The sequence below is a fragment of the Ferrovibrio sp. genome (genome assembly GCF_029255545.1).
Taxonomy (GTDB): domain Bacteria; phylum Pseudomonadota; class Alphaproteobacteria; order Ferrovibrionales; family Ferrovibrionaceae; genus Ferrovibrio.
Window position 1 is genome coordinate 37,374 of sequence record NZ_JANLJJ010000011.1, and the last position, 51,384, is coordinate 88,757.

Annotated in this window: 51 protein-coding genes and 1 pseudogene; 13 read left to right on the forward strand and 39 right to left on the reverse strand. The window is 66.8% G+C overall.

Going from position 1 to position 51,384, the window contains the following annotated elements:
* On the reverse strand, positions 1 to 250 hold a 250-nt coding region (locus tag Q1J79_RS00965; RefSeq protein WP_300295371.1), incomplete at its 3' end, for a hypothetical protein.
* Between the two features lie 199 nt (positions 251 to 449).
* Between Q1J79_RS00965 and Q1J79_RS00970 the strand changes: the two genes are divergently transcribed.
* Positions 450 to 1,190, forward strand: coding sequence for an ABC transporter substrate-binding protein (locus Q1J79_RS00970; protein ID WP_300295373.1), 741 nt, complete (start codon positions 450 to 452; stop codon positions 1,188 to 1,190).
* Positions 1,191 to 1,263: 73 nt separating this feature from the next.
* Here the strand turns inward: Q1J79_RS00970 and pnp are convergent, their stop codons facing one another.
* The 21 genes and pseudogenes from pnp to tsaB form a co-directional block, all read right to left on the reverse strand.
* Positions 1,264 to 3,408: a polyribonucleotide nucleotidyltransferase gene (pnp, locus tag Q1J79_RS00975; RefSeq protein ID WP_300295375.1), complete on the reverse strand. Its 2,145-nt coding sequence runs from the start codon at positions 3,406 to 3,408 to the stop codon at positions 1,264 to 1,266.
* Positions 3,409 to 3,674: 266 nt separating this feature from the next.
* Positions 3,675 to 3,944 carry a 30S ribosomal protein S15 gene (rpsO, locus tag Q1J79_RS00980; protein WP_300295376.1) on the reverse strand — a complete coding sequence of 90 codons (270 nt, stop codon included), beginning with the start codon at positions 3,942 to 3,944 and terminating at the stop codon, positions 3,675 to 3,677.
* A gap of 18 nt (positions 3,945 to 3,962) precedes the next feature.
* Positions 3,963 to 4,868, reverse strand: a complete 906-nt coding sequence (gene truB, locus Q1J79_RS00985; RefSeq protein WP_300295378.1) for a tRNA pseudouridine(55) synthase TruB — start codon at positions 4,866 to 4,868, stop codon at positions 3,963 to 3,965.
* Complete coding sequence (rbfA, locus tag Q1J79_RS00990; protein WP_300295380.1) at positions 4,865 to 5,356, reverse strand: 30S ribosome-binding factor RbfA; 492 nt, start codon at positions 5,354 to 5,356, stop codon at positions 4,865 to 4,867. Before rbfA ends, truB begins: the two co-directional genes overlap by 4 nt.
* Positions 5,357 to 5,386: 30 nt before the next feature.
* On the reverse strand, positions 5,387 to 8,254 hold the full coding sequence (gene infB / locus Q1J79_RS00995; protein ID WP_300295382.1) for a translation initiation factor IF-2: 2,868 nt from the start codon (positions 8,252 to 8,254) through the stop codon (positions 5,387 to 5,389).
* 127 nt (positions 8,255 to 8,381) lie between these two features.
* Entirely contained in the window at positions 8,382 to 8,852 is a 471-nt protein-coding gene (locus Q1J79_RS01000) for a DUF448 domain-containing protein (protein WP_300295384.1), read from the reverse strand.
* On the reverse strand, positions 8,845 to 10,377 hold the full coding sequence (nusA, locus tag Q1J79_RS01005) for a transcription termination factor NusA (RefSeq protein WP_300295386.1): 1,533 nt from the start codon (positions 10,375 to 10,377) through the stop codon (positions 8,845 to 8,847). The genes Q1J79_RS01000 and nusA overlap by 8 nt, the downstream gene beginning before the upstream one ends.
* Before the next feature lie 59 nt (positions 10,378 to 10,436).
* Entirely contained in the window at positions 10,437 to 10,958 is a 522-nt protein-coding gene (rimP, locus tag Q1J79_RS01010) for a ribosome maturation factor RimP (RefSeq protein WP_300295388.1), read from the reverse strand.
* Positions 10,959 to 11,205: 247 nt separating this feature from the next.
* Positions 11,206 to 11,901, reverse strand: coding sequence for a CbtA family protein (locus Q1J79_RS01015; protein ID WP_300295389.1), 696 nt, complete (start codon positions 11,899 to 11,901; stop codon positions 11,206 to 11,208).
* Positions 11,902 to 11,928: 27 nt separating this feature from the next.
* Positions 11,929 to 12,666, reverse strand: coding sequence for a tRNA (guanosine(46)-N7)-methyltransferase TrmB (trmB, locus tag Q1J79_RS01020; RefSeq protein WP_300295390.1), 738 nt, complete (start codon positions 12,664 to 12,666; stop codon positions 11,929 to 11,931).
* An 18-nt stretch (positions 12,667 to 12,684) separates the two neighbouring features.
* Positions 12,685 to 13,899 carry a methionine adenosyltransferase gene (metK, locus tag Q1J79_RS01025; RefSeq protein WP_300295391.1) on the reverse strand — a complete coding sequence of 405 codons (1,215 nt, stop codon included), beginning with the start codon at positions 13,897 to 13,899 and terminating at the stop codon, positions 12,685 to 12,687.
* Between the two features lie 146 nt (positions 13,900 to 14,045).
* Positions 14,046 to 14,492: a helix-turn-helix domain-containing protein gene (locus Q1J79_RS01030; protein ID WP_300295393.1), complete on the reverse strand. Its 447-nt coding sequence runs from the start codon at positions 14,490 to 14,492 to the stop codon at positions 14,046 to 14,048.
* 95 nt (positions 14,493 to 14,587) lie between these two features.
* Entirely contained in the window at positions 14,588 to 16,174 is a 1,587-nt protein-coding gene (gene lnt / locus Q1J79_RS01035) for an apolipoprotein N-acyltransferase (protein WP_300295395.1), read from the reverse strand.
* A 145-nt stretch (positions 16,175 to 16,319) separates the two neighbouring features.
* A complete protein-coding gene (locus tag Q1J79_RS01040) occupies positions 16,320 to 17,198 on the reverse strand; it encodes a hemolysin family protein (protein WP_300295397.1) in 879 nt (292 codons plus the stop codon).
* 140 nt (positions 17,199 to 17,338) lie between these two features.
* Positions 17,339 to 17,818, reverse strand: a pseudogene (gene ybeY, locus Q1J79_RS01045) (rRNA maturation RNase YbeY); the annotation flags it as partial.
* Between the two features lie 10 nt (positions 17,819 to 17,828).
* Positions 17,829 to 18,896: a PhoH family protein gene (locus Q1J79_RS01050; RefSeq protein WP_300295399.1), complete on the reverse strand. Its 1,068-nt coding sequence runs from the start codon at positions 18,894 to 18,896 to the stop codon at positions 17,829 to 17,831.
* A 47-nt stretch (positions 18,897 to 18,943) separates the two neighbouring features.
* Positions 18,944 to 20,395 carry a MiaB/RimO family radical SAM methylthiotransferase gene (locus Q1J79_RS01055; RefSeq protein ID WP_300295400.1) on the reverse strand — a complete coding sequence of 484 codons (1,452 nt, stop codon included), beginning with the start codon at positions 20,393 to 20,395 and terminating at the stop codon, positions 18,944 to 18,946.
* 409 nt (positions 20,396 to 20,804) lie between these two features.
* Entirely contained in the window at positions 20,805 to 21,683 is an 879-nt protein-coding gene (locus Q1J79_RS01060; RefSeq protein ID WP_300295402.1) for a 1-acyl-sn-glycerol-3-phosphate acyltransferase, read from the reverse strand.
* 23 nt (positions 21,684 to 21,706) lie between these two features.
* Positions 21,707 to 22,150, reverse strand: coding sequence for a Fur family transcriptional regulator (locus Q1J79_RS01065; RefSeq protein WP_300295404.1), 444 nt, complete (start codon positions 22,148 to 22,150; stop codon positions 21,707 to 21,709).
* Positions 22,151 to 22,309: 159 nt separating this feature from the next.
* A complete protein-coding gene (locus Q1J79_RS01070; protein ID WP_300295406.1) occupies positions 22,310 to 22,744 on the reverse strand; it encodes a MucR family transcriptional regulator in 435 nt (144 codons plus the stop codon).
* 94 nt (positions 22,745 to 22,838) lie between these two features.
* Positions 22,839 to 23,984, reverse strand: coding sequence for a tRNA (adenosine(37)-N6)-threonylcarbamoyltransferase complex dimerization subunit type 1 TsaB (gene tsaB / locus Q1J79_RS01075; protein ID WP_300295408.1), 1,146 nt, complete (start codon positions 23,982 to 23,984; stop codon positions 22,839 to 22,841).
* Between the two features lie 29 nt (positions 23,985 to 24,013).
* On the opposite strand from tsaB, the gene ddpX reads away from it, so the two are divergent.
* Positions 24,014 to 24,577, forward strand: coding sequence for a D-alanyl-D-alanine dipeptidase (gene ddpX / locus Q1J79_RS01080; protein ID WP_300295410.1), 564 nt, complete (start codon positions 24,014 to 24,016; stop codon positions 24,575 to 24,577).
* Here the strand turns inward: ddpX and Q1J79_RS01085 are convergent.
* Genes Q1J79_RS01085 through sppA form a run of 5 tightly spaced genes read right to left on the reverse strand, consistent with a single transcriptional unit; the run spans position 24,532 to position 28,280 of the window.
* The gene (locus Q1J79_RS01085; RefSeq protein WP_300295412.1) at positions 24,532 to 25,701 is read right to left on the reverse strand and encodes an FAD-dependent oxidoreductase; all 1,170 of its coding nucleotides are present in this window, start codon (positions 25,699 to 25,701) and stop codon (positions 24,532 to 24,534) included. The genes ddpX and Q1J79_RS01085 overlap by 46 nt on opposite strands.
* A gap of 16 nt (positions 25,702 to 25,717) precedes the next feature.
* Positions 25,718 to 26,674, reverse strand: a complete 957-nt coding sequence (locus Q1J79_RS01090; protein WP_367182940.1) for an ornithine cyclodeaminase family protein — start codon at positions 26,672 to 26,674, stop codon at positions 25,718 to 25,720.
* Between the two features lie 7 nt (positions 26,675 to 26,681).
* Complete coding sequence (locus tag Q1J79_RS01095; protein ID WP_300295414.1) at positions 26,682 to 26,984, reverse strand: LapA family protein; 303 nt, start codon at positions 26,982 to 26,984, stop codon at positions 26,682 to 26,684.
* Positions 26,985 to 27,000: 16 nt separating this feature from the next.
* Positions 27,001 to 27,309, reverse strand: a complete 309-nt coding sequence (gene ihfB, locus Q1J79_RS01100; RefSeq protein ID WP_300295416.1) for an integration host factor subunit beta — start codon at positions 27,307 to 27,309, stop codon at positions 27,001 to 27,003.
* A gap of 41 nt (positions 27,310 to 27,350) precedes the next feature.
* Positions 27,351 to 28,280: a signal peptide peptidase SppA gene (sppA, locus tag Q1J79_RS01105; protein ID WP_300295418.1), complete on the reverse strand. Its 930-nt coding sequence runs from the start codon at positions 28,278 to 28,280 to the stop codon at positions 27,351 to 27,353.
* A gap of 82 nt (positions 28,281 to 28,362) precedes the next feature.
* Here sppA and Q1J79_RS01110 point away from each other — a divergent pair, with 82 nt between their 5' ends.
* The 3 genes from Q1J79_RS01110 to Q1J79_RS01120 are packed head-to-tail and all read left to right on the forward strand — an operon-like array spanning position 28,363 to position 30,625.
* Entirely contained in the window at positions 28,363 to 29,262 is a 900-nt protein-coding gene (locus Q1J79_RS01110) for a hypothetical protein (RefSeq protein ID WP_300295420.1), read from the forward strand.
* Positions 29,263 to 29,297: 35 nt separating this feature from the next.
* Positions 29,298 to 29,720 (forward strand): hypothetical protein, encoded by a 423-nt coding sequence (locus Q1J79_RS01115; RefSeq protein WP_300295422.1) that lies wholly within the window; start codon positions 29,298 to 29,300, stop codon positions 29,718 to 29,720.
* Positions 29,717 to 30,625 (forward strand): sterol desaturase family protein, encoded by a 909-nt coding sequence (locus Q1J79_RS01120; protein WP_300295424.1) that lies wholly within the window; start codon positions 29,717 to 29,719, stop codon positions 30,623 to 30,625. The genes Q1J79_RS01115 and Q1J79_RS01120 overlap by 4 nt, the downstream gene beginning before the upstream one ends.
* Before the next feature lie 10 nt (positions 30,626 to 30,635).
* Here the strand turns inward: Q1J79_RS01120 and Q1J79_RS01125 are convergent, their stop codons facing one another.
* Together Q1J79_RS01125 and Q1J79_RS01130 are read right to left on the reverse strand one after the other, a co-directional pair.
* Positions 30,636 to 31,199 (reverse strand): PAS domain-containing protein, encoded by a 564-nt coding sequence (locus tag Q1J79_RS01125; protein WP_300295426.1) that lies wholly within the window; start codon positions 31,197 to 31,199, stop codon positions 30,636 to 30,638.
* Between the two features lie 136 nt (positions 31,200 to 31,335).
* Positions 31,336 to 31,893, reverse strand: coding sequence for a sigma-70 family RNA polymerase sigma factor (locus Q1J79_RS01130; protein ID WP_300295428.1), 558 nt, complete (start codon positions 31,891 to 31,893; stop codon positions 31,336 to 31,338).
* A 158-nt stretch (positions 31,894 to 32,051) separates the two neighbouring features.
* On the opposite strand from Q1J79_RS01130, the gene Q1J79_RS01135 reads away from it, so the two are divergent.
* From Q1J79_RS01135 to Q1J79_RS01145, 3 genes are read left to right on the forward strand one after another with little or no spacing between them, the layout of a single operon-like run.
* Positions 32,052 to 32,633 carry an invasion associated locus B family protein gene (locus Q1J79_RS01135; RefSeq protein ID WP_300295429.1) on the forward strand — a complete coding sequence of 194 codons (582 nt, stop codon included), beginning with the start codon at positions 32,052 to 32,054 and terminating at the stop codon, positions 32,631 to 32,633.
* Positions 32,634 to 32,638: 5 nt separating this feature from the next.
* A complete protein-coding gene (gene rlmN, locus Q1J79_RS01140) occupies positions 32,639 to 33,850 on the forward strand; it encodes a 23S rRNA (adenine(2503)-C(2))-methyltransferase RlmN (RefSeq protein ID WP_300295431.1) in 1,212 nt (403 codons plus the stop codon).
* Positions 33,851 to 33,854: 4 nt separating this feature from the next.
* Positions 33,855 to 34,352 carry a hypothetical protein gene (locus tag Q1J79_RS01145; RefSeq protein ID WP_300295432.1) on the forward strand — a complete coding sequence of 166 codons (498 nt, stop codon included), beginning with the start codon at positions 33,855 to 33,857 and terminating at the stop codon, positions 34,350 to 34,352.
* Here Q1J79_RS01145 and Q1J79_RS01150 read toward each other — a convergent pair whose 3' ends face one another.
* The 5 genes from Q1J79_RS01150 to Q1J79_RS01170 all read right to left on the reverse strand — a co-directional run bounded on the left by Q1J79_RS01150 (position 34,353) and on the right by Q1J79_RS01170 (position 40,460).
* On the reverse strand, positions 34,353 to 36,587 hold the full coding sequence (locus tag Q1J79_RS01150; protein ID WP_300295434.1) for a methyl-accepting chemotaxis protein: 2,235 nt from the start codon (positions 36,585 to 36,587) through the stop codon (positions 34,353 to 34,355).
* A 223-nt stretch (positions 36,588 to 36,810) separates the two neighbouring features.
* A complete protein-coding gene (cynS, locus tag Q1J79_RS01155; protein WP_300295435.1) occupies positions 36,811 to 37,260 on the reverse strand; it encodes a cyanase in 450 nt (149 codons plus the stop codon).
* A 37-nt stretch (positions 37,261 to 37,297) separates the two neighbouring features.
* Positions 37,298 to 38,176, reverse strand: coding sequence for an ABC transporter ATP-binding protein (locus Q1J79_RS01160; protein WP_300295437.1), 879 nt, complete (start codon positions 38,174 to 38,176; stop codon positions 37,298 to 37,300).
* Positions 38,177 to 38,186: 10 nt separating this feature from the next.
* A complete protein-coding gene (ntrB, locus tag Q1J79_RS01165) occupies positions 38,187 to 39,026 on the reverse strand; it encodes a nitrate ABC transporter permease (protein ID WP_300295439.1) in 840 nt (279 codons plus the stop codon).
* A 42-nt stretch (positions 39,027 to 39,068) separates the two neighbouring features.
* Positions 39,069 to 40,460 carry a CmpA/NrtA family ABC transporter substrate-binding protein gene (locus tag Q1J79_RS01170; protein WP_300295441.1) on the reverse strand — a complete coding sequence of 464 codons (1,392 nt, stop codon included), beginning with the start codon at positions 40,458 to 40,460 and terminating at the stop codon, positions 39,069 to 39,071.
* A gap of 175 nt (positions 40,461 to 40,635) precedes the next feature.
* On the opposite strand from Q1J79_RS01170, the gene Q1J79_RS01175 reads away from it, so the two are divergent.
* From Q1J79_RS01175 to Q1J79_RS01190, 4 genes are all read left to right on the forward strand, one after another.
* Positions 40,636 to 42,558: a sigma 54-interacting transcriptional regulator gene (locus Q1J79_RS01175; RefSeq protein WP_300295442.1), complete on the forward strand. Its 1,923-nt coding sequence runs from the start codon at positions 40,636 to 40,638 to the stop codon at positions 42,556 to 42,558.
* Positions 42,559 to 42,698: 140 nt separating this feature from the next.
* Positions 42,699 to 42,944 (forward strand): AbrB/MazE/SpoVT family DNA-binding domain-containing protein, encoded by a 246-nt coding sequence (locus Q1J79_RS01180; protein WP_300295443.1) that lies wholly within the window; start codon positions 42,699 to 42,701, stop codon positions 42,942 to 42,944.
* 135 nt (positions 42,945 to 43,079) lie between these two features.
* A complete protein-coding gene (locus tag Q1J79_RS01185; protein ID WP_300295445.1) occupies positions 43,080 to 43,901 on the forward strand; it encodes a MipA/OmpV family protein in 822 nt (273 codons plus the stop codon).
* 124 nt (positions 43,902 to 44,025) lie between these two features.
* The gene (locus tag Q1J79_RS01190) at positions 44,026 to 45,288 is read left to right on the forward strand and encodes an HD domain-containing phosphohydrolase (RefSeq protein WP_300295447.1); all 1,263 of its coding nucleotides are present in this window, start codon (positions 44,026 to 44,028) and stop codon (positions 45,286 to 45,288) included.
* 20 nt (positions 45,289 to 45,308) lie between these two features.
* Here Q1J79_RS01190 and Q1J79_RS01195 read toward each other — a convergent pair whose 3' ends face one another.
* Together Q1J79_RS01195 and Q1J79_RS01200 are read right to left on the reverse strand one after the other, a co-directional pair.
* Entirely contained in the window at positions 45,309 to 46,505 is a 1,197-nt protein-coding gene (locus tag Q1J79_RS01195) for a M20 aminoacylase family protein (protein ID WP_300295449.1), read from the reverse strand.
* Between the two features lie 45 nt (positions 46,506 to 46,550).
* Positions 46,551 to 47,456: a LysR family transcriptional regulator gene (locus tag Q1J79_RS01200; protein ID WP_300295451.1), complete on the reverse strand. Its 906-nt coding sequence runs from the start codon at positions 47,454 to 47,456 to the stop codon at positions 46,551 to 46,553.
* A 234-nt stretch (positions 47,457 to 47,690) separates the two neighbouring features.
* On the opposite strand from Q1J79_RS01200, the gene Q1J79_RS01205 reads away from it, so the two are divergent.
* Positions 47,691 to 48,965, forward strand: coding sequence for an MFS transporter (locus Q1J79_RS01205; RefSeq protein WP_300295453.1), 1,275 nt, complete (start codon positions 47,691 to 47,693; stop codon positions 48,963 to 48,965).
* Positions 48,966 to 48,968: 3 nt separating this feature from the next.
* On the opposite strand, the gene Q1J79_RS01210 is transcribed toward Q1J79_RS01205, so the two are convergent.
* The 3 genes from Q1J79_RS01210 to Q1J79_RS01220 form a co-directional block, all read right to left on the reverse strand.
* Positions 48,969 to 50,363: an MATE family efflux transporter gene (locus Q1J79_RS01210; RefSeq protein ID WP_300295455.1), complete on the reverse strand. Its 1,395-nt coding sequence runs from the start codon at positions 50,361 to 50,363 to the stop codon at positions 48,969 to 48,971.
* 85 nt (positions 50,364 to 50,448) lie between these two features.
* On the reverse strand, positions 50,449 to 50,682 hold the full coding sequence (locus tag Q1J79_RS01215; protein WP_300295456.1) for a DUF1127 domain-containing protein: 234 nt from the start codon (positions 50,680 to 50,682) through the stop codon (positions 50,449 to 50,451).
* Positions 50,683 to 50,684: 2 nt separating this feature from the next.
* A partial coding sequence (locus tag Q1J79_RS01220) for a class I SAM-dependent methyltransferase (protein ID WP_300295458.1) occupies positions 50,685 to 51,384 on the reverse strand: 700 nt, incomplete at its 5' end.

Below are 51,384 nucleotides of genomic sequence, written 5' to 3' on the forward strand. Positions count from 1 at the left end.
CGATCCGTTCCGGCTTGCCGTCCTTGATCGCGGCTTCCCATTCGGCGCTGGTATCACCAAGGGTGTAACGCCCGCGCACGATGGTGGCCCCGGCGGCAACATCCTCGGTTTCGCCCGGCATTTCCGCCGCCTCGTCCGCCTGGCCCTGAGTCTGGGCCTGGGCCTGAGGCAGGCTCAGGCTGATCAGCAGGAGGGCAAGGCCGGCCAGCCGGCGGAAAAATCCGGATCTATCGGCAGGCATCTGCGTCATGGCGAATAGTCTGCCCCTGGAAAACGGCAGGAATCGGGCAACAGGATCATGAACAACCCTTCAAAGCCCCCGATATTTCTGGCGAATCGGGGCAAGGCAATATTACTGCACCGCAATACTTTCCGCCCGGGGTAATCATTTCGTAAGTCGATATGACACGAAAATACCGCTAAATTGCCGTTCAATCGAAGGGGGAATCTTGCGCGGCATTGCGATCATTCTGGCCTCGGTTCTCAGCCTCCCGGCTGGCCAGGCCGCTGCCCAGGCCGGCCTGCAAATCGTGGCGCCGGCGCGCCCGCCCTACATCGTCGACCAGGATGGCATCGCCACCGGTCCGGCCGTGGAACTGACGCAGCAGCTCGCCCGCAGCATCCGCATCGACTCCACCGTGCGCATCCTGCCCTTTCAGCGCGCCGTCATGGCCTTGGACAAGGGCGACACGCTCTATCCGGCATTGCTGCGCACGCCGCAGCGGGAAAAGCGCTATGTGTGGATCGGCGAGGTCTATGTCGACCGCGCGGTTTTCTTCACCCGCAATGACCGCAACACCATCAACAGCATCGATACCGCCCGCGCACTGCCGGTCATCAGCGTCATGCGCGGTTCCGAACTGCAATCCATCCTGCAGTCGCTCGGTCTGGAGCAGCTGGAGGCCAACGCCACCGAAATCGACAATGCCCGCCTGCTGCAGGCCGGCCGCATCGATGGCTGGTTCGCCCTGGAAGCCGTGGGCCGCGCCACTTGGCGCGGCCTGGATTTCAACCCGGTTGAGCTGCGCTCCGGCGAGCCCTTCGCCCTGCTGTCCTTCTGGATTGCCGGATCGGCCAATTTGCCGGCCGACACAGTGGTGAAGCTGCGCGCCGCCTACCGGGCCATGCGGGCCGACGGCCGCTATCAGCGCATCATCGCGCCGCTGGCGGCGCTGAGCGCGCCATCCTGACCATCGCCGCCAGCCCATGAAAAAGGCCGGGATCGCTCCCGGCCTTTCCGTTTACAGCGGTGCTGCGTGAGGTTTAGTCCGCCTGGGCGGCCTCGCCGTCATCGGCCTTCGGCTTGTTCGAGATGTCCTCGCCGGTGGCCTGATCAACCACCTTCATGGACAGGCGAACCTTGCCGCGCTCGTCGATGCCCAGCACCTTGACGCGCACTTCCTGGCCTTCCGACACCACGTCGCTCGGCTTGTTGACGCGCCGCGACGCCATTTCCGAAACATGGACGAGGCCGTCACGGCTGCCGAAGAAGTTGATGAAGGCGCCGAAATCGACGATCTTCACGACCTTGCCCTTGTAGATCATGCCGACCTCGGGTTCCGAGACGATCGACTTGATCCACTGGATCGCGGCATCCGACGCCGCCGGATCCGACGAGGCGATCTTGATCGTGCCATCATCCTCAATGTCGATCTTGGTGCCGGTCTTCTCGACGATCTCGCGGATCACCTTGCCGCCCGAGCCGATCACTTCGCGGATCTTGTCCTTCGGCACGGTGATGGTGGTGATGCGCGGCGCGTTTTCCTTCACGCCGGTGCGGTTCTGCGAAATCGCCTTGGCCATCTCGCCGAGGATATGGATACGGCCGGCCTTGGCCTGATCCAGGGCGACGCGCATGATCTCCTCGGTGATGCCGGCGATCTTGATGTCCATCTGCAGCGAGGTGACACCCTGCTCGGTGCCGGCCACCTTGAAGTCCATGTCGCCGAGATGATCCTCGTCGCCGAGGATGTCGCTCAGCACGGCGTAGCGCTCACCCTCGAGGATGAGGCCCATGGCGATGCCGGCCACCGGCGCCTTCAGCGGCACGCCGGCATCCATCAGCGCCAGCGAGCTGCCGCAGACGGTGGCCATCGAGGAGGAGCCGTTCGACTCGGTGATTTCCGAGACGACGCGGATCGTATAGGGGAACTCTTCCTTCGCCGGCAGCAGCGGGCGCACGGCGCGCCAGGCCAGCTTGCCGTGGCCGATCTCGCGGCGACCGGGCGAGCCCATGCGGCCGGCTTCGCCGACCGAGTAGGGCGGGAAGTTGTAATGCAGCATGAAGGATTCGCGATACTCGCCATCGAGCGCGTCGATGATCTGCTCGTCCGTGCCGGTGCCCAGCGTGGTGACGACCAGCGCCTGGGTCTCGCCGCGGGTGAACAGGGCCGCGCCATGGGCGCGCGGCAGCACGCCGACTTCCGAGACGATCGGACGCACGGTCTTGGTGTCGCGGCCATCGATGCGCAGGCCGGTATCGAGGATGTTGAAGCGCACGACCTTGGCTTCGAGATCCTTGAAGGCATCCGAGACGTCGACCGGATTGGCCTCGCCCTCGGCGAACAGCGTCTTGGCCTTGGCCTTCACTTCGCCAACCTTGGCGTAGCGGGCCTGCTTGACCTTCTCCTGGTAGGCGACGCGCAGCTCGGCTTCGATGCCGGCGGCTTCCAGCTTCTTCAGCGCGGCTTCGTAGCCCGAGCGCTCGGACAGCGGCATCGCGTCCTTGGCGGCGCGCTCGGCCAGGCCGATGATGGCCTCGATGACCGGCTGGAAGCCCTTGTGGCCATGCATCACGGCGCCAAGCATGACGTCTTCCGGCAGCTGCTGGGCTTCCGACTCGACCATCAGCACGGCGTCGGCGGTGCCGGCGACGACGAGGTCGAGCTTGGAATCAGCCATCTGCGACTTGGTCGGGTTCAGCACGTATTCGCCGTTGATATAGGCGACGCGGGCGGCGCCGATCGGGCCCATGAAGGGAATGCCCGAGATGGTGAGCGCGGCCGAGGCACCGACCATGGCGACGATGTCGGGATCGTTCTCCATGTCGTGCGACAGCACGGTGGCGACCACCTGGGTCTCGTTGCGGAAGCCCTCGGCGAACAGCGGGCGGATCGGACGGTCGATCAGGCGGGAGACCAGCGTCTCCTTCTCGCTCGGACGGCCTTCACGCTTGAAGAAGCCGCCGGGAATCTTGCCCGCGGCAAAGGTCTTCTCCTGGTAATTCACGGTGAGCGGGAAAAAATCCACGCCCGGCTTCGGCGACTTCGCGGCCACCGCAGTGCACAGCACGATGGTGTCGCCATAGGTCACCATCACGGCGCCGTCGGCCTGACGGGCGACCTTGCCGGTTTCGATCACGAGCTTGCGCCCGCCCCACATCAATTCGGTTTTGTGGATGTTGAACATATTGACCTTCTTCCTTCTGAAGCGCCGCGGTCCCTGACCGGCGGCGCCCGGCGGGACGGCGCCCATCGCCTCCCACCCGGCCGATACGGCTGATCGTCAGCCGTTCTCGGCGAACCGGCATTGCGGGCCCATCCCGAATGCCGGCCTGCCCGGACTATCCCCGAAACACCAACGCCCGCCCCCGGCTGAAATGCCGAAGGCGGGCGTGGCATGTCGTGTCCGGAATACGGCCGCTCGCGGTTCGTATCGCGCCAGCGGCCATATCGTTACTTGCGCAGACCCAGGCGCTGGATCAGTGCGTCGTAACGCGGCGTATCCGTGCGCTTGAGATAGTCGAGCAGGCTGCGGCGCTTGCTGACCATCATCAGCAGGCCGCGACGCGAATGCACGTCTTTCTTGTGGGTCTTGAAGTGTTCGGTGAGGTTGTTGATCCGCTCGGTGAGCAGAGCCACCTGGACGTCCGGCGAACCGGTGTCGCCCTTCTTGGTGGCGAATTCGGAAACCAGCGCGGTCTTGCGCTCGGCAGTGATGGTCATGCGACTAACTCCGCGACATCATAGGTTGAACAAACGCAGCGGCCTGACCTCGTCGGCGAGACGCTCGGCAATTCCAACGGCCTTGCCGTCGGCTGTCACCAGCATTTCTCCTTCCGGCGGGAGTCCGGGAGCCGCAATCGCGATCCGTATCGACTGGCCGTGCCTGAGGCGGTCGGCCTGGGGGCCGGTTACAACCAGGGCCGGGATGTCGTCCAGCGCGGTTTCAACCGGCAGCAGATACGCGTGCGCGGCGTCCTTTTGGCACAGTTCCTCCAGCGAATCCAGCGAAAAAGCCCGGTCTTCGCCGTAGCGGCCGACCCGGGTGCGGCGCAGGGCGACGACATGGCCGAAACACCCCAGAACCTGACCAAAATCCCGCGCCAGGGCCCGCACATAGGCGCCCTTGCCGCAATCCACCTCGAACACGGCATGATCCGGATCCGGAGTATCGACCAGCCGCAGGGCATCGATCCGGATCGGCCGGGGCGCCAGGTCGGGGGGCTGGCCGGCCCTGGCTAGGTCATAGGCGCGGGCGCCAGCGATCTTGAGCGCCGAATAGGCCGGCGGGCGCTGCATGATTTCGCCGATGAACTGCGGCAGCATGGCCGCGATGGCGGTCCGGTCCGGCCGCACGTCCGAGCGGGCGATCACCTCGCCCTCGGCATCGTCGGTGGCGGTCGCTTCGCCCCAGCGCACGGTGAAACGGTAGGTTTTGCCCGACCCCATGACATAGGCGACCGTCTTGGTCGCCTCGCCCAGCGCGATCGGCAGGATGCCGGTGGCCAGCGGATCGAGAGTGCCGCCATGGCCGGCCTTGGCCGCCTGGGTCAGGCGGCGCACCTTCGCCAGGCACTGGGTCGAGGTCAGGCCAAGCGGCTTGTCGACGATCACCCAGCCATGGACCGGGCGGCCCTTCCGTTTCATTCCTCGGTCCCGTCGTCGGCCGGCTTCTTCAGGTCGGCCTGCACGGCGGGATGCAGCAGCGCGCGTTCGACGCGGGCGGCCTCGTCGAAGCTCTCGTCCAGTTTGAAGGAGAAACTCGGCGCCAGTCGCAGGTTGATGCGGTGGGCCGCTTCGGTGCGGATATAGGCCTGGGCGCGGTTCAGCGCCGCGATGGTCTTCGTCGCGTCCTCGCCACCCCCCTTACCTCCACCGAGCGGCATGACGAAGGCGGTGGCATTGCGCAGGTCTGGGCTGACCCGCACCTCGGTGACGGTGACCGATACGCCATCGACCAGATCGGGGTCGCGGAAATGGCCGCGCAGCAGGATGTCGCTCAGGATATGGCGCAGCTCCTCGCCGACCCTGAGCTGCCGCTGGCTGCGGCCGCCCGGCAGGTCGGCCAGAGAGTTGCCGGCCTGGGAACGACTGCCGCGTGCACCGCTACGGGCGCCCTTGCCGCGCTGCGCCATGATCCATCACTCCGTCGGACTGTGGCGCGCTTAAAGCTCGCGCGCCACGCTCTCGAGTTCGAAACACTCGATGACGTCGCCCTGCTTGATGTCGTCGTAATTCTCGAACGACATACCGCAATCCATGCCCTGCTTGACCTCGCGGACATCGTCCTTGAAGCGCTTGAGGGTCGAAAGCTGGCCTTCGTGGATCACCACGTTGTCGCGCAGCAGGCGGACCTTGGCGCCGCGCTTGACCAGCCCCTCGGTGACCATGCAGCCGGCGACCTTGCCGACCTTGGTGATGTTGAACACCTCGCGGATCTCGGCATAGCCGAGGAAACGCTCGCGGATCGACGGCGCCAGCATGCCCGACAGCAGGGCCTTCAGGTCATCCAGCACGTTGTAGATGATCGAGTAATAGCGGATGTCGACGCCATCGCGCTCGGCCATCTCGCGCGCCTGTTTGGAGGCGCGCACATTGAAGGCGATGATGGCGCCCTTCGAGGCCGCCGCCAGGGCGATATCCGATTCATTGATGCCGCCGACGGCGCCATGCAGGATGCGCACCGCAACTTCATCGGTGGCCAGCTTGTTGATCGAGCCCATGATCGCTTCGAGCGAGCCCTGCACGTCGGTCTTGATGACGATCGGCAGTTCCTTGGCTTCGCCAGCCTGGATCTTGGAGAACATCTGCTCCAGCGTGCCGCGCGCGGAGATGGCGGATTTGGCCTCGCGCTGCTTGCGCTCGCGGAATTCCGCGACCTCGCGGGCCCGCGCCTCGTTGTCGACGACGACAAACTCGTCGCCGGCTTCCGGATTGCCCTGCAGGCCGAGCACCTCGACTGGAACGGCCGGGCCGGCTGAAACCACGTTCTTGCCGTGATCGTCGATCAGGGCGCGCACGCGGCCCCATGACGGGCCGGCCACGAACACGTCGCCGACATGCAGGGTGCCGCGCTGGACCAGCACGGTGGCCACCGAGCCACGGCCGCGCTCCAGCTTGGCTTCGATCACCACGCCTTCGGCGCGGCGATCCGGATTGGCCTTGAGGTCGAGGATTTCCGACTGCAGCAGGACGGCTTCCTCGAGCTGGTCGAGACCCTTTTTGGTCTTGGCCGAAACCTCGATCGACTGCACGTCGCCGCCCATCTGCTCAACGACAATCTCGTGCTGCAGCAGTTCCTGCCGCACTTTCTGCGGATTGGCCTGCGGCTTGTCGCATTTGTTGATCGCCACCACGATCGGCACGCCGGCCGCCTTGGCGTGATGGATCGCCTCGATGGTCTGCGGCATCACGCTGTCGTCGGCCGCCACCACCAGCACGACGATGTCGGTGGCCTTAGCGCCGCGGGCGCGCATCTGGGTGAAGGCTTCATGGCCCGGCGTGTCGAGGAAGGTGATCGCCTTGCCCGACTTCAGGTGCACCTGGTAGGCGCCGATATGCTGGGTGATGCCGCCGGCTTCGCCACTGACCACGTCGGTCTGGCGCAGGGCATCGAGCAGCGAGGTCTTGCCGTGATCGACATGGCCCATGACGGTGACAACCGGCGGACGCGGCATCAGGGCCGCCTCCTCGTCCTTCTCGCCGCCCAGGCCCAGCTCGATGTCGGATTCCGCGACACGCTGCACGCGATGGCCGAATTCGCCAACGATCAGCTCGGCGGTATCGGCATCGATGGTTTGGTTGATCGTCGCCATCACGCCCATCTTCATCAGGGCCTTGATGACGTCGACGCCGCGCTCGGCCATGCGGTTGGCCAGCTCCTGCACGGTGATGGTCTCGGGAATGACAACGTCGCGCAAGATTTTCTGCTGCTCCGCGGCGCCCTGATGATGGGCCCGCTTTTCGCGCTCGATGCGGCGGCGGAAGGATGCCACCGAACGGACGCGCTCGTTTTCGTCCAGCGCCTTGGTCACGCTGAGCTTGCCGGCGCGGCGCTGGGCGCCGTCGCGGCCGCGGCCCGGCGTCGGCTTGGCCGGCGCGACCTTGGCGCCGGCGCCACGGCGCTTGGCGCCAGCCTCGTCATCCTCATCCGCCACGACACGGGCGCCAACCGGCGCAGCGCCGGGGGCGGCCTCGGTGCCGGTGGTTTCCGGCGCATTCAGGCGGCGGGCCGCCTCGGCCTCGGCCTTCTTGCGGGCATCGTCTTCCGCCTTCTTGCGGGCATCCTCGTCGGCCTGGCGACGCAGGGCGGCCTCGCGCTCGGCGTGGACGCGGGAAAGCTCCTCCTGGCGGCGACGCATGTCCTCTTCGGCCACGCGGCGCATCTCGCTGAAGCGGCTGCGCAGATCGGCATCGCGGGTCCGCGCCTGCTTCTCTTCCTCCGACATCGGCTTGAGCACGACGCCGGTCGGGCGCTGGGCGCGCTGGGCGCCGCCGCGCTCGGTCCGTTCGGTCCGTTCGCGGCCCGGACGCACGTCACCGGTTGGCTGCGCCGTCATGCGCGGGCCGCTGCGGGGGGTTTCCACCACGCGGGCGGTCGGCGCGGCGGCGGCCGGACGCGGGGCCGGTTCGGCAGCGGGCTGGGGCTCGACCGGCTTGGCAGCCGGAGCCTTGGCGGCCTCGGCCGCACGGGCGGCAGCGGCCTCCTCGGCGGCCTTCGCGGCCTTCGCGGCATCGTATTCGGCAATCTTTTCGGCGTGCGACGGCACCGTCACGCTGGGCGTGGCAGCCGGCTTCGGCGCAGCGGCGGCAGGCGTCGGCGCGGCGGCCGGCGTCGGGGCGGCTTCGGCTTTGCCGGCAGCAGCACCCGGCGGCACGATGGTGCGTTTCTTGCGCACCTCGACCGTCACCGCCTTGGTCCTGCCATGGCTGAAGCTCTGGCGTACCTGGCCGGTCTCGACGGTTTTCTTCAGCTCCAGCCGCTTGGGCCGCGCCGCCGCCTTGTCCTTGTCCTGCTCGTTCACGTCGCTCATACAGTCCGCTTCCGCCTACCGCTCAAAACTCATCCGCATCGGTCCGATGCACACATTCCGTACCAGACCCGGCACCATCTATGGCGCGCCCCGGGTCATGGCACCCCCCACCCGGCCCGTCAACCGCCTAAATCCCGGCGCCGACAAGCCTGGCAAGCAATGCCAGATCGGCCGCCAGGCGGCCGGTGAACGGCGTGGGCCTGAGCCCCAGCCGCCCGAAACCGAGCGCCGCCGCGTCGACGACCAGCATGGCGCCGGTCTCCGCTGCGGCCGCATCGGCCATCACCAACCCGGCACGCCGGGCCTTTGCGACCTGGGCCGCGACATGCGCCGTCCAGGCCGCGACGCTGCGGGCCGCCAGATCCTCTGGCACCTGCAGCTTGCGTTTCGCGCCACGGGCGAACGCGCCCCTGGCTTTTGCCGCCGCCACCGCGCCCGGCGCCGGCGCCAGCCACAAACCGCGGCCAGGCAACCGATGCGCCGGATCCGGCACCACTGCGCCCGTCGCATCGACGGCAAAGCGCAGCAGGCAATCCGGTGTCGCGCGCAGGCCGCTGAGCAGACAGCGGCGTTGCGGCGCGGCGTTGCCGTCAGGCATCCGCCTGGCCGGCACCTTCCTCTTCGCCCTCGAACCAGTGCTGACGCGCCGCCATGATGATGGCGTTCGCATCCTCGTTCGACAGGCCCTCGCCAACGATTTCCTGCAACTCGTCGCCGGCCAGGTCACCGAGATCATCCAGCGTCTTGACGCCCTTCTCGCCGAGCGCGACCAGCATCGCGGGCGTCAGCCCCTCGATCGCGGCCACCTCGTCGGTGACGCCCTGCGCCTTGCGCTTTTCCTCGAATTCGGAATTGCGCTTGTCGATATATTCCAGCGCGCGCTCATGCAGCTCGTTGGCGATGTCGCCATCAAAGCCTTCGATCTCGGCCAGTTCCTCGACCGGCAGATAGGCCAGTTCCTCGACCTTGGTGAAGCCTTCGGTGACCAGCAGCTGGGCCAGGGTCTCGTCGACATCCAGCGCGTCGATGAAAAGCTGGCTGCGCTCGCGGAATTCCTTCTGGCGGCGCTCGCTCTCTTCTTCCTCGGTCAGGATGTCGATGTCGTAGCCGGTCAGCTGCGAGGCCAGGCGAACATTCTGGCCGCGGCGGCCGATGGCCAGCGACAGCTGGTCGGTCGGCACCACGACCTCAACCGAATTGGCTTCCTCGTCCAGCACCACCTTGGCCACTTCGGCCGGCGCCAGCGCATTGACGATGAAGGTGGCCGGATCGGGCGACCATTTGATGATGTCGATCTTCTCGCCCTGCAATTCGTTCACCACGGCCTGCACGCGGCTGCCGCGCATGCCGACGCAGGCGCCGACCGGATCGATCGAATTGTCGTTGGACAGCACGGCGATCTTGGCGCGGCTGCCCGGGTCGCGCGCCACGGCGCGGATCTCGATGATGCCGTCATAGACTTCCGGCACTTCCTGGGCAAACAGCTTGGCCATGAACTGCGGATGCGAGCGCGACAGGAAAATCTGCGGCCCGCGCGGCTCGCGGCGCACGTCGTAGATATAGGCGCGCGCCCGATCACCCTGGCGGAAGGTTTCGCGCGGCAGCAATTCGTCGCGGCGCACGATCGCCTCGGCGCGGCCGAGATCGATGGTGACATTGCCGTATTCCACGCGCTTGACCAGGCCGTTGACGATCTCGCCGATGCGGTCCTTGTATTCGTTATACTGCCGCTCGCGCTCGGCCTCGCGCACCTTCTGCACGATCACCTGCTTGGCGGTCTGCGCGGCGATGCGGCCGAAATCGATCGGCGGCAGCGGCTCGGCGATCACGTCGCCGACCTGGGCATCCGGATTGCGGCGCTGCGCCTCGATCACGCCGATCTCGACGGCGTCGTTCTCGATCTTGTCGACCACCTGCAGATGCCGCTCCAGCCGGATCTCACCAGTCTTGCGGTCGATCTCGGCATGGATGTCGTTCTCCAGGCCGTAGCGCGAGCGCGCCGCCTTCTGGATCGCGTCTTCCATCGCCATCAGCACGACATCGCGCTCGATGGCCTTCTCGCGGGCCACGGCATCGGCCACCTGCAGCAGCTCGAGCCGGTTGAAACTGGTCACCGTTTCCATCGTTCCTGTTCCTCGAACTCGTTACCCGTACAAATCCCTGTTGAAACCCCGGCGCGGCGTTACTGAGCCGCGGTCGGCCGCCCCGCCAGCGCGGCAGCGATCAGGTCGTCGGTGACGACCAGCTTGGCAGTGGCGATCTCGGCAACCGGCAGCGGCGTTTCCGCGCCCGATTCCTCGTCCGCCAGCAGCACGGCATCGCCCCGCAACCCCTTGAGGCGGCCGCGGAACCGTTTGCGGCCATCAAGCGGCCGGGCCAATTCGATCTTGGCCTCAAAACTCTTGAACCGCTCGAAATCCGCCGGCTTCACCAGCGGCCGATCCAGCCCCGGCGACGAGACTTCCAGCCGGTAGGCGCCGCTGATCGGGTCTTCCACATCAAGCAGCGCGCTCACCGCGCGGCTGACATCGGCGCAATCATCGACGGTCACGCCGCCGTCATGCGGGGCGCCGCCGGTCTCGCGCTCGAACATGATCTGCAGCACCGGGCGCTGCGCACCGATCAGCTTGACGCGCACCAGCTGGAAGCCCATGGCCTCCAGGGTGGGTGCAATCATATCCGCAATTCGGGCGGCCGCATCCATGCGTGCGCTGTCGTCCTCAAATTCAGGTCTGAAACCCGCCGGCCCGGTTCTGCCGGCGGGTCGCCAAACCCATACGGCACAAACAAAAAATGGGCCGACCGGCCCATATCCAATTCCCCGATCCGACCATGGACCAGGCCAGCAATGTCGGAGGCTGTTATAGCGGCAAATTCCGTCAATGCAAGGCTTTTCAGCCCCTGGTTCAGCCCCTGGTTCAGCCCCGGTTGAGCCCCGGCTCAACCCTGGCTCAACCCTGGCGCAGGACCACCCGACGGGTCGCCAGCACGGAGAAAAACCCGAGCAGCAGCCAGAATACCAGATCAAGCCCCAGGCCCATTTCCATCCCCAGGGCGGTGTCGGTGGCGGCGGGCTCGAAACTCAGGCCGGCATTCAGCCCGGCCAGCGGGTCGCCGGCTTCCACCGGCAGGGCCGTCCATTCCGGCAGGGTGGAGACCACCAGCAGGGGGAGCAGGAGCAGCCCGATGCCCAGCACGAGGGCCGAGCGACCCAGGGACCGCAGCCCCCCGCCGGCCAGCCTCCCGCCGGCCAGACTTCCGCCAGGCGACTGGCCCGGCCGCAGCAGGAACAGCCCCCCGCCGGCGCAGGCCACGGTAAACAGCCAGACCAGCAGCCCGATGGCGTCGCGCGGCACGACGCCCGGCACTTCGAGTGGCAGGATCATCCAGGGTATCAGCACGACCGCCAGGAAACCGCCCAGGCCCCAGGCCAGGCCACCGCGATAGCCGGGCGCGCCCAGGCGATGGAAGATCAGCTGCAGCACCAGCCCGCCACCGAGGCCAACCAGCACATGCTGCAGCAGAAAGGCCTCGCGGCCGACAATATCCGAATTGTCCGGCGGCGCGACCACCGCCTTGACAATCATCAGGACCAGCGTGGCGAGGATGCTTGCCATCGCCGCCGCAGCACCCAGCCGGAACGGCATCCGCCCTCCCCCGCAAGGATCGTCCGGTCAGAGCCGGCGCAGGCGATAGTAATGCGGAGTCCGTCCGGCGGCGATGGCTTTCTGTTCGTATTTGCTGGCTGGCCAATCCTCGGGTCGTTGCAGCCAGTCGGCACTGCATGCGGCCAGCCATTCGAAACGCGGCTCGGCCAGGATATGGCGCAGCATCCAGCGCTGGTAATCCGGCACGTCGGTGGCCACGCGCAACTCGCCCCCTGAAGGGATCAGCCGCGCCCAGTCGGCCAGCGTGTCGGCATTCACGATGCGGCGCCACTGGTGCCGCTTCTTCGGCCAGGGATCGGGAAACAGCGTGAAGCCGCGCTGCACGCTACGATCAGGCAGCGCCTTCAGCAGCAGCCGCGCATCGTCGGTGAGGATACGGATGTTATCCCTATGATCGCCGCGCTCATGGCGTTCGGCGATGCGCATCACCAGCTTGGCGACGCCATGCTCATAAGGCTCGATGCCGATGAAGCCGATCTCGGGATGGCGCTCGGACAGTTCAAACAGATGCCCGCCATCGCCGAAACCGATCTCGACCCAGTAGGCCTGCTTGGGACTTGTAAACAGCGTGGCCGGATCGAGCGTCACGCCCGGCGCAGGCAGCGTGAACGACACGCGCGGCAGCCAGTCACCAAAGCGGCTTTCGCGGGTGGGAGAAAGCTTGCGGCCGCGCCGGCGCCCGTAGATCAGGCGTCGTCCAGATACTCCTGGGGGCGCGGCCGCATCATGAGACTCGTCAGACACGAAACCTCTTGAACGTCCTTAGCGGACGTTGAAGGCCGATTTCAGGTCCTTGACCAGATCGGTCTTCTCCCACGAGAAGCCGCCATCCTTGTCCGGCTTGCGGCCAAAATGGCCGTAGGCGGCAGTGCGGGCATAGATCGGCCGGTTGAGCTTGAGATGCTCGCGGATGCCGCGGGGCGACAGGCTCATCAGCTCCTGCAGCACCTTGGCGATCTTGTTCTCGTCCGCCTTGCCGGTGCCGAAGGTGTCGACATAGACCGACAGCGGATGCGCCACGCCGATGGCATAAGACAGCTGGATCAGGCAGCGGCCGGCCAGGCCGGCAGCGACCACGTTCTTGGCCAGGTAGCGCGCGGCATAGGCGGCCGAGCGATCGACCTTGGTCGGATCCTTGCCCGAGAAAGCGCCGCCGCCATGGGGCGCCGCGCCGCCGTAGGTGTCGACGATGATCTTGCGGCCGGTCAGGCCGGCATCGCCGTCCGGACCGCCGATAACGAAGCGGCCGGTCGGATTGACGTAGAAATGCTCGTCATCGCACATCCAGCCCTTCGGCAGGGCCTTCAGCACATAGGGACGCACGATGCGCTTGATGTCGCCGCTCTCCAGCTCGCGGCCCTTCTTGTCCTTGGCGGCATGCTGGGTCGAGACGACGATGGCGGTGGCGCCGGTCGGCTTGCCATTCTTGTAGAGCAGGGTGACCTGGCTCTTGGCGTCGGGGCCGAGCAGCGGCTCCTTGCCGCTGTGGCGCGCATCGGCCATCAACTTGAGGATATTGTGCGACAGCTGGATCGGCGCCGGCATCAGCTCCGGCGTCTCGTTGCAGGCATAACCGAACATGATGCCCTGGTCGCCGGCGCCCTCGTCCTTGTTGCCAGCGGCATCAACGCCGACCGCGATATCGGCCGACTGGCCGTGCAGCAGCACCTCGACCTTGGCGGTCTTCCAGTGGAAGCCCTTCTGCTCGTAGCCGATCTTCTTCACGGTGGCGCGCGCCACCTCTTCGATCTTCTTCTTGTTCACCGCGCCCGACTTCGACACCAGGCTCTTCGGGCCGCGCACTTCGCCGGCCAGCACGATGCGGTTGGTGGTGGTCAGCGTCTCGCAGGCCACGCGGGCATAGGGATCTTCCGTCAGGAAGAGATCGAGCACGGCATCCGAGATCTGGTCGCAGACCTTGTCGGGATGGCCCTCGGAAACCGATTCACTGGTGAACAGATAAGAAGAACGCGCCACGTTTTATCTCCTCAAGCGGCCGCGCCAACCGGCCCGAAGCTGTTTCGCCCCGCACCAGCGCTTGGCGCACGCCGGAATTGGGAAAACGCGAAAGTCCGGTTATTTCGCAGAGGTTACGGCGGGGGTCAAGCGGAATGCCGCCCGGATCAGGCCGAATGCAGTGACCGGATCGGGGCCGGGGCGGCCTCTTCCATCATTGTCGGCCCGCTCATGGCCCGCACCAGGTCGATGATGCGCCGCCGCATGCCAGGCTGGCGCAACTGGTGGAAAGCACGCAGCAATTCGACATCCTCGCGACTGAACGAGGGCAACTGGCCATCTGCAACCACCACCGGTTCAAGCAGCCGGCCATTGCGCGATTCGACGGGCTGGCCCTCCAGGCCTTCGAAGAAATAGGCCGGCGGCACGTCCAGGATCGTGGCGAACTGGAACAGCCGGCTGGCGCCGATGCGGTTGGCGCCCTTTTCGTATTTCTGGATCTGCTGGAAAGTCAGGCCGACCAGTTGGCCGAGCCGATCCTGGCTCATGCCAACCATGGCACGGCGCAGTTTCAGGCGATTCCCGACATGCACATCAACCGAATTCTTCGGCACTGGACGGTCCTTTATTCTGGTGCGGCCAAGCCGGCCGTCGATGCGATACCGCTTCTGCGGTCACCGGCTGAATAAAGCGACCTCCGTCGACGGGGTCAATGATTAATCCGCGCACGGCGAAGCACCGCGCCCAACAAAAGCAGCAGCGCGGCAAGAAGCAGCGCCGGCCAGTCGCCAAACCGGCCATAGACGGTGGGCTTCCCCAACGGCATCGGCAGGGGGCCATCCACCACGCCAACCGCATCCAGCCCCAGGCTGGCGATCATGCGGCCATAGGGGTCGACGATGGCGCTGATGCCGTTATTGGCGGCGCGCACCAGCGGCAGGCCCTGCTCGACGGCGCGGAAGCGGGAAGCGGCGAGATGCTGGTAGGGGCCGGAGGAGCGGCCGAACCAGGCATCGTTGGTCAGGTTGAGCAGCCAGCGGACGGAAGCGCCGTCCGCCGCCACCTCGGCGGGAAAGATCGCCTCGTAGCAGACCAGGGCGCGGGCCGCCGGCAGGCCGGGAACAGCCAGCGGCGCCGCGGCGGCGCCGAAGGAGAAATCGACGCTGCCGACAGCCAGCGCGTCGAGGCCGAGCGGCCGCAGCAGGCCGCGGAAGGGCAGGTATTCACCAAACGGCACCAGATGGATCTTGTCATACTGCGCCGGCAACGTGCCGTCTGAAGCCAGCACGAAGATGCTGTTGTAGAGCACCAGGTTGCGCGACGCGCCGGGGCCACTGCTGAATTCCCGTCTGGGCGCGCCGGTGATCAGCGCGCCGCCGGCCGGCGCCAGTCGCGCCAGCGCCTCGCGCAGGGCGGTTTCCTCATCCAGCAGATAGGGGATCGCGGTTTCCGGCCAGATGATATGCGTCGGCGCAATGGCCGCAGGCTGCAGGCTGAGCGCGACATGGGCCTGCAGGTGCTTCTGCCGCAGGTCGTCGCGCCATTTCAGGGTCTGCGCCACGCTGGGCTGCACCAGGCGCAGCTGGATGCCGGGCATGGTCTCGAACGGAGCCTGCCAGACCCGCAGCGCGCCGGCACCAAGCAGGAGCGCAAAGCCGAGCGGCAGGGCCAGCCCCGCGAGGCGCTGCCGCCGCGACGCCGCCGGCATGGCCGCCAGCGCCAGGCCGCTGCAGGCCAGCATGGTGGCAAAGCCCAGGCCATGGGCGCCGATCCAGGCCGCAGCCTGCATGGTGGCCGGCCAGCCGCCCCAGACATAACCGACCAGGTTCCACGGAAAGCCGGTCAGCACAAAAGAGCGCAGCCATTCGCCCAGCAGCCAGCCACATGGCAGCAGCAGGTGGCGCCAGGCCATGCTGCGCCCGCCGGCAAGCCGGCCGAGCCAGGCGCCGCCGGCGGGGAACAGCGCCAGCAGCAGGGGCAGGCCAAGCACCGGCAGCGGCAGCAGGATCGCGAAGCGTTCGGCATCGACGAAAAAGGCGATGCCGATCCAGTACAGACCCGCGACAAAATAGCCGTAGGCAAAGACATACAGCGTGAAGAAGGCCTGGCGCCGACCGCTTTTGGGACCGCCTTCCACCAGCAGCTGCGCGGCGACCAGCGCGGCCAGGCCGAGCGGGCACAGATAAAGCGGCGCCTGGGCCGCGGCAAGCAGCGCGCCAAGGCCGGCGGCGGCGGCATAACGGCGCCAGCCGCCCAGGCCCTGCCAGCGGGCGATGATTTTACCGAGTTCGGTCATTGTCCGGCAGTAATGGGATTCCGGCTCGCGCGATGCAAAACAGCATTGCTTGGCCGGAATGGCGATTTCAATATCTCCGTCACCCCGGGCTCGCCCCGGGGTCCCATTTCACCAACCCCGGGATGGCAATCGAGGATGCGCATCCTTACGCGGCGTCGGCGCTGGATTGCCGCGACAGCGGGCGGATGCGCACGCGCTTGACCCGGCGCGGGTCGGCATCCAGCACGTCGATCGTCAGGCCGGCGGGATGGTCGAGCTGTTCGCCGCGCAGGGGCACGCGACCGAGATGCGAGACGATCAGGCCGCCAACGGTATCGACATCCTCGTCCTTGTCCGGATCGAGCAGCTGGCGGCCGAGCTTCTTCTCCAGATCCTCGATCGGGCAGCGGCCATGGGCCTCCAGCACGCCATCGGCGCGCTGGATCAGCAGGCCGCCGGCCGCCTCGTCATGCTCGTCGTCGATTTCGCCGACGATCTGCTCGACCAGGTCCTCGATGGTGACCAGGCCATCCACGCCGCCATATTCATCGACGATGATCGCCATGTGGATGCGGGTGTCGCGCATCTCGCGCAGCAGCTCGAGCACGGATTTCGACGGCGGCACCACCAGCAGCTTGCGCACCACTTTTTCCAGCGCGAAGCCGCTGCGGCCGGCCAGATAGGGCAGCACGTCCTTGACATGCACCATGCCGATCACGTCATCCAGCGTCTCGCGATAGACCGGCAGGCGCGAATGCTCGGCATCCACCAGGGTCTTCACCAGCTTCTCGAAATCGATATCGGCCGCCACGGCGATGATGTCGGTGCGCGGCACGCGGATTTCGCCGACCCGCATCTCGCCGACTTCCAGAACGTTACGCAGCAGGGCGCGCTCGGCGGTCTCCTCCGGCGTGGTGGTATCGTCGGCATGCTCTTCGAGCAGTTCCTCGATGCTGTCGCGCAGGCTTTCCTCGCCGCGACCGCGCAGCAGCGTCAGCAGGCGCTGCCACAGGGTGTTGCTGCCGTTTTCACGCGCCTCGCTCATGCTGCCTTCTTCTTCCGCGCGGGGGCTTTCCGGGCCCGGGCCGGCGCGGCCTTCAGCTTAATCGCTTTTTTCGTCACTGCTTTTTTCTTCGCGGTTTTTTTCGCAGCCGCCGTCTTAAGGGCCGGCTTGCGGGGCGCCTGGTAGGGGTCGGCGATGTTCAGGCCGGCGAGGATTTCCACCTCGCGCGGCTCCATCGCGGCGGCCTCGTCATCATCCATGTGGTCATAGCCGAGCAGATGCAGTACGCCATGCACGGTGAGATGGGCGACATGGTCGGCCAGCGCCTTGCCCTGCTCCTTCGCCTCGCGGCGGCAGGTGGCCAGACCCAGCGCGATGTCGCCCAGATAGGCGGGCGGGCGGGCGGGATTGATCGCGGCATCGGCCGGAAAGGACAGCACGTTGGTCGGCTTGTCCTTGGCGCGCCAGCCGGCATTCAGCTTGCGCATCTCGGCATCGTCGGTGAGCAGGATGCTCAGGCCCGTTTTTGCCTTCGCCGGCAATTCGGCCTGCAGGGTGGCGCGCACGGCGCGGCGGATCTGCGCCGCGGGACCCGGCAGGGCCGCGCGCCAGCCGGCGGCGGCGATGCGGATATCGATCTCGGTACTGGAACCGTCGGGCATGGCGGTGCGCTCAGCGCCGCGGCCGGCCGGCGGCGTCCGGCCGGCTCAGGTCAAGCTCCTGCTCGTGCTGGGCATAGGCCCGCACGATCTTGGTGACCAGCGGATGGCGAACCACGTCGGCCTCGCCGAAGCGCACGAAGGAGATGCCGGCAACGCCGTCCAGAATGTCGATCGCATGGCGCAGGCCCGAGGGCACGCCGATCGGCAGGTCGATCTGCGACAAATCGCCCGTCACCGCCAGGCGGGAATTCTCGCCAAGCCGCGTGAGCAGCATCTTCATCTGTACCGGCGAGGTGTTCTGCGCCTCGTCGAGGATGACATAGGCATTGGCCAGCGTGCGGCCGCGCATGAAGGCGAGCGGCGCCACTTCGATCTCGCCGCTCTCCAGGCCCTTGGCGACGCGTTCGGCCGGCAGCATGTCGTAAAGCGCGTCGTAGAGCGGACGCAGATAGGGGTCGATCTTCTCGCGCATGTCGCCGGGCAGGAAGCCGAGCCGTTCGCCGGCTTCGACGGCGGGACGCGAGAGGATGATGCGGTCGACGCGGCCCTCCAGCAGCATGGAAACCGCCATGGCCACCGCCAGATAGGTCTTGCCGGTGCCGGCCGGGCCGAGACCGAAGACCAGCTCGTGTTTCTGCAGCGCGTCGAAATAGGTCTTCTGCGTCACCGAGCGCGGCAGGATGATGCGCTTCTTGGTGCGGACCGCACCCTCGGGCACCTTCTCGCCCTCGCGCAGCATATCACCGGCCTTGTCCCGTAATCTCGCCGTCACTGGAGCGTTCATCTGACCTCCCTGTATCATGCGAATGGCGCCATCGACATCGCCCATTTCAATCATCCGGCCAGCTTCCAGCCGGCCGTAAAGATCACTCAGCACCTGGCTCGCCTGCGCCTGGCCTTCGGCCGGGCCGCTGATCATCAGCCGGTTGCCGCGCGGCGTCACCGCCACGCCAAGGCGCTCCTCGATCCGCGCCAGATGCCGGTCATGCTCGCCGAACAGCAGCGCCAGCAGGCGGTTATCGGCAAATTCGACAATGGTCGGTTGGCCCGGCGTTTCCGGGCCGCGCGTCTCGCTCACAGGCTTGAGCCTTTCGGTTACCAGAAGATCCTTGTGCCGCGCCCGCGTCACGCCGCCTCGCGGCTGGCGCCGGCGAGCTCGCCGAACAGCGAATTGGCATGGCCGTCGGTGACCGTCACGGTGACGAAGTCGCCGATCTTCAATGTCGGATCGTTCAGCACGACCGACTGCATCCAGGGTGAGCGGCCGAGCAGCTGGCCGGCCTGGCGCCCGGGCCGTTCGACCAGCACATCCATGCTGCGGCCGACGCAGGCGCGGTTGAAGGCCGCCGACTGCTCCTGCAGCAGGGCCTGCAGGGCATGCAGGCGCTCGGTGCTGACGGCGTCGGAGACCTGCTGCGGCATCAGGCTGCCCGGCGTGCCGGGGCGCGGACTGTATTTGAAGGAATAGGCCTGGGCGAAACCGACCGCGCGCACCAGCCGCAGCGTGGCCTCGAAATCGCGGTCGCTCTCGCCGGGAAAGCCGGTGATGAAATCGGAGGTCAGCGCGATATCGGGCCGGGCGGCGCGCAGCTTCTCGACAATGCGCAGGTAATCCTCGGCGCGGTGGCCGCGATTCATCGCTTTCAGCACCGCGTCCGAACCCGACTGGATCGGCAGATGCAGAAACGGCATCAGGCCGGAGACATCGCGGTGCGCGGCGATCAGCTCGTCATCCATCTCGCGCGGATGCGAGGTGGTGTAGCGCCAGCGCAGCTTCGGGTGCCGGTGCGCGAAGCGGTCGTTCAGCTCGCGCAGCAGGCGGCCAAGCGACCAGGTGACGCCATCCGGGCCTTCGCCATGCCAGGCATTGACGTTCTGGCCGAGCAGGACAAGCTCAACCGCGCCGGCATCGATCAGCCGGCCGGCTTCGGCGATCACGGCCTCGGCCGGGCGCGAATATTCGGCGCCCCGGGTATAGGGCACCACGCAGAAGGTGCAGAACTTGTCGCAGCCTTCCTGGATGGCCAGGAAGCCGACCGGGCCGGGCGGCGTGACCACCTGTTCGGGCAGATGGTCGAATTTCGATTCGACCGGGAATTCGGTATCCAGCACGCCCATGCCGATGACCGGCTGGCCCTTGGCCTGAGCCCCGGCGGCCTGAGCCCCGGCGGCCTGGGTCCCGGCGCGCTGGCGCTCGGCCGCCCTTTGCCTTTCCATCCGGGCCAGCAGCTCGGGCAGGCGGTGATAGGCCTGCGAGCCGACCACCAGGTCGACGAAGGGGGCGCGGGCATGGATTTCCTCGCCCTCGGCCTGGGCGACGCAGCCGGCCACGGCAATGGTGACGTCATTGCCGCGCGCCTGCGCCTCGGTCTTGCGGATGCGCCAGTGGCCCAGCTCGGAGAATACCTTCTCGGCGGCCTTCTCGCGGATATGGCAGGTATTGATGATCACCATGTCGGCGTCATCGGGCGTCTCGGTCTTGGCGTATCCCAGCGGGGCCAGCACGTCCGCCATGCGGGCGGAGTCGTAGACGTTCATCTGGCAGCCGTAGGTCTTGATGAACAGCTTCTTGGCCAAGTCCGGGTTTCAGCGGGGCGAATCGTCAGATGTAACGAGGCCCCAGACGCTCCTTGATATGTTTCGACTGATGCAGCCTAGCATCCCGCAGGCGGCAAGCCAAGCGGAACGGCGGGTCGATCCGGCCAGCGTCACAGATTCTTCACAAGAGAATCAATGGGTTAATTGAACCGACTCCGACCCGGCCGGCGCCAGGCGTGGCCGGCCTGCGGCCGGACCCTAGCCAATCATCGCCAATAATCGCCAATTATCGCCAATGATCGACAATTATCGCCAATTCCGGCCAATGATCGCCAAAACGGCCTGGCCATTGCGACCTGGGGCAAGAAGGTGAGGACCGCGGAGGATGTGATGCCGGCGGCGGCCAAGATCAAGCCTTGGGATCAAGTCTTGGGAACAGGCCCCGGGATCACGCTCCAGGGGCTGCCGCGGGCGCTTCCCCGGCCGGCAACGCCCCCGCCACATGGCCATGCATATGGTGGTGATGCGGCTTGGGCAGGCTGCGCTGGCCCGGCGCGCGGCCGGCATTGATGTCGCTCAGGCCTTCCAGCACGCGCTGGTGGCACCAGGCCGCCATGCCCTTGCGCGAGGCGAAATCCTCCATCGTCACCGGCTGGTGGAATTCGACCACCGCCTCGCAGGGCCCCGCCTTGAGGAAGCGCCACAGATGCGGCAGCAGGTCCTCGTCGCCAACCCAGGCGAAAATGCGCATCCAGCGCCGGCCGACCGGCATGTGGTTGAGCCGGGCATAACCGAGGCTGAGCGGCTGTACGGTGAGCCTGCGGCCGCGCACCGGATGCTCGGCGGCGGCGAAGAAGGCGGACTTGAAGCTGTGGATGCGCAGGCCATCCGAGGACGTGCCTTCGGGGAACAGGATCAGGTTGTCGCCCTGCTCCAGCCGCTCGCGCATTTCGTCGCGATGCTCGGCGGTGCGGCGACGGTTCTCGCGTTCGATGAACACGGTGCGCTGCAGCCGCGCCAGGGTGCCGAAGAACGGCCAGGTGCCGACCTCGTGCTTGGCGATGAAGCTGGCCGGCAGCACGGCCGACAGCACCACGATGTCGAGCCAGGAAATGTGGTTGGACACGAACAGGGTCGGCGCGGTCGCCGACAATTCGCCAACGCGCCGCACCTTCACGCGCAGCAGCCAGGCGACGCTGCGGTGATAGGCATGCGGCAGGCTGCGCATCAGCGGGCTGCCGGTCTTGATCAGCAGAAACTGAACGGGGATCAGCAGCACCGTCCACGCCAGGAAGACGGCGAGCGTCAATACGGCCCTGATTGTCATGAGATGCATGTCGGCAGGCGCGGTCAGCGACCGCTCTTGTCTTTCTTGCCGCCATCCTTGTCGTCGAGCGGCACGCCGAACAATTCGAGCCGATGATCAACCAGCTTGTAGCCCAGCCGGGCAGCGATCTTTTCCTGCAAAGCCTCGAGTTCCGGATCGTTGAATTCGATGATCTTGCCCGAACGCGTGTCGATCAGGTGATCATGGTGCGATTCGGGCATTTCCTCATAGCGGGCGCGACCGTCGCCGAGGTCGAGCCGGCTGAGGATGCCGTTTTCCTCGAACATGCGAACGGTGCGGTAAACCGTGGCGATCGAGATGCGCGGATCGACCGCCACCGAGCGGCGATGCAGTTCCTCCACATCGGGATGATCGTCGGAAGCGCTCAGCACGCGGGCAATCACCCGCCGCTGGTCGGTCATCCGCATGCCCAGTTGTTCGCAGAGTTGTTCGAGACGGCTGCTCATCGGCCGGCTGCCCTTTTATGCTGTTCAATCCCTGTCGAAGCGACCCGCTAGTTTTAGCACGTCCCTTCCGAGGATGAAACGCGTCGCCATGGCTGTTGGTGCGGATATCGGCCCGCCCGGCCGTCAAAACCCGTGCGCGCCACGCCCGGCACGGCGCGGTCAGCGCCGGCGGCGGCCCTTGCCGAGGCCGATCTTCTTCGCCAGCGCCTGTCGTTGCAAGGCGTAATTGGGCGCGACCATCGGATAATCCGCCGGCAGGCCCCAGCGTTCGCGATACTGCTCTGGCGTCATCTTGTAATGGCTCATCAGATGGCGTTTGAGCATCTTCAGCTTCTTGCCGTCTTCCAGGCAGACGATGTAATCGGGCATCACCGATTTCTTCACCGCGACGGCCGGCTGCGGCCGCTCGCCGCCACCGGCCGGGGCCGCCGACAGCAGGGTCGCCCCACTGCCGTCGATGCCGGCCAGGGTGGCGTAGACCTGGCGGATCAGCGCCGGCAGATCGGCGGCATCGATCTTGTTGTTGGAGACATGGGCGGCGACGACCTCGACGGTCAGCGCCAGCAATTCCGACCGGTCGGCGGCTGTGGCCATGATCTCGCTCCCAATATCTGAAATAAAACGCCGTATGGGTCGAAATATAGGCGGCCGGCCGACACTAAATCCAGTGATCAATCCGGGTTAATTTTTACGATTTGCTTAAAACCGGCAGTAATACCTGCATGACCAGGGCATCGCCGCCGGCGGCGTAATAGCCGGTACGGCGCCCCACCGCCTGGAAGCCCAGGCCGGCATAGAGGGCGCCGGCGGCAGCATTGGCCTCGGCCACCTCGAGGAAACAGCGGCTGGCGCCGGCCCCGGCCAGCCGCGCGAATCCCTCGCGCAGCAGGGCGGCGGCGACGCCCAGGCGGCGCAGCCGCGGCCTGACCCCCAGCGTGATGATTTCGGCCTCGTCGGCGGCGATCCGCAGCAGCAGGAACCCGGCCGGCTGGTCGCCGGTCAGCGCCAGCAGGCACAGCGCGCCCGGCATGGCGAGCAGCTCGCGGAAACTCTGCGCGTTCCAGACCTCGCCATGGGCATCGCCGGCAAAGGCTTCTTCATGCAGCAGCGCCAGCAGCTCGGCGCTTTCGGCGCCGCAGGGCCGGATCGTCACATCAAGGCTGGCGCGTGGCTGGGTGACGGCCGGCAGGGCGGCATCGGGCGGCCGGATATAAAGCGGCGATGGCGGATGCACCGGCCGGGGCTGGGCGGCAGCCAGCCGCGCCACGATCACCGGATCGGGATTGGGCGATGCCGGCGACAGCAGCAGGTCGTCGCGGCCGGCCGCCTGTCGCAGCAGCGTAGCGCCGCTGCCGACCAGCACCGTCGCGCCGGCGGGCAGGGCGGCAACGGCTGTGGCCACGGGCAGGATCCGCGGCTCGGCCAGCGCCGCACCCAGGCCATTGGCGGCGGCGGCGAAAGCCTGCATGTAGACCTCGCCGCGACGCGCATCGATCACGGCCACGATGGGTTTGCCGGGCTGCGCGGCCGCCACGGCCAGCGCCTGCGTCGTGGTGACGCCATGCACCGGCCGGTTCAGCGCGAGGCCAAGCGCGCGGGCCGTGGCCAGCGCCGTGCGGATGCCGGTGAACGACCCCGGCCCGATGGTGGCGGCGATGGCGTCAAGCTGCGCAAGCGCGATGCCGGCGGCGTTCCGCGCCTGCTCCAGCACCGGCAGCAGGCGCTCGGCATTGCCCTTGCCGCCGGGCGAGACCACGCGCGCCAGCACCTTGTCGTCGGCGACGATGGCGACCGAGCAGGCATCCAGCGCGGTATCGATGGCGAGCAGCTTCACGGCCGCCATCCGCGATGGTAGGAGAAGGCATGACGAACCATGCCAGCCTGATCGAGATCGCCGGCCCGGATTATCCGGTGCTGATCGACATGCGTTATGCCGGTCCCGCCAACATCACCGGCCTGCCGATCTACAAACGCGCCGGCTGTTTCCTGAATCCGGAAGCCGCCACGCTGCTGCGGCGCGCCATCGCGCTTGCCGCGCAGATCGAGCTGCGGCTGAAGGTCTTCGATGCCTTCCGCCCCACCGAGGCGGCCTGGGCCTTGTGGAATCATAATCCCGATCCGAATTTCCTCGCCGATCCACGCAAGGGCTCGCCCCATTCGCGCGGTGCGGCGGTGGATGTCACACTGGTCGATGCCGAGGGCCGCGAATTCGACATGGGCACCGATTTCGACGCCTTCACGCCGCTGGCCTTCCACGGCAGCCTCGACATCACGCCGTCGCAGCAGCGCAACCGCGCCCTGCTGCTGGGCATCATGACCGCCGCCGGCTGGGACTTCTACCGCAATGAATGGTGGCACTACCAGCTTTTCCAGCCGCGCCGCTATCCGCTGCTGTCGGATGCGGCGGCCGGCACGTCGATGATGTGATCCGGAATGACATGGCCGGCGGCCCAGCGCGCGGCCGCGTCGAAGTCTTCCTTCTCCTGCAGTACGGCGGCGATCTTCTCGCCCAGCACCGGGCCGAACTTGAAACCGTGGCCGGACGTGCCGCACAGCGCGAAGCCGCGCGCGCCGAGGCGGCGGAACTGGAAGCGTTCCTCGGGCTCGACATCATAGAAGCAGGTCTTGCCCTGCAGGATGCGATAGCCTTCCAGCCCGGCGATGCGGTGGCGCGCATTGTCCAGGATGGCGTCGATCTCGGCCGCTGACGGCTCGCGGTCGCCGCCCGGATCGGCGGTGGGGCCAAACCGGTGGTCGCCGATCTTGAGGCCCGTGCGCATGCCATCCCGCGTCACCCGCGGCGGCACCAGATAAAAGCCCTTCGTGGCGCCGATCTCGAGCAGCATCGGCGCGGCATGCCAGGCGGCGGTGAATTCCGCCGGCGGCTGCAGATAGACGATGGTCTGGCGCGACGGACGCGATACCGGCGCCAGATCGGGCAGCAGCTGGCCGGTCCACGGCCCGGCCGCGACCAGGATGCGATCGGCGCGCAGGCCGTTGCCATCGGCCAGGCGGAGCGTGCCGGCTTCGGCATCCAGCGCCGCCACCGCCTTGCCGGTGAGCAGCGGCACGCCGCGTTCGCGCAGGTGACTGCTGAGCGCGGCGATGATCGCTTCGGCAAACAGCAGGCCGCCCGAGGGGCAGTAATAGGCATCCTCCAGGCCATCGCCGACCAGCATCGGCCAGCGGCCGGTCACCGCCTCGGCGTCGAAGGCGAGATGCTCGATCTCCTCGGCGGCCAGCGCCACCACGCATTCCTTCGCCCAGCTGTCGCCCGCGCCGCTCAGGACCAGCGTGCCGGTTTCGGCATAGAAGCGCATCTTGAGATCGCCCCACAGCCGTTCCCAGCCATGATACGCCTCGCGCACCATGCGCAGATAGCCGCGCTGCGCGCCGTAGGGGTAGCGGATCAGGCGATGCTGGTCGACCGAAGTGCCGAGCGGATTGGGCAACGCGCCCTGCTCCACGACGCTGACATCGGCGCCGGCGCGCTTGAGCGCCCAGGCCGCGGAAAGCCCGACGATGCCGCCGCCGACGATGATGGTCTTCATATCTGCCTGCCCGGTGTCATTCGTTGGCCATCACGCTGGCAACCACCAGCTCGGCGGCCGCGAGATCTTCAAGAGCGGTGCCGACCGATTTGAACAGCGTGATCTCGTCGTCATGGCCACGCGCGAAGGCATCGGCGCGGCACAGATCAAACAGATCGCCGCGCACCTGCTCGGCCGTCAGCAGCCCGTGTTTCAGCGGCACCACCAGATCGCCGGCTTCCTTCAGCGCGCCGCTGCGCGTATCGACCCAGACGGAGGCGCGCTGCAGGGCCGCATCATCGGCCTCGCGCATCTCGGGCGTGAAACCGCCCACCAGATCAACATGGCTGCCGGGCCGCAGCCAGTCGCCGCGCACCAGCGGCTCGCGGCTGAGCGTGGCGCAGGAAATCGTGTCGGCCGCGCGCACCGCGTTCTCCAGATCATCAACCACCGCGATGGCCGCGTTCAGGTCGGTGAGTTTTTCCGCTATCGCCTCGGCGCGGAAACGGTTGCGATTCCAGATCTCGATGCGCTTGTAGCGCCGCACCGCGCAATGAGCGCGGATCAGATGCGGCGCCAGCGAGCCGGCGCCGACCATCAGCAGCTGTTTCGCGTCGCGCCGCGCCAGATAATCGGCGGCCAGCGCCGAGGCGCAGCCGGTGCGGCGCAGGGTGAGCGCGACGCCATCGATCACCGCCTTCGGCGTGCCGGTCTTTGCATCGAGCAGCAGATAGGAACCGGTGACCGAAGGCAGGCCAAGCCTGGCATTCTCGGGATAGACGCTGACCGCCTTGATGCCGATATGGCCGCCGGGCTGCCAGGCCGGCATCAGCAGCAGGGTGCCGCCGGCGCCGCCATCGGGATCTTCGATATGGAAATGGCTGCGCAGCGGCATATGGCCGCCGGTGCTGCGGAAGGCGGCGCGCAGATGCTGCACCAGCTTGCCGTAGGGCAGGGCCGCATGCACGGCAGCGGCCTCGATGCTGCGCATCATGATGCTCCTAGATCGCCGGCGGCGGCACTGACGGCAGCGTGCCGGGACCAGTGGAGGACGATGCCGCGGCCGCTTTCTGCGCCTGCATCTGGCGCTTGTGGCGGGCAGCGGCCCAAGCATTCAGGCGGCCATACGCCGCGCCCAGGATGAGGCCGGCGAGAAACACCAGGAAAACCAGCAGATAGAGCGGCAGGTCGAGAATGAAGGGCAGCGGTTCGAGACTGACGGTTACGCCCTGGCGGTTGGAGACCGCGAAGACCACCAGGATGATCAGCAGCAGGGCAGCAAACAAAACGCGCAGGAAGCGCATGGCGGCCCCGCGCCGGTTATTCGTCGGACTCGGCGGTCTGGTCGCCCGACAGATTCAGTTTTTGGCGCAATTCCTTGCCGGTCTTGAAAAACGGCACGAATTTCTCCTGCACGTCGACGGCGGCGCCGGTGCGTGGATTGCGGCCGGTGCGCGCCGGTCGGCGTTTCACCGAAAAGGCTCCGAAACCGCGCAATTCGACGCGGTCGCCGCGCGAGAGCGCATTGGCGATTTCATCGAATATGGTGCCGACGATCCGCTCGATATCGCGTTGCGTCAGATGCTGGTTGCGTTCGGCCAGACGGTTGATGAGTTCGGACTTGATCATCGGCGTTTCCCTGCACAGTGGTGGCGGGGCCCCCTCGTTCGCTACTCAGGGTGCCAAAGCGAGATCAGCCCGTCAAGCTTAAGCCGTTCGGAGAAAAGGCTTTTTCCAATCAAGGCGGCAAAGGTGCGGCTGCCGACCCCGTCCAGCCAGCCGGCCGGGGGCTCCGGCGGGATGTCCTGGAGCGGCAATTCAGCGGCAATTCCCCGGTTCCGGGCCAGCCAGTCGCGCGCCTCGGCCAGGCCGCCCAGGCCGTCAATCAGCCGGTTTTCCAGCGCCGCCCGGCCGGAATAAACCCGCCCGTCGGCCAGTTTTGCCACGGTTTCGACCGGCAGATCGCGGCGCTCGGCCACCAGTTTGACGAACCAGGCATGGGTTTCCAGCACCATGCTCTGGATCTGGGCCCGGCCTTCCGGGCTCATCGGACGGGTCGGGTTGGGCTCGGCCTTGAGCGGGCCGGACACGATGGTTTCGGCGCTGATCCCGATTTTTTCCATCAGCTTGGAGAATTCCGCAGTCTGGAACAGCACCCCGATCGAGCCGGTCAGCGAGGTTTCCCGGGCCAGCACCTGGTCGCCGGCCACCGCGATCATGTAGCCGGCCGAGGCGCCCAGGGTGCCGATCACCGAGACCACCGGCTTTTTCTCGCTCACCTTGCGGATCGCCTGGAACAGGGCCTCGCCGCCATAGGTGCTGCCGCCCGGACTGTTGATATGAATGATCAGCGCCTGCACGCGCTCGTCGGTGGCGGCCTCGTGCAGCTTTTCCATCCACCAGTCGTTCTCGGCGATCACGCCGCTGATCTCCAGGCGGGCGACATGGGCCTGATGCCGGCGGATCACGTTGCCCGGGTCGATCCAGTACAACGCGCCGGTCGCGGCGACCACGAGAGCAAGCACGGCGACCAGGCGCCACCAGTTCAGGCGGCGCGCCAGACGGCGGCGTTCCAGCCAGGCATCGGTATCGTTTGACATGGCGACAAGGTAAGGGCGGGCCGCCGGCTTGCCAAGGGAGCCAGCCGCGACAAACCCGGGAAAATCCTTGTAGTCTCGGGCGATGCTGCGACTGATTGCCTTGTTTCTGCTGCTTGCCGCCGGCCCGGCCTGGGCGCAGGGCCCGGGCGGCGCGGCACCGCGCTATACGGACCGGCCGCTGTCGGCCACGCCGCTGGATCGCGCCATCACGCAACGCCACTGGGCGCCGGGCCTAAATGACGGCTTTGTGCCGCAGGGCCTGGCCTTTGCCCGCGATACGCTGTTTGTCGGCGCCTACCAAAGCCGCAATGCGCGGCAGAATCGCGGACCGGCGCGCATCTTCGCCGTCGATCCGCAGAGTGGCGCGGCGATCGGTGGCTTCGACCTGCCGGCCAGCATCGGCCATGCCGATGGCCTTGCCGCCCTGTCCGATGGCGGAATGCTGTTCCTCGCCGACAACAGCCGCAGCCTGCATGCCTTCGACCTGCCGCGTTCGCTGCAGGCCGGCCATGCCGTTTCCGTCGGCCGGGCGCGCCGGCTGGCCAATGAGCCGGGCCTGGGCAGCAACCTGCTGACATCCGATGGCGAGCATCTGTGGTTCGGCAGGTTCAGCCGCGATGGCGAGGCCTGGCTGGTCGCGGCCGGCATCGCAGCGCTGTTCAATGGCGACGCGGCGCCTTTCGCCCTGCGCGATGCCGCGCGCCGCATTCCCCTGCCTCCGCATGCCCAGGGCGCCAGCTTCGATTCCGCCGGACAGCTCTGGATCAGCGCCAGCAACAGCCGCATGGGCCGGCTGTATCGCCTGGATGCAAAAACCGGCGCCGTGCTGGCCGAATATCCGGCCATGGCAGGGCTGGAAGACCTGACGCATGACCGCGACGGCCGGCTCTGGGCCGTGGGCGAGGCCGGGTCGCAACGCTGGAATGCCTGGGCAACATTTTTCCCGCTGCTGTTTGCCATCGACCCGGCGACGCTGCAGTAGCTTGCCCGCGCCCGCAAAGCCGCCATACTGCGGCCATGGCATTGCCGCTTGATCCGACCGTGCCGCTGGCCGGCATCCTTCTGATCCTGCTTCTGGTCTGGCTGACCGGCGGAAGCCGGCACGCCCGGCTGGCCGGTGGTCATGATGCCGCCGCGCTTCTCGCGGCGCCGGAAACCGGCTTCACCACGTCCGACATCGCCGTATCGGCCGACGGCGACTGCGCCATCGCGCGGGACCCGGCCGGCCACGTGGCCGTGGTGTTCGCCAGCGGCGCGAAACTGGCGGCGCGCAGGCTGCGGCCGGCCGAGATCGTCGCCGTGACGCTGAGCGCGGGCGAGGATGGCCACGCCGTGCTGGCGATCCGCACCACCGCCTTCACGCATCCCGATTTCACCCTGCGGCTGGCGCGCACGGCGGCAGAAGACTGGCAGCGCCATCTGGCGGAGATGCCGGCATGAGCGAACTGCCATTCGCCCTGCCCGATCCGGTGATCCTGGCGATCCCCGCCTTCGTCGGGCTGGCCGCGCTGGAAATCCTGGTCGCGCGCCTGCGCAAACAGCCGGCCTATGAACTGCGCGACACCGCCGCGTCATTGACCATGGGGCTGGTCAACCTGGTGCAGGCCGTGCTGTTTGCCGGCGTGATCTGGTCGAGCCTGCAGGCGACGTATCAATGGCGGCTGCTTGATCTGCCGTTCAATGCCTGGACCTGGCTCGCGCTGCTGTTCGCGGAAGACTTCGTCTATTACTGGTTCCACCGCCTGAGCCACGAGCATCGCATCTGGTGGGCGGCCCATGTGAACCACCATTCCTCGCAGCATTACAATCTCTCGACGGCTTTGCGGCAGCACTGGACCGGCAACCTGGCCTTCACCTGGGTGCTGTGGCTGCCGCTGGCGCTGCTCGGTTTTCCGCCGGCGCTGATCGTGTTCCAGAAGGGCATCAGCCTGGTCTACCAGTTCTGGATCCATACCGAGCAGATCCGCCGCCTGCCGCGCTGGTTCGAGGCCGCGTTCAACACGCCATCGCATCACCGCGTGCATCACGCCACCAATCCGCGTTATCTCGACCGCAACTATGCCGGCATCTTCATCATCTGGGACAAACTGTTCGGCAGCTTCGCCGCCGAAGACGATGCCGAGCCCTGCCGCTATGGCATCGTGAAGAATCTCGGCAGCTTCAATCCGCTGCGCATCGCCTTTCACGAATGGGTCGAGATCGGCCGCGACCTGCGAAAGGCCGGCTCGCTGAAAGACGCCTTCGGCTATCTGTTCGGCCCGCCGGGCTGGCGGCCCGATGGCGCCGGCATCACGTCGGACATATTGCGGGCGCGCTGGCGGGCGGAACGGGCAGCCGGCGACTAGGATCTGTACCCTAGAGCGCGTCGAGCATGCCGCGGAAGGTGGCCTGCAGCACGCCCTTTTCCAGGGCCTGCATCGGAATGAGCTGCGGTTCCGGCTGTTTCGCCGGCGCGGCCGACACGCTCCAGGTCACCGCGCCCAGCACGAAGGCAACCCGGCCGGGATCGCCCTCGGCCGCCACCGGCAGCAGCAGGCGCCGCACCCGGCTCATGCCCTCTTCGGCCCAGCGCTGGGTGCTTTCGGCATAAAGCGGCTGCGCCTTGCCGATCACGGTGGCGTAGAGCTGCTCCATATGCTGGCGATAGGCGCCGCCGTATGTTTCGGCGCTGGTTTTGCCCGTGGCATCGCGGCCGAACCGCTGCACCAGCTCGGTGCCGACCAGCCGGAACCGGACCACCTGCCCCTCGCCGGTGGGTTCGGCCAGGGCGAGGAAGGGCAGCAGGCGGCGCGGCATGTCGAGCGGATCGATGACATTACGCAGCGGCAACGCATCCTCGATCCGTCTGGCCGACCAATAGGCGGCCAGATTCAGCAGGATGCGATCATCAGCAAAGGGGAGTGGAAGACCGGCGGCCACAACAGGTAACGAATGGGTGAAACGGACGAATCGCGTGGGTGAACAGTGACTCGACAGTCAGATAATTTTCATTTTATTACAATGACTTACAACTTATCAGCGAATCACTCTCAGTAGAAATATCGCCCAGGGGCCACTAGTCGCCGCCGGCCTCGCCATCCAGCTGCGTGCGCAGGCGCGCCAGGGCGAGCCGGATCCGCGATTTTACCGTGCCCAGCGGCAGCTTCTCGCGCGCGGCGATGTCGCGATGCGACAGATCGGCGAAAAAAGCGAGCTGCAGCAGATGCATCTGGTCCGCCGGCAGCCCCTGCATGGCCCGCCGCAGCCGGGCTTCGGTTTCGGCCTGGTCGACGCCGCTGTCGGGCGCCGGCGCGTCGTCGGGCACCAGAGCCGGATCGGCGGGGTCGATTTCCGGTCGCTTTTCACGGCGCAGGCGATCAATCCGCTTGTTGCGCGCAATGGTGAACAGCCAGGTCGCCACCGAGGCCTGCGCGGCATCGAAGGTGGCCGCCCGGCGCCAGGCCACGATCAGGCTTTCCTGCGCCAGCTCCTCGGCAACATCCTCCGGCGTGCCGAGCCGCATCATGTAGGCCTTCAGCCGCGGCGCGAAATGATCATAGAGAATGGCAAACGCGGCGCGGTCGCCGGCATCGGCCACCGCCTGCATCAGCATCGCCTGGCGTTCGCGATCCATGCCGCCCGTTTCCATCGCCGCCATGCTGCGCGAAGCGCCCGGATAAGGCAAGACAGCCAATGGCTTAAGCAGGCATCCCGGGGGCGGCGGCGGCGCTGCCATGATGTTGCCATGAAATCGGGTGGAAATCCCCTCCCGTCGCCGCTATGTTCGCCGCCATGACCGACAAGAAGGCTTATCGACCGGCAGCTTTGCTGCTCGCCTCGCTCCTCCTTTTTCTGCCGCTCGGCCATGGCGATGCCCAGGCTCAGCAGAAGCCGCAGAAAAAGCAGACGGCTGCGAAAAGCGAGACCAAACGCATCGGCAGCTTCCAGGGCTGGGATGCCTATGAGCATACCGACCAGGGCGCCAAGCTCTGCTATCTGCACGCCCAGCCGCAAAAGAAGGAACCGGCTGCGGCCAAGCGCGGCGAGATCTATATCCTGGTGACGCATAAGCCGAAGGAAAAGATCCGCAACGAGGTGAGCATCTATTTCGGCTATCCGCTGAAAGAGAGCGTGGCGGCGCAAGCGGTGATCGGCACCGCGAATATCGAGATGTTCACCCACCAGGAAGCGGCCTGGGCGGCAGATGCCGCCACCGACCAGAAGCTGGTCGATGCCCTGCGCAAGGGCAAGACGCTGGTGGTGAAGGGCGAATCCGCCCGCGGCACCAAAACCACCGATACCTATGACCTGAACGGCTTCGGCGCCGCGCTGCAGGCCATCGACAAGGCCTGCGGCATGGGGGGAACGTCGTAACCGCCATGACCGCGATTGTTCCCGACATCGCCGCCCGTCCGGCCGCCGCCCGCCCAGCCGCTGCATCGGCCGCCACCGGCGCGGATGGCCGCAGCGACCTGCTGGGCCTGACGCGGCCCGAGATCGCCGCCGCCCTGGTGGCCGCCGGCGAGGCCGAGAAATCGGCCAGGATGCGCGCCAACCAGCTGTGGCACTGGATCTATTACCGCGGCAGCCGCGATTTCACCGCCATGACGACGCTGTCGAAGGATCTGCGCGAACGCCTGGCGGAGCGGTTCACCATCGGACGGCCGGATGTCAGCAAGGACCTGAAGAGCACCGACGGCACCCGCAAATGGCTGCTGAAATTCGCCGATGGCGAAGAAGCCGAATGCGTGCATATCCCGGAAGACGACCGCGGCGCGCTGTGCGTCTCCAGCCAGGTCGGCTGCACGCTGACCTGCAAATTCTGCCATACCGGCACCATGAAGCTGGTGCGCAACCTGGATGCCGGCGAGATCGTCGGCCAGGTGATGCTGGCGCGCGACCATCTTGAGGAATGGCCCTCGCCCAAGGATGGCCGCATGCTGTCCAACATCGTGATGATGGGCATGGGCGAGCCGCTGTACAATTTCGACAACGTGTCGAAGGCGCTCAAGATCGTGATGGACAACGAGGGCATCGCGATCTCGAAGCGCCGCATCACGCTGAGCACCGCCGGCGTGGTGCCGATGATCGCGCGCTGCGGCGCCGAGCTGGGCGTGAACCTCGCGATCAGCCTGCATGCCGTGCGCGACGACATCCGCGACGTGATCGTGCCGATCAACAAAAAATATCCGATCAAGGAGCTGCTGCAGGCCTGCGCCGATTATCCGGGCCTGAGCAACGCGCGCCGCATCACCTTCGAATACGTGATGCTGAAAGGCGTGAATGACACGCCGGCCGACGCGAAGGAGCTGGTGCGGCTGCTGAACGGCATTCCGGCCAAGGTGAACCTGATCCCGTTCAACCCGTGGCCCGGCGCGCCCTATGAATGCTCGACCGACGAGACGATCCGCAAGTTCAGCGACATCGTCTTCAATGCCGGTTATTCCTCGCCGGTGCGCACGCCGCGCGGCCGCGACATCATGGCCGCCTGCGGCCAGCTCAAATCGGCCAGCGTGAAGCGCAGCAAGGCCGATATCCTGCGCGAGCAGGCCGCCAAGGAAGCCGCGGCGACCGCGGCCCTGCCGGCCTGATCCGATGGCCGCCCCGCGCCACGCCCGTCTGCTCCTGGCCGCCGCCGCCCTGCTGGCGGCATGGCCCGCCATGGCGCAAAGCAACCTGACCGGCCTCAATCTGGCGCCGCCACCGCCGGCCCTGCCGGCTGCCCCGGCTGCATCACCGCTGCCGGCGCCTGCGCCGGCCGTGGCCGGAATTGACGAGCGCATCGCCTTCAACAGCACCGAGCGCTGGTTGATTCCGCATTATTTCCAACGCGTGCGCGAACAGCAGAGGCGCGCCGCGCGGGCCAAGAAATTCCAGCGCGCCCTGCCAGATGGCATCGCCACGCCGCCGCAGAAAGGCGACATGCTGCCGCTGGGCGTGGTGGCCAGCCTGCATCGCCTGCCGGCGCCGCTGGTCCGCGACCTGCCGCCGGAACGCCCGGACACCAACCGCCTGGTGGTCGGCACCGATATCGTGATGCTGCGCAGCTCAACCGGCGAAGTGCTCGACGTGCTCAACAGAGTGATCGAGTGATCAGGCCGCCCGGGCTTCGACCCGGGCCTGCATCCGGACCTGCGATGCCGGTTTCGCTGTTTCCGCTTTCTTGAAAAATCCGACCAGCTCGGCCAGCGCGCGCGCCTGTTCCGCCAGGGCCTGGGCCGAGGCGGTGGTTTCCTCCACCAGGGCAGCGTTGCGCTGGGTCGCCTGATCCATCTGCGCCACGGCGGTGTTGACCTGCTCCAGCCCGGTCGCCTGTTCTTTGCTGGCCGCCGCGATCTCGGCGATGATATCGGATACACTCCTGATGGCCTGGTTGACCTCGTCCAGCGCGGCGCCGGCGCGATCGACCAGCCCGGCACCCTCGCGCACATGGCCATTGGAATCCTCGATCAGGCCCTTGATCTCCTTCGCGGCATTGGCCGAACGCTGCGCCAGCGCGCGCACTTCGTGCGCCACCACCGCGAAACCCTTGCCGGCTTCGCCGGCGCGGGCCGCCTCGACGGATGCGTTCAGCGCCAGCAGATTGGTCTGGAAGGCGATCTCGTTCATCACCACGACGATGTCGCCGATGCGGGTGGCGCTGGCCTCGATCTTCTGCATCGCGCCAACCACGCCCTGCACCACGACTCCGCTGGCGACCGCCTTGTCGCGGGCAGCGGCGCTTAAGTGATCGGCCCGCGCGGCGTTGTCGGCATTCTGTTTCACCGTCGCGGTGATCTGCTGCATGGTCGCCGCGGTTTCCTCCAGGGCGGCCGCCTGGCTTTCGCTGCGCTGGGCCAGATCGAGGCTGCCGGCGGAAATCTCGCCGGCGGCCGATTGCACCGCCACCGTGCTGTCGCCCAGGCGGCGCGAGAAATCGCTGAGCAGGCTGGCCATGCGGTTGGCGCTGTCCTTCAGCTGGCTGAAGATGCCGGCGTAATCACCCGTCACCTTGTGGCCGGTATCGCCATGGCCAAGCGCCTCGGTCACGTCGGCCAGTTCGCCCACCATGCCCTGCAGCATCTCGGTCAGCCGGTTGAGCTGACGGCTGACATCGAGGAAAAAGCCTTCCTTGCCGTCCTGCGCCAGCCGGCCGGCAAGGTCGCCGCCGATGATGCGGTTGACCAGCTCGCTGATCTCGGCGGCGGCGACTTTTTCGCGCGCCTCACGCTCGGCGAGCTTAAGCCGCTCGCCGTCGCGCACCACCTGGCGGTCGCGCGATGATTTGCGCCGCGCCCGGCTTTCGCCCCGCCAGTCGCGCCAGGCCTGGCGCAGGTCGCCGAACCGCCGGCCGCCGCCGGCGACCAGGCCGGCCAGCGCGACCACCGGCAGGCCGAGCGTCAGGCAGGCGGCGAAAACGCCGGAGAAACGATCCTTCGGCTGCGCCAGCAATCGCGCGCAGTCGGCGCGCAGATCGGCGGCGACGCGGTCGCGGACCCGGTTGATCTGCTCGATCCGCTGCGTCGTGGTCTGAAACCAGTGCGGCGCCGCTATGCCGCCGGTGGAGCCATGGGCGAAACCGTCATGGATCGCGGCGCGTAAGGTCTGCACGGCCGTGAATACCGCGTCCTGACAGACCGTATCGAAGAAGGCCGCCTGCGCCGAAGAGGCATGCGAGCGGAAGACGGCGAAATCGGCCTCCTGCAGGAAACCCAGACTCATGAACCGCTGGAAGACCGGCAGCTCGAAGCGGCCGGCCGCCAGCGCGCCCGACCCGGTGGCGCGTTCCTGCGCCGATTTCTCCAGGCCTTCCAGCAGGGCAAGGAATGCATCCAGCCCGCGGGCGAAGGCCATGTTGTTCAGCAGATAGCCGATGCCGCGCACGCTTTCCAGGCCATGGCGGATCGGCACGGTCCAGTTGGCGAAGGATTGCTGGGTGGTCAGCTCAAGCCGGTCGATGGCAGGCCGGTTGGCGCGGGCGCGCTCGAGCAGGGCGCCGAGTTCGTCGCCGGCAGAAACCAGCGATGCCAGCAGGGCATGCCCGCGACAATCCTCGACCGCGGCCCTGACCGCGACCGCGCTCTGGTCCATCGCGCCGCGCGCCACCTGCAGCTGGTCGCGGAATTCATGGCCCTTGCTGCCGATGAACAGCGCGCTGGAGCCGCGTTCGCGCTGCAGGTCGTTGGCCAGTTGCCCGATGGCGATGGCATAGGCGATGGCCTTTTCGGCGGCCGGGGCTTCGTCACGCAGCTGCCGCTCCTCGAACAGGCGGGTGGCGGCAAAGCCGACAAAACCGAGTATCGCAAGATTGCGGGGTGAGGTCGGTGAGGTCTGGACGGCGGCAGGCATGCGGCACCTCTTCTTTATCGCTTTTGGGTGGTCGCAACCGGCGACACCATGCTTCAAAAGCAAGCATGATCCGTGCCAAGAAAACTTTGGCGGAAACAGCCTGACATGCCACGCACGGTTCGCGTGCAGCGCGGCCCGCAAAAAAAGATGCCGTCCGACGCAACGCCGAACGGCATCCTGCCTTGATCATCTGCTGCGGCCCTGGCGGGCCGGCGACGCGGTATCAGTAGCGCTTGTAATCGAGGAACTTGCCGGTCATGACGATCTTGACGCGGTCGCCCTTCGGATCGGGCAGGCGTTCCATCGTCATGTTGAAGTCGATCGCCGACATGATGCCGTCGCCGAATTCCTCCTGGATCAGCTCCTTCCAGGTGGTGCCATAGACCTGCACCAGTTCGTGGAAGCGATAGATCAGCGGATCGGTCGGCGGGCCCGGCGGCAGCGAACCCCGATAGGGCGTCTCGGCCAGCAGCTTCTCTTCCATCTTGCCCAAGCCGAACAGCTTGGCCGCCTTCGCCGCCTGCGGCGGCGTCAGCTTCATCTGGCCGAGCAGGCCGGCGGTGAGGAAGATCGGCGACTGCTTGGAATCGATCTTTTTGGTGATCTCTTTCCAGCTCCAGCCTTTCATCCGCTTGATGTCGAGAATCTTCTCGGTCACGGACTCGCGTTTCACGGTTTCTCTCCTGTGGTTCTGGTGGCGACGGACATGGTTATTCGGCAGCCGCGCCGTCCAGGCCTACCCCCAGCCCCGCCTTGGGCGCGGCGGCATAGACATGCGGCGGCTTGCGGGCATCCCAGCCCGCCGGTGGCGTGAAGGCCTTCGAGCGCCGAACCAGGAAATCCAGCAGGTGATTGCGGATCGGATAGTAATCCGGCAGCTGGTGCAGGGTTTCGCGGCTGCGATCCTTCGGCAGGGTGTTGACCAGGATCTCGGCGATCCTGGCGCCGGGCCCGTTGGTCATCAGCACGATGCGGTCGGCCAGCAGCATGGCCTCGTCGACATCATGGGTGATCATGAAGACGGTAAGATTGGTGGCGGCGCGCAGGCGCAGCACCTCGTCCTGTAATGTTCCACGCGTGAGTGCATCGAGAGCCGAGAACGGCTCGTCCATCAGCAGCGTTTTCGGCTCGGTCGACAATGCGCGGGCAATGCCGACGCGCTGCTTCATGCCGCCGGAAAGCTGCGCCGGCCGTTTCGCTTCCGCGCCGGCCAGGCCGACCATGGCGATGTATTTGCGCGCATGCTCGATGGCCCTGGCCTTCGGCCAGGCCGGCCAGCGCGACTGCACGGCAAACAGCACGTTGTCGAGCACGCTCATCCACGGCATCAGGGCATGGCCCTGGAACACCACGGCGCGGTCCAGGCTGGGGCCTTCCACCGCCTTGCCGTCGAAGATGATGGCGCCGTCGCTGGGCGTGTCCAGGCCGGCCAGGATATTGAGCACGGTGGTCTTGCCGCAGCCGGAATGGCCGATGATGCAGACGAACTCGCCCTTCTCGACGCCGAACCACAGATCCTCGAACACCGCCTTATCGCTGCCGGGAAACTGGCGCTTGAGCGCCTCGACCGAAATGAAATGCTGACTCATGGCTGCTGCCTCATTCCGGATAGGTGACAAGGCGGGTGAGGAAACCAAGCAGCTGGTCGAGCAGCATGCCGATCACGCCGATGAACAGGATGGCGTTGATCACGTTGGCGATGGAGAGGTTGTTCCACTCGTTCCACACGAAGTAGCCGATGCCGGTGCCGCCGACCAGCATCTCGGCGGCGACGATCACCAGCCAGGCGATCGAGATCGAAATGCGCATGCCGGTGAGGATGGTGGGCGCCGCCGCCGGCAGGATGACGCGGAAGATCTTGCGGAAGGTGCCGACCTCCAGCGTGCGCGCCACGTTCAGCCATTCCTTGCGCACATTCGCCACGGCAAAGGCCGTGTTGGTCAGCATCGGCCAGATCGAGCAGATGAAGATGACGAAGATCGAGGAAATCGCGCTGTCCTTGATCGTGTAGAGCGCCAGCGGCATCCAGGCCAAGGGCGAAACCGGCCGCATGACCTGGATGAACGGATCAAGCGCCTGGCGGAACAGCGGCGAGAGGCCAATCAGGAAGCCGAGCGGCACGGCGACCAGCACGGCCAGACCGAAACCCAGCGCGACGCGCAGGATCGACCAGCCGAGCTGGACGCCGATGCCCTGGTCGTTCGGGCCCTTCACGTAAAACGGATCGGCCAGATGCTTCCACAGCGTCGCGCCGACATCGAGCGGACCCGGCATCGCCGATTTGCCCTGGGTGGCGGTGAGCCCCATCAGCTTGGCGTATTCCGGATCCATGGCCTGGGTCTGGCCGGCGCCCGAGGTGGCGATATGCCAGGCCCCGAGCAGCGCGACCAGCAGGGCCACCGACACGATGGCGGCGCGCAGGCGGAACGATATCTTCATGCGTAATACTCCACGCTTGACTCCACGCCCGTTCCGCCCGACTCAGGCGCGCCTGATCTTGAACGAGTTGACGTATTCGGCAGGCTTGCTTGGGTCGAAGGGCTTGCCCATCACCGAGAAGGTCTTGTACGGGCTGCTTGGCGGGGTGAGGCCGACATCCTGCATCAGCTTCGCCGTATCGGTGGCGAGGAAAACCTGCTCGGCCACCTTCTGGTAATCGACGTCGCCCTTGATCTGACCCCAGCGCTTCATCTGGGTGAGAATCCAGATGCCGAAGCTCTGCCAGGGGAAGGGCGCGAAATCGATGCGGTCGGGCACCTTCTTCACATTGCCCAGGCCATCTGCGTAAGTGCCGGTCAGAACCTGCTCAACCACCGTCACCGGCTGGTTCAGATAGGCCGCCGGCGCGATGGCCTCGGCGATCTGCTTGCGGTTCTCCGCCTTGGTGGCATAGGCGGTCGCCTCGATGATGGCGCGCAGCAGGGCGCGATAGGTATTCGGCGCGCTCTTGATGAAGTCCTGGCTGGCGGCGAAGGCGCAGCAGGGATGGCCGTCCCAGATTTCCTTGGTCAGCAGGTGGATGAAGCCGACGCCGTCATAGACCGCGCGCTGGTTCACCGGATCGGGCGCCAGGAAGCCGTCGATATTGTCGGCGCGCAGGTTGGCCACCATCTCCGGCGGCGGCACGGCACGGATCTGCACGTCGGTATCGGGGTCGACGCCATGTTCGGCCAGATAATAGCGCAGCAGGTAATTGTGCATCGAATAATCGAAGGGCACGGCCAGCTTGAAGCCCTTCCACTGCTTCGGGTCGCGCTTGTCCTTGTGCTTCATCGCCAGCGTGATGGCCTGGCCGTTGATATTCTCCACCGCCGGCATGGTGTAGGGGATCGGGTTCGAGCCGGTGCCGGTGGTGATCGCCAGCGGCATGGGCGACAGCATGTGGGCGGCGTCGTATTCCTTGTTGATGGTCTTGTCGCGGATCACCGCCCAGCCGGCGGTCTTGATCACGTCGACATTCAGGCCGTGCTTGGCATAGAAGCCCATCGGATGCGCCATGATGATCGGCGTGGCGCAGGTGATGGCGATGAAACCGACCTTGAGGTCCTTCTTCTCCAGCGGGCCCTTGTCCTGCGCGAAAGCCTCGCGCGCGGTGGCCAGCGGGAAGAACTGCTCGATCGCGGCCAGCAGCGTGCCGGCGCCGATGGTGTGCAGCACGCGGCGGCGGGTCATGTCGTCGGGGATCAGGGCACGCACCACCGCCTGGTCGACCGCGTTGGTCAGGCGCTTTTCCGCGTCGGCGGCGGTCTGCAGCTGGGTCTGCTGCTGCAGGGCGGCCAGCTCGGCATTGTGGTCGCCCAGGCTCCGGTGGGCGCCGCAGGGGCAGGCGGACAGATCGCTCTGGTGGTCGAACGGGTTCTTGAACAGTGACATGCTGCCTGCCTCTCCTGTTGCGGATGCCTCAGGCTGCAAGGAGCAAGGAGCGTGCCATGGCCACAAAATGGTGATTGCCAAGACTTTGCCGCCACCGCTATACTACGATTATTCGTAATATACGATTATTCGTAGTTCTGATTACGATTAATCGTAGAACCACGCAGGATCAGCCATGGATCGCGAGATCGCCGATTTCGGCCGCGCCTTCGAGGCCAATCCCCAGGCCATGCTGGCGGTCGACCCGGCGCAGGACCGCATCATCGACGCCAACCCGGCCGCCTGCCGGCTGTTCGGCTATGACCGCGCCGCGTTGTGCGCCCTGAAGATGACCGAGCTGCATCCGGGGCAGCGGCCAGCCCTGATCGTGTTCACCGAGGCCGTGGCCGCCAAGGGCCGCTACTGGACCCGGAACTTAAGCCCGCGCCATGCCAGCGGCCGCGAGCTGAAGGTGGAATATGTCGGTGCGCCGCTGGCCGGCGAAGCGGACCAGCGGCCGCGCCTGCTGCTGATCGCGCAGGACCTGGAAGAGCTGCGCCGCCACAGCGTCGATGACGAGGCCGATCATTACGTGCGCGGCGGCATCGCCGAATGGCAGCGCGTCGAGCGCTTTTTCCGCGACATCGAGCGTGAGAACCAGCTGATCCTGCGCGCCGCCGGCGAAGGCATCTATGGCGTGAACGCGGAAGGCAAGACCACCTTCGTCAATCCGGCGGCCGAGCGCATGCTGGGCTGGGCGGCGGAAGACCTGGTCGGCAAGGACATCCATTCGATGGTGCATCACAGCCACCCCGATGGCTCGGCCTATCCCGGCCATGACTGCCCGATCTATGGCGCCTTCCGCGACGGCCATGTGCATACGGTGGACAACGAGGTGTTCTGGCGGCGCGACGGCACGCCGTTCTGGGTCGAATACACCTCGACGCCGATCCGCGACCGCGGCGCCGTGGTCGGCGCAGTGGTGGTGTTCCGCGACGTGAGCCTGAAACGCGAGGCCGATGACAAGCTGCGCGCGGCGCTGGAGGAAGTGGAAAGCCTGCGGCAGAAGCTGGAGCTGGAAAACGCCTATCTGCAGGAGGAAATCCGCGCCGAAAGCAACCATCGCGGCATCATCGGCAAATCGGCGGCGATCCAGAACATCCTGCGCCAGGTGGAGCTGGTGGCGCCCACCGATGCCACCGTGCTGGTGACCGGCGAAAGCGGCACCGGCAAGGAGCTGATCGCGCGCGCCATCCACGAGGCCAGCAAACGCAGCGACCGCCCGTTGATCCGCGTCAACTGCGCGGCGATTCCACGCGAGCTGTTCGAAAGCGAGTTCTTCGGCCATGTGCGCGGCGCCTTCACCGGCGCCCTGCGCGACCGCATCGGCCGTTTCGAGCTGGCCGATGGCGGCACGCTGTTCCTGGATGAAGTCGGCGAGATTCCTCTGGAGCTGCAGGGCAAATTGCTGCGCGTGCTGCAGGAAGGCCAGTTCGAGCGCGTGGGCGAGGAGCGCACGCGCCATGTGGACGTGCGCGTGATCGCCGCCACCAATCGCGACCTGAAATCGGAAGTGCGCCGCGGCGGCTTCCGCGAGGACCTCTATTTCCGCCTCAACGTGGTGCCGATTGAATCCGTCAGCCTGCGCGAGCGGCGCGAGGATATCCCGCTGCTGGCGGCGCATTTCCTGCGCGGCACCAGCCGCAAGCTGAAAACCGCCGGCCTGCGCCTGACCGAGGGCGACGCCCGGCGGCTCAGTCATTACGACTGGCCCGGCAATGTGCGCGAACTGGAAAACGTGATCGAGCGCGCCGCCATCCTGGCGCGCGACGACCGCCTGCGCATCGAGCTGCCCGAGACGAGCACGCCGCAGCGCCTGGCGCCGGCCGCCGCGGAAGCCAGCGGCAGCCTGCTGACCGATGAGGACCGTCGCGAGCGCGACCGCGCCAACATCCGCGCCGCCCTGGCAGCCTGCGGCGGCAGGGTGTTCGGCGCCGACGGCGCGGCAGCCCTGCTGGGCGTGAAACCCACCACCCTGGCCTCGCGCATCAAGGCGCTGGGCATCGCCAAGACAACGAATGCCGAAAAGGCAGGCAGCGCCGGCCTGCGGCAGCCCTGATTCCGGGCAAACCACAATGGCTGGGGTGTCGTTCTGGCACTCTCCCCCTCTTGTCTGCCAAGGCATTAGGCGCTTCACTGTCTCTGCCTTCCAGAACACGGCCGCCGTTGCCTGCGCTCCCTTCCTGCTGCGAGGCGATCATGGTCACCATTCGTCTGGACAAACACGGCCGGCTCGACCTGCCGGCCGAGCTGGTCGACAGCCATCACTGGCGCGTCGGCACGGAGTTCGTCATCGAGGATCGACCCGAAGGCCTGCTGCTGCGCCCCCTGCGCGATCATCCGAAAGCCGCCAGGGCGGCATCAGATGGCCACCATGGCAGTACCGGCCGCGATTCCGCGCTGGCCGATGCGGTGCGCAGCCGCTATGCCCGGCTGGGGCATTAAAGCCTGAAATGATGTAGCCGAAACAACGCCGTGACCACCATCACGGCCATCCGTCCCTTGCCGCGCCATCATCCGGCCGTATTTCCCTGACATCGGTATCACCTGCCGCTTCAGGCCTCCCGGAGGATGTCGGCGATGCATCGCCCGCTGGTTTGCGTTTCACTGGTCTCTGCCCTGCTCGCCCTGCCGGCCACACTGCTTTCGGCTGGCGGGCCAGCGATGGCGCAGAGCGGCGCGACCGAGAAATCCGGCGAAAAAACCGACTGGCGGCTGACCATCGGCGCCGGCGCCATGCTGGCGCCGAGCTATCTTGGTTCCGATGACTATGACATCGACGCCCTGCCGTTATTCGACCTGCGCTATGCCGACCGCGTCTTCCTTTCCACCCGCGACGGCCTCGGCGCCAACCTGCTGAGCTCCTCGCGCTGGCGGGCCGGCCCGGTGATCAAATACCGCTTCGGTCGCGACCAGGATGACGATGACGCCCTGCGCGGCCTGGGCGATGTCGATCCGGCCGGCGAAGCCGGCGGCTTCGTGCATTACGATCTGCGGCCGTTCAAGCTGGGGGCGGAAATCCGGCAGGGCTTCGGCGGCCATGAAGCCGTGATCGGCGACATGTTCGTCACCTGGAGCACCAGGCTGACCGACAGCCTGATGCTGACCGCCGGCCCGCGCGCCACGGTGGCGAGCAAGGATTTCACCCAGACCTATTTCGGCATCGATGCCGGCCAGGCGGCCCGGTCGGGCTACCGGCCGTATGATCCGGACGGGGCCTATGTGAGCTACGGCCTTGGCGCCACGCTGACCTACAAGCTCACCGACCAGCTCAGTCTCGGCGGCTTCGCCGGCATCGACCGCATCGCCGGCGATGCGGCGGATTCACCGATCGTCGACCAGGCCGGCTCGGCCACCCAGGCCCGGCTTGGCCTGACGCTGGGTTACAGCTGGGGCTGGTAGCCCCCTCGCCGGCGCGACCCGGGTTCCGTATCGAATCGCAACCATCATCCATCTTCCGCCAGCGGATTGATTGCGGCCGGCCGGCCGCCTAGGCTGCGGCCATCCGCTTTCGGGAGGGAACGCCATGTATGGCCTGCACCGGCGCGTCATCATGCGCCTGCTTGCTGGATTCGCCATCCTGTCGGTGCTGATCGGCGCCGTGGTTGTCTATATCGACCTTGAAGCCGTGGACGAGAAGGTCGTGGCGCTGGGCGAGACGGCGGCAGAGGATTTCCTGCGCGAGAACCATGCGGCCCTGGCCGAAGCCGAGAGCGCGCCGCAGAGCCCCGCCTTCACCCAGGCGGTGCAGCGCCTGCTCGACACCAATCACTTCGTCATCGTCGAAATCTACAACGCCCGGCAGCAGAAGCTCATCGAAAGCAGCCGCCCCGGCTATCACGATGTCGAAACCGTGCTGGATCGCAGCCCGCACCGCTTCCCCCCCAACGCCGCCTCGCATTACACCAAGCACCTCGCGCATGGCGGCATTTACCTGCAGATGATCACGCCGATCCGCGATGCGCAGGGACACACCGTCGCGTATTTCGAAGGCATCTATGAGGTCGATGCGGCAACCATGGCCGATATCCGCTATGGCGTTCTGCATTCCCTGGCCGTTGTCGTGATCGCGGTGCTGGCCACGTCCGTCCTGCTCTATCCGGTGATCCTGTCGCTGAACCGCAGCCTGATCCTGCATGCCGAGCGCCTGCTGCGCGCCAACCTGGAAATGCTGGAAGTACTGGGCAGCGCCATCGCCAAACGCGACAGCGACACCGATACGCATAATTACCGCGTGACCTGGTATGCCGTGCGGCTGGGCGAGACGGTTGACCTGGATCGCGATGCCATGCAGCGCCTGATCAAGGGCGCTTTCCTGCATGATGTCGGCAAGATCGGCATCAGCGACAGCATCCTGCTCAAGCCAGGCAAGCTGACGGCGGAGGAATTCGCCACCATGCAGCAGCATGTCGCGCTTGGACTCGACATCATCGGCCAGTCGGAATGGCTGTCGGAGGCCGGCGACGTCGTGCGCTACCATCACGAGAAATACGACGGCAGCGGCTATCTCGGCGGCCTGGCCGGCGAGGCGATTCCTCTGGCAGCGCGCATTTTCGCCATCGTCGACGTTTTCGATGCGCTGACGTCGCGGCGGCCCTACAAGGAGCCGATGTCGCTTGAGCAGACCATCGGCATCCTGGACGAAGGCGCCGGCCGCCATTTCGACCCCGACCTGCTGGCGCGGTTCCGGGCCATGGCGCCAAACCTGCTGGAGGAAAGCAACAGGCTCGGGCATGACGGCATGCGCGCCGCGCTTCAGGCCCTGACGCAGCGCTATTTCTTCGCCTGATTGATCACTGGCGCCGCGTCTCAGGCCGCGTTGCCCAGTTCCACGTTCACTAGGTTCACCCAGTAGGCGGCGCCGGTCAGGATGATCTGGTCGTTGAAATCGTAATGCGGCGTGTGCACGTAGTGGCAGGAGCCATCCTCGATGCTGCCGCCATTGCCGATCAGGATATAGGCGCCCGGCTTCTGCTCCAGCATGAAGGCGAAATCCTCCGCGCCGGTCAGTTTCTCCACATCGCCATCGGTGCGGTCAGGCCCCACCGTCAGCGCCGCCGCCTTCAGCGCGATGGCAGTCTGCTCGGGCGCGTTCACCAGCGGCGGATAACGCCGCAGGTAATGATGCTCGACGCTGCAGCCATGGGCGGCGGCAATGCCATGGGCGATCTCGGCCAGGCGCCGCTCCAACAGGTCGCGATCGGCTGGCGTATAGCTGCGCGCGGTGCCGCGGATCGTCACGTCCGACGGAATCACGTTGGGCGAACCATAGGCGCCGGCCGCGATATGCCCGACGCTGATCACGGCGGCATGCTGCGGCGAGACATTGCGGCCGATGATGCCCTGCGTGGCGGTGATGAAATTCGCGGCCGGCTGGGTCGGGTCGGTGCCCATCTGCGGCATGGCGCCGTGGCCGCCGGTGCCACGGAACAGGGTGGTCCAGGTATCGGAGGCGGCCATCATCGGGCCGGGCCGGATGGCAAAATGGCCCGTGGGCAACCCCGGCATGTTGTGCATGCCATAAACGGCATCGCAGGGAAACTTCTCGAACAGGCCGTCCTCGATCATCACCCGCGCGCCGGCCTCGCCCTCTTCCGCCGGCTGGAAGATGAAATGCAGCGTGCCGGCGAAATCGGGATCCTGCGCCAGATGCCTGGCGGCGCCGAGCAGCATGGTGGTGTGGCCGTCATGGCCGCAGGCATGCATCTTGCCGTCATGCACTGAGCGGTGATCGAACGTGTTCTTTTCCTGCAGGTTCAGCGCATCCATGTCGGCGCGCAGCGCAATGGCGCGCTGGCCCTGCCGTTTGCCCTTCAGCGTGCCGACCACGCCGGTTTTCCCCAGGCCGCGATGGATCGGGATACCCCATTCGGTGAGCCTGGCCGCCACGATGTCGGCCGTGCGGTTTTCCTCAAACGCCGTTTCCGGATGCTTGTGGATGTCGTGCCGGATCGCGGTCAGTTCCTCGCGATAGGCCTGCATGTCCTTGAGGATATCTTTTGTCATGGGACGCTCGTTCTGTGGGGAGGCTCCCAGCACAGCACTGCCGGCCTAACTTGGCAAGGCCCGACGGCGCGGCCTGGCCGCCGCGCCGCTGGCCAGCAGGTTGCGCTCACGCTCGAACAGCGCCACCAGATAATCCATCACCGCGCGGATGCGCGGGGCCCGGCGCAGATCGGGATGCACCATCAGCCAGATATCCCGGTCCGCCGAGGCGGTTTCGGCGGCGACGCGCCGCAGCTGCGGATCGGTGGTGCCGATGAAATGCGGCAATACCGCCACGCCCATATCGGCGCAGGCGGCATGGTACATCGTGGTCATGTCGCTGCACTGGAACGCGATCGGCCGGCCGCGCAACTGCGCCTCCAGCCACTGCTGCTGGGCGATATGGCCCAGCGCCTCGTCATAACCGATGAAGCCGTAATCCCTCGGCCTGGTCGTGCTGAGGTAGCGCCTGCTGGCATAGAGGCCAAAACCGACCGAACCCATGCGCCGGGCGATCAGGCCGCTTTCGCTCGGTTTGGCCAGGCGGATGGCGATATCCGCCTCGCGCCGGTTGAGATTGACCAGGCGCTGGTCGCCGGACAGCGCGATGCGGATATCGGGATGCAGGCGACGGAACTCGACCAGCCGCGACGTCAGGAACAGGCTGGCGAACATCGGAGTGGTGTTGATCCGCACGGTTCCCTGCAGGGCCGGCCGGCCGCTGGCCTGCCGCTGCAGCGCGATTGCCTCCTGCTCCATGCGCTCAGCCGAAGTCCGCAGGGTGTCGCCCTCCTCGGTCAGCGCATAGCCGCGCGACAACCGGTCGAACAGGCGCAGTCCCAGGTCGCGCTCCAGGGTCGCGATCCGGCGCGCCACGGTGGAATGATCAACCTTGAGCCGCCGGGCGGCGGCCGAAAGCGAACCCTCGCGGGCCAGTTCGAGAAACAGCCGGATGTCGTCCCAGTTGGCCATGACCATATCTGTGAATTTATGCGCAGGTTCTGGGTATTTTTACCATATCCCGTTTCCCGCTGCCGAGCCTAATATTGCTCCGGTCGCCTCGACGCGATGCAAGCTCGAGGCGATGCAGGGGATTGCAGCGATACAATCGGCGGCTGGACTTACCTCCAGCCCCGCCCCATCATCGCGGCGCCCGAGATACCGCGACCGTCAAGAACCGCAACCGTCAAAAACTAAAGAGCCCCCATGGCCACCCGCAGCCTTTCCGCCCGCACCCCCTTCCACCATGATTCGCTCAGCCAGTGGCAGAGCGTGTCGATCCTGAGCGGCGCCGCCATCATGCTGTCGCTGGCCATGGGCATGCGCCAGAGCCTTGGCCTGTTCATGCAGCCGATCACCCGCGACATCGGCATCTCGGCCGCCGATTTCGCCTTCGCGCTGGCGGTGCAGAATATCGTCTGGGGCATCGCGCAGCCCTTCGCCGGTGCGCTGGTCGACAAATTCGGCACGCGGTTCATCGCGCTGTTCGGCGGCCTGCTCTATGCCGCCGCCCTGATCATCACCGCCTATGCCGATGCGGCCTGGATGATCACCATCAGCTCGGGCGCCATGATCGGCGTGGCCCTGGCCTGCACCACATCGGGCATCGCCGCCAAGATCGCCGCGAAAGTGGTGCGGCCGGAACGGCGCAGCCTGGCCTTCGGGCTGGTTTCCGCGGCCGGTTCGATCGGCACCTTCTTCTGCGCCCCGCTGGCCCAGGGCGTGATCCAGGCGAGCGGCTGGCAGATGGCGATGTTTGCCTTCGTGGCTTTGGCCGCCGCCATGCTGCCGGCCGCCATGATGGGCGGCCGGGCCGACAAGGTGCCGGTCGATGCCATGCCGGGTGCCGCCGAAACGATGCGCAGCACCCTGGCCGAGGCCCGCCGCCATGGCGGCTATATCGTGATGGCCGCCGCCTTCTTCGTCTGCGGCCTGCAGCTGGTGTTCCTCACCACCCACCTGCCGACCTTCCTGGCCGATTGCGGCGCCGACCCGATGCTCAGCGCGCAGGCGCTCGCGGTGATCGGCGCCTTCAACGTGTTCGGCAGCTGGCTGTTCGGCTGGCTCGGCGACCGCTACCACAAGCCGATGCTGCTGGGCCTGATCTACCTGCTGCGCTCGGCTGCCATCGCGCTGTATTTCACGCTGCCGGTCAGCAGCGCCTCCACGCTGGTCTTCGCCGCCATCATGGGCACGCTGTGGCTGGGCGTGATCCCGCTGGTCAACGGGCTGGTGGCGCAGATCTTCGGCATCCGCTATCTCGCCACGCTGACCGGCATCGCCTTCTTCAGCCACCAGGTCGGCAGCTTCCTCGGCGCCTGGGCCGGCGGCGTGATCTATGACGTGCTCGGCTCCTACACGCTGGCCTGGCAGCTCGCCGCCGGCATCGGCGCCGCCGCTGGCGTGATGCAGCTGTTCATGAATACCCGACCGACCGAGCGCGTGCTGGCTGCCCAGCGCGCGGCGGTGGCGGCGGAATAGCCCCTAGCGGCGGCGGCGCAACAGCCGCGCGAGCGTCAGGATCGTTGTGATGGCCGCGCCTGCGGCCAGACCGATCCACAGCCCGGTCACGCCGAGATCCCGCGCCGCGCAGAGATACAGGCCCAGCGGCGCGCCAACCACCCAGTAGCCAATGAGCATGTAAAGCATGGGTGCCCGGGTGTCCTTGCGCCCGCGCAGCAGACCCGACGCCGTAAGGCCGACATAGCCAGCCACCTGGATCAGGCCGAGCAGCACCAGCAGGCCGGCCGCGGTCTGCGCCGCAGCCAGGCCCACGGCGCTGGCATCGAAGAAGGCCTGCGCCAGCGGCGCCGCACCAAGCGCCAGCAGAAGGCACACTGCCAGGCCCAGCACGAACGCCACGGCGAGACTGCTGGCGAAAACGGCGCGACCGGCGCGCGGATCGCCCAGCGCATCGGCGCGCGCGATGCGCACCATGGAAGCCTGCAGCAGGGCCGCCGATCCGGCATAGACGATGCCGGCCATGCGCAGGGTGAGCGTATGCGCGGCCACCTCAGCGGCGCCCAGAGTGGCAGCCACCAGCGTCGCGCCGAGGAAGATGCCGGTCTCGGTGGCGGTGATGACGCCGATCGGCAGGCCGACACGCAAAACGGCCAGCAGGCCGTGCATGTCGAACGATGCCTGCCTGAACGATGCCTGCCTGGCGGCGTCGGGTGCCGCGCGGCGCGCGACGACGACCAGCGCGATGAAACTGGCCAGAGCCACCAGCAGGGAGGACAGCCCCGCGCCGGTCGGGCCGAAGGCGGGGATCGGGCCGAAGCCGAGCATCAGCACGTAATTGGCGCCCGCATTCAGCGGCAGCATGGCCAGCGTCACCTTGAGGAAAACCCTAGGCTGCTCGGCCGCCGTCAGCAGCGTGCGGTAGAGCGCGACGCCCAGCATCGGCACCAGCATTAGCGCCATGGTGCGCGTGTAGCCCTCGCCCTGCGCCAGCAAAGCCGCGTCCAGGCCAAACCATTCCAGCCAGACCGGCGCGAACCAGACCAGCGGCATTGTGCCGGCCGCCAGCAGCGCCACTAGGACCCAGCCGATGCGTTCCAGCCGCGCGCGTTCCGCCATATCCGCTCGCGCCACGGCGGCGGCATAAAACGGCGCGAGGCCGCCGAGCGTGCCGGCGCAGAGGTAGAACAGGATCGAGTAGAGGTCGCTGCCGACCGCCACCGCCGCCAGGGCATCGGCGCCGAACAATGCCGACACCATCACGGTATCGGTCACGCTCATGCCCATGTTGACCAGCGCGATCAGCGCAATCGGCAGGGCCAGCCGCAACAGCGCCCGGCCTTCTTCAATCCGAAGCCCCCACGCCGATGCCGGGGCAGGCGCGGCAGTGGGGACGAACTCAGCATCAAGGGTGGACATGGACTCATTCCTGCTTTTCAGATGCGAGGACAGATTCGGCGGCCGCGGCGTGACACGCGGCCGCCGGCCTTCAGCGATCCCTGTTTCAGAGATCCCTGAGACGGCGTTCGGCGATCCAGAAGGGCTGCGTCGCCTCGTAATGCGCGGCGACAGGATCGATCCCCGCATCGCGCAGGGTGCGGGGATCGATCCGCGCCAGCACGCGGCGCGCCCGGATGCGCCGGTGCCGCACGCGCAAGGCCTGGGTCACACGGGTCAGCCAGCCGGTGTGACGGTCCTCGGCCCGCCGGCCGAAAGCCGCCCAGACGATGGCGTTCATGTTCAGCGCCGCAGCTCGAGGATCAGGTTGAAGGGCGTGGCCGTGGCGCGGCGGAATTGCGCGAAGCCATTGGCCCGGGCGAGCTCTGCCAGCCGGCCTTCGCCGGCCTGCGCGCCCAGCACATGGGTGCCGTTTTCCGAAATCGCATGGGCACAGCACAGGGCGGTGGAGCCGGCATAGTACATGCGGCCGATCGGGTTGAGGTTGTCCTCCACCTTGTCGTTGGCGAAAGGCTCGACCAGCATCACCGTGCCGTCCGGCGCCAGGCTCTTGGCGGCATGGCGCAGGGCCACGTCGGGATGACCCATGTCGTGCAACGCGTCGAAGAAGCAGATCAGGTCGAAACCCGACGAGGGGTAATCGCCGGCCTTGGCCACGGTGAAGGTGACGCGGTCGGCCACGCCGGCCTGCTTCGCATTCTCGCGCGCCGCCTCGATCGAGCCGGCATGGGCATCGAAACCCCAGAACCGCGACTTCGGGAAGGCCTGCGCCATGATGATGGCGGAATGGCCGTGGCCGCAGCCGATATCAGCGACCTTCGCGCCCTTTTCCAGCTTGGGCACCACGCCCTCCAGCGCGGGCAGCCATTCCGGCACCAGATGCGCCTGGTAGCCATTGCGGAAGAAGGCGGCAACGCCGCAATACAAGCGATGATGGTGGTCGCCCCAGGCCACGCCCTTGCCGGTACGGAAGGCCGCGATG

What these genes read in the sequence shown, in the direction of transcription:
- pnp (WP_300295375.1), bottom strand. Translation starts at nt 3,408, where the DNA reads ATGTTCAACATCCACAAAACCGAATTGATGTGGGGCGGGCGCAAGCTC.
- rpsO (WP_300295376.1), bottom strand. Translation starts at nt 3,944, where the DNA reads ATGACCATCACTGCCGAGCGCAAGACCGCGCTGGTTTCCGAATTCGCC.
- truB (WP_300295378.1), bottom strand. Translation starts at nt 4,868, where the DNA reads ATGAAACGGAAGGGCCGCCCGGTCCATGGCTGGGTGATCGTCGACAAG.
- rbfA (WP_300295380.1), bottom strand. Translation starts at nt 5,356, where the DNA reads ATGGCGCAGCGCGGCAAGGGCGCCCGTAGCGGTGCACGCGGCAGTCGT.
- infB (WP_300295382.1), bottom strand. Translation starts at nt 8,254, where the DNA reads ATGAGCGACGTGAACGAGCAGGACAAGGACAAGGCGGCGGCGCGGCCC.
- Q1J79_RS01000 (WP_300295384.1), bottom strand. Translation starts at nt 8,852, where the DNA reads ATGCCTGACGGCAACGCCGCGCCGCAACGCCGCTGTCTGCTCAGCGGC.
- nusA (WP_300295386.1), bottom strand. Translation starts at nt 10,377, where the DNA reads ATGGAAACGGTGACCAGTTTCAACCGGCTCGAGCTGCTGCAGGTGGCC.
- rimP (WP_300295388.1), bottom strand. Translation starts at nt 10,958, where the DNA reads ATGGATGCGGCCGCCCGAATTGCGGATATGATTGCACCCACCCTGGAG.
- Q1J79_RS01015 (WP_300295389.1), bottom strand. Translation starts at nt 11,901, where the DNA reads ATGCCGTTCCGGCTGGGTGCTGCGGCGGCGATGGCAAGCATCCTCGCC.
- lnt (WP_300295395.1), bottom strand. Translation starts at nt 16,174, where the DNA reads ATGACCGAACTCGGTAAAATCATCGCCCGCTGGCAGGGCCTGGGCGGC.
- Q1J79_RS01040 (WP_300295397.1), bottom strand. Translation starts at nt 17,198, where the DNA reads ATGAGCGAGGCGCGTGAAAACGGCAGCAACACCCTGTGGCAGCGCCTG.
- Q1J79_RS01060 (WP_300295402.1), bottom strand. Translation starts at nt 21,683, where the DNA reads ATGACAATCAGGGCCGTATTGACGCTCGCCGTCTTCCTGGCGTGGACG.
- Q1J79_RS01065 (WP_300295404.1), bottom strand. Translation starts at nt 22,150, where the DNA reads ATGAGCAGCCGTCTCGAACAACTCTGCGAACAACTGGGCATGCGGATG.
- Q1J79_RS01070 (WP_300295406.1), bottom strand. Translation starts at nt 22,744, where the DNA reads ATGGCCACAGCCGCCGACCGGTCGGAATTGCTGGCGCTGACCGTCGAG.
- ddpX (WP_300295410.1), top strand. Translation starts at nt 24,014, where the DNA reads ATGACGAACCATGCCAGCCTGATCGAGATCGCCGGCCCGGATTATCCG.
- Q1J79_RS01085 (WP_300295412.1), bottom strand. Translation starts at nt 25,701, where the DNA reads ATGAAGACCATCATCGTCGGCGGCGGCATCGTCGGGCTTTCCGCGGCC.
- Q1J79_RS01090 (WP_367182940.1), bottom strand. Translation starts at nt 26,674, where the DNA reads ATGATGCGCAGCATCGAGGCCGCTGCCGTGCATGCGGCCCTGCCCTAC.
- Q1J79_RS01095 (WP_300295414.1), bottom strand. Translation starts at nt 26,984, where the DNA reads ATGCGCTTCCTGCGCGTTTTGTTTGCTGCCCTGCTGCTGATCATCCTG.
- ihfB (WP_300295416.1), bottom strand. Translation starts at nt 27,309, where the DNA reads ATGATCAAGTCCGAACTCATCAACCGTCTGGCCGAACGCAACCAGCAT.
- sppA (WP_300295418.1), bottom strand. Translation starts at nt 28,280, where the DNA reads ATGTCAAACGATACCGATGCCTGGCTGGAACGCCGCCGTCTGGCGCGC.
- Q1J79_RS01110 (WP_300295420.1), top strand. Translation starts at nt 28,363, where the DNA reads ATGCTGCGACTGATTGCCTTGTTTCTGCTGCTTGCCGCCGGCCCGGCC.
- Q1J79_RS01115 (WP_300295422.1), top strand. Translation starts at nt 29,298, where the DNA reads ATGGCATTGCCGCTTGATCCGACCGTGCCGCTGGCCGGCATCCTTCTG.
- Q1J79_RS01120 (WP_300295424.1), top strand. Translation starts at nt 29,717, where the DNA reads ATGAGCGAACTGCCATTCGCCCTGCCCGATCCGGTGATCCTGGCGATC.
- Q1J79_RS01130 (WP_300295428.1), bottom strand. Translation starts at nt 31,893, where the DNA reads ATGGATCGCGAACGCCAGGCGATGCTGATGCAGGCGGTGGCCGATGCC.
- Q1J79_RS01135 (WP_300295429.1), top strand. Translation starts at nt 32,052, where the DNA reads ATGACCGACAAGAAGGCTTATCGACCGGCAGCTTTGCTGCTCGCCTCG.
- rlmN (WP_300295431.1), top strand. Translation starts at nt 32,639, where the DNA reads ATGACCGCGATTGTTCCCGACATCGCCGCCCGTCCGGCCGCCGCCCGC.
- Q1J79_RS01145 (WP_300295432.1), top strand. Translation starts at nt 33,855, where the DNA reads ATGGCCGCCCCGCGCCACGCCCGTCTGCTCCTGGCCGCCGCCGCCCTG.
- Q1J79_RS01150 (WP_300295434.1), bottom strand. Translation starts at nt 36,587, where the DNA reads ATGCCTGCCGCCGTCCAGACCTCACCGACCTCACCCCGCAATCTTGCG.
- Q1J79_RS01160 (WP_300295437.1), bottom strand. Translation starts at nt 38,176, where the DNA reads ATGAGTCAGCATTTCATTTCGGTCGAGGCGCTCAAGCGCCAGTTTCCC.
- ntrB (WP_300295439.1), bottom strand. Translation starts at nt 39,026, where the DNA reads ATGAAGATATCGTTCCGCCTGCGCGCCGCCATCGTGTCGGTGGCCCTG.
- Q1J79_RS01170 (WP_300295441.1), bottom strand. Translation starts at nt 40,460, where the DNA reads ATGTCACTGTTCAAGAACCCGTTCGACCACCAGAGCGATCTGTCCGCC.
- Q1J79_RS01175 (WP_300295442.1), top strand. Translation starts at nt 40,636, where the DNA reads ATGGATCGCGAGATCGCCGATTTCGGCCGCGCCTTCGAGGCCAATCCC.
- Q1J79_RS01180 (WP_300295443.1), top strand. Translation starts at nt 42,699, where the DNA reads ATGGTCACCATTCGTCTGGACAAACACGGCCGGCTCGACCTGCCGGCC.
- Q1J79_RS01185 (WP_300295445.1), top strand. Translation starts at nt 43,080, where the DNA reads ATGCATCGCCCGCTGGTTTGCGTTTCACTGGTCTCTGCCCTGCTCGCC.
- Q1J79_RS01190 (WP_300295447.1), top strand. Translation starts at nt 44,026, where the DNA reads ATGTATGGCCTGCACCGGCGCGTCATCATGCGCCTGCTTGCTGGATTC.
- Q1J79_RS01195 (WP_300295449.1), bottom strand. Translation starts at nt 46,505, where the DNA reads ATGACAAAAGATATCCTCAAGGACATGCAGGCCTATCGCGAGGAACTG.
- Q1J79_RS01200 (WP_300295451.1), bottom strand. Translation starts at nt 47,456, where the DNA reads ATGGCCAACTGGGACGACATCCGGCTGTTTCTCGAACTGGCCCGCGAG.
- Q1J79_RS01205 (WP_300295453.1), top strand. Translation starts at nt 47,691, where the DNA reads ATGGCCACCCGCAGCCTTTCCGCCCGCACCCCCTTCCACCATGATTCG.
- Q1J79_RS01210 (WP_300295455.1), bottom strand. Translation starts at nt 50,363, where the DNA reads ATGTCCACCCTTGATGCTGAGTTCGTCCCCACTGCCGCGCCTGCCCCG.
- Q1J79_RS01215 (WP_300295456.1), bottom strand. Translation starts at nt 50,682, where the DNA reads ATGAACGCCATCGTCTGGGCGGCTTTCGGCCGGCGGGCCGAGGACCGT.